At 69.8% G+C, this 42,621-nt stretch carries 43 protein-coding genes (1 of these 43 cut by a window edge); 28 read left to right on the forward strand and 15 right to left on the reverse strand.

The annotated features are described in order from the left end of the window. Positions 1 to 767 carry the 3' end of an MDR family MFS transporter gene (locus LX16_RS18675; RefSeq protein WP_147140593.1) on the forward strand. The gene continues 814 nt to the left of window position 1, outside the view, so the window shows 767 of its 1,581 coding nt (coding positions 815-1,581); its start codon lies off the left edge, out of view; the stop codon is at positions 765 to 767. 66 nt (positions 768 to 833) lie between these two features. Here the strand turns inward: LX16_RS18675 and LX16_RS28280 are convergent, their stop codons facing one another. Then, a complete protein-coding gene (locus LX16_RS28280; RefSeq protein WP_414715064.1) occupies positions 834 to 908 on the reverse strand; it encodes a 50S ribosomal protein bL37 in 75 nt (24 codons plus the stop codon). 114 nt (positions 909 to 1,022) lie between these two features. Here LX16_RS28280 and LX16_RS18680 point away from each other — a divergent pair, with 114 nt between their 5' ends. From LX16_RS18680 to LX16_RS18695, 4 genes are all read left to right on the forward strand, one after another. Then, positions 1,023 to 1,238, forward strand: coding sequence for a biotin/lipoyl-binding carrier protein (locus tag LX16_RS18680; protein WP_147140595.1), 216 nt, complete (start codon positions 1,023 to 1,025; stop codon positions 1,236 to 1,238). A 4-nt stretch (positions 1,239 to 1,242) separates the two neighbouring features. Continuing rightward, entirely contained in the window at positions 1,243 to 1,794 is a 552-nt protein-coding gene (locus LX16_RS18685; RefSeq protein WP_147140597.1) for a GNAT family N-acetyltransferase, read from the forward strand. A 131-nt stretch (positions 1,795 to 1,925) separates the two neighbouring features. Beyond that, on the forward strand, positions 1,926 to 2,957 hold the full coding sequence (locus LX16_RS18690) for an SIS domain-containing protein (protein WP_147140921.1): 1,032 nt from the start codon (positions 1,926 to 1,928) through the stop codon (positions 2,955 to 2,957). Positions 2,958 to 3,286: 329 nt separating this feature from the next. Then, positions 3,287 to 4,789: a sensor histidine kinase gene (locus LX16_RS18695; RefSeq protein WP_147140599.1), complete on the forward strand. Its 1,503-nt coding sequence runs from the start codon at positions 3,287 to 3,289 to the stop codon at positions 4,787 to 4,789. Here the strand turns inward: LX16_RS18695 and LX16_RS18700 are convergent. Next, positions 4,776 to 5,198 (reverse strand): hypothetical protein, encoded by a 423-nt coding sequence (locus LX16_RS18700; RefSeq protein WP_147140601.1) that lies wholly within the window; start codon positions 5,196 to 5,198, stop codon positions 4,776 to 4,778. The genes LX16_RS18695 and LX16_RS18700 overlap by 14 nt on opposite strands. A gap of 67 nt (positions 5,199 to 5,265) precedes the next feature. Here LX16_RS18700 and LX16_RS18705 point away from each other — a divergent pair, with 67 nt between their 5' ends. Then, the gene (locus LX16_RS18705; RefSeq protein WP_158645654.1) at positions 5,266 to 5,742 is read left to right on the forward strand and encodes a MarR family winged helix-turn-helix transcriptional regulator; all 477 of its coding nucleotides are present in this window, start codon (positions 5,266 to 5,268) and stop codon (positions 5,740 to 5,742) included. Here LX16_RS18705 and LX16_RS18710 read toward each other — a convergent pair. Together LX16_RS18710 and LX16_RS18715 are read right to left on the reverse strand one after the other, a co-directional pair. Further along, on the reverse strand, positions 5,736 to 6,386 hold the full coding sequence (locus LX16_RS18710) for a lysoplasmalogenase (RefSeq protein WP_211354583.1): 651 nt from the start codon (positions 6,384 to 6,386) through the stop codon (positions 5,736 to 5,738). The genes LX16_RS18705 and LX16_RS18710 overlap by 7 nt on opposite strands. Next, positions 6,383 to 7,249, reverse strand: a complete 867-nt coding sequence (locus LX16_RS18715) for a sterol desaturase family protein (RefSeq protein WP_147140606.1) — start codon at positions 7,247 to 7,249, stop codon at positions 6,383 to 6,385. The genes LX16_RS18710 and LX16_RS18715 overlap by 4 nt, the downstream gene beginning before the upstream one ends. Positions 7,250 to 7,705: 456 nt before the next feature. On the opposite strand from LX16_RS18715, the gene aspT (LX16_RS18720) reads away from it, so the two are divergent. The 7 genes from aspT (LX16_RS18720) to LX16_RS18745 all read left to right on the forward strand — a co-directional run bounded on the left by aspT (LX16_RS18720) (position 7,706) and on the right by LX16_RS18745 (position 16,278). Continuing rightward, positions 7,706 to 9,403 carry an aspartate-alanine antiporter gene (aspT, locus tag LX16_RS18720; RefSeq protein WP_244615870.1) on the forward strand — a complete coding sequence of 566 codons (1,698 nt, stop codon included), beginning with the start codon at positions 7,706 to 7,708 and terminating at the stop codon, positions 9,401 to 9,403. A 13-nt stretch (positions 9,404 to 9,416) separates the two neighbouring features. Continuing rightward, on the forward strand, positions 9,417 to 11,060 hold the full coding sequence (locus tag LX16_RS18725; RefSeq protein WP_147140610.1) for a bifunctional aspartate transaminase/aspartate 4-decarboxylase: 1,644 nt from the start codon (positions 9,417 to 9,419) through the stop codon (positions 11,058 to 11,060). Between the two features lie 3 nt (positions 11,061 to 11,063). Beyond that, the gene (gene aspT / locus LX16_RS18730; protein ID WP_147140612.1) at positions 11,064 to 12,755 is read left to right on the forward strand and encodes an aspartate-alanine antiporter; all 1,692 of its coding nucleotides are present in this window, start codon (positions 11,064 to 11,066) and stop codon (positions 12,753 to 12,755) included. Between the two features lie 295 nt (positions 12,756 to 13,050). Then, positions 13,051 to 14,703, forward strand: a complete 1,653-nt coding sequence (locus tag LX16_RS18735; protein ID WP_147140614.1) for a nitrite/sulfite reductase — start codon at positions 13,051 to 13,053, stop codon at positions 14,701 to 14,703. Then, on the forward strand, positions 14,700 to 14,840 hold the full coding sequence (locus LX16_RS26920; RefSeq protein WP_170283867.1) for an eL43 family ribosomal protein: 141 nt from the start codon (positions 14,700 to 14,702) through the stop codon (positions 14,838 to 14,840). The genes LX16_RS18735 and LX16_RS26920 overlap by 4 nt, the downstream gene beginning before the upstream one ends. After that, the gene (locus LX16_RS18740; protein WP_211354584.1) at positions 14,837 to 15,532 is read left to right on the forward strand and encodes a phosphoadenylyl-sulfate reductase; all 696 of its coding nucleotides are present in this window, start codon (positions 14,837 to 14,839) and stop codon (positions 15,530 to 15,532) included. Before LX16_RS26920 ends, LX16_RS18740 begins: the two co-directional genes overlap by 4 nt. Continuing rightward, entirely contained in the window at positions 15,514 to 16,278 is a 765-nt protein-coding gene (locus LX16_RS18745; protein WP_147140618.1) for a sirohydrochlorin chelatase, read from the forward strand. The genes LX16_RS18740 and LX16_RS18745 overlap by 19 nt, the downstream gene beginning before the upstream one ends. Here LX16_RS18745 and LX16_RS18750 read toward each other — a convergent pair. After that, on the reverse strand, positions 16,173 to 16,556 hold the full coding sequence (locus tag LX16_RS18750; protein ID WP_147140620.1) for a hypothetical protein: 384 nt from the start codon (positions 16,554 to 16,556) through the stop codon (positions 16,173 to 16,175). The two genes, LX16_RS18745 and LX16_RS18750, sit on opposite strands and share 106 nt — an antisense overlap. A gap of 55 nt (positions 16,557 to 16,611) precedes the next feature. Between LX16_RS18750 and LX16_RS18755 the strand changes: the two genes are divergently transcribed. After that, the gene (locus LX16_RS18755; protein ID WP_147140923.1) at positions 16,612 to 17,538 is read left to right on the forward strand and encodes a diacylglycerol/lipid kinase family protein; all 927 of its coding nucleotides are present in this window, start codon (positions 16,612 to 16,614) and stop codon (positions 17,536 to 17,538) included. Between the two features lie 270 nt (positions 17,539 to 17,808). Continuing rightward, positions 17,809 to 18,066, forward strand: coding sequence for a WhiB family transcriptional regulator (locus LX16_RS18760; RefSeq protein ID WP_147140622.1), 258 nt, complete (start codon positions 17,809 to 17,811; stop codon positions 18,064 to 18,066). 203 nt (positions 18,067 to 18,269) lie between these two features. On the opposite strand, the gene LX16_RS18765 is transcribed toward LX16_RS18760, so the two are convergent. Both LX16_RS18765 and sodN read right to left on the reverse strand, forming a co-directional pair. After that, on the reverse strand, positions 18,270 to 18,662 hold the full coding sequence (locus LX16_RS18765) for an ATP-binding protein (protein WP_147140623.1): 393 nt from the start codon (positions 18,660 to 18,662) through the stop codon (positions 18,270 to 18,272). 325 nt (positions 18,663 to 18,987) lie between these two features. Then, entirely contained in the window at positions 18,988 to 19,407 is a 420-nt protein-coding gene (gene sodN, locus LX16_RS18770) for a superoxide dismutase, Ni (RefSeq protein ID WP_147140626.1), read from the reverse strand. Positions 19,408 to 19,721: 314 nt separating this feature from the next. On the opposite strand from sodN, the gene LX16_RS18775 reads away from it, so the two are divergent. The 9 genes from LX16_RS18775 to LX16_RS18815 all read left to right on the forward strand — a co-directional run bounded on the left by LX16_RS18775 (position 19,722) and on the right by LX16_RS18815 (position 26,522). Continuing rightward, on the forward strand, positions 19,722 to 20,912 hold the full coding sequence (locus LX16_RS18775) for an NAD(P)-dependent malic enzyme (protein ID WP_211354585.1): 1,191 nt from the start codon (positions 19,722 to 19,724) through the stop codon (positions 20,910 to 20,912). Positions 20,913 to 21,088: 176 nt separating this feature from the next. Next, positions 21,089 to 21,340 carry an antibiotic biosynthesis monooxygenase family protein gene (locus tag LX16_RS18780; protein ID WP_147140628.1) on the forward strand — a complete coding sequence of 84 codons (252 nt, stop codon included), beginning with the start codon at positions 21,089 to 21,091 and terminating at the stop codon, positions 21,338 to 21,340. A gap of 53 nt (positions 21,341 to 21,393) precedes the next feature. Beyond that, complete coding sequence (locus LX16_RS18785; protein ID WP_147140629.1) at positions 21,394 to 21,882, forward strand: GNAT family N-acetyltransferase; 489 nt, start codon at positions 21,394 to 21,396, stop codon at positions 21,880 to 21,882. A gap of 63 nt (positions 21,883 to 21,945) precedes the next feature. Next, positions 21,946 to 22,911, forward strand: coding sequence for a zinc-binding dehydrogenase (locus LX16_RS18790; RefSeq protein WP_147140631.1), 966 nt, complete (start codon positions 21,946 to 21,948; stop codon positions 22,909 to 22,911). Positions 22,912 to 23,000: 89 nt separating this feature from the next. Continuing rightward, entirely contained in the window at positions 23,001 to 23,987 is a 987-nt protein-coding gene (locus tag LX16_RS18795) for a Gfo/Idh/MocA family protein (RefSeq protein WP_147140633.1), read from the forward strand. A gap of 62 nt (positions 23,988 to 24,049) precedes the next feature. Beyond that, the gene (locus LX16_RS18800; protein WP_147140635.1) at positions 24,050 to 24,655 is read left to right on the forward strand and encodes a hypothetical protein; all 606 of its coding nucleotides are present in this window, start codon (positions 24,050 to 24,052) and stop codon (positions 24,653 to 24,655) included. 4 nt (positions 24,656 to 24,659) lie between these two features. Then, positions 24,660 to 25,235 carry a hypothetical protein gene (locus tag LX16_RS18805; protein WP_147140637.1) on the forward strand — a complete coding sequence of 192 codons (576 nt, stop codon included), beginning with the start codon at positions 24,660 to 24,662 and terminating at the stop codon, positions 25,233 to 25,235. A 115-nt stretch (positions 25,236 to 25,350) separates the two neighbouring features. Further along, positions 25,351 to 25,935, forward strand: coding sequence for a hypothetical protein (locus LX16_RS18810; protein WP_147140639.1), 585 nt, complete (start codon positions 25,351 to 25,353; stop codon positions 25,933 to 25,935). Beyond that, positions 25,935 to 26,522 (forward strand): hypothetical protein, encoded by a 588-nt coding sequence (locus tag LX16_RS18815; RefSeq protein WP_147140642.1) that lies wholly within the window; start codon positions 25,935 to 25,937, stop codon positions 26,520 to 26,522. Before LX16_RS18810 ends, LX16_RS18815 begins: the two co-directional genes overlap by 1 nt. Before the next feature lie 12 nt (positions 26,523 to 26,534). Here LX16_RS18815 and LX16_RS18820 read toward each other — a convergent pair whose 3' ends face one another. The 3 genes from LX16_RS18820 to LX16_RS18830 form a co-directional block, all read right to left on the reverse strand. After that, positions 26,535 to 26,732 (reverse strand): DUF6104 family protein, encoded by a 198-nt coding sequence (locus LX16_RS18820; protein ID WP_147140644.1) that lies wholly within the window; start codon positions 26,730 to 26,732, stop codon positions 26,535 to 26,537. A 137-nt stretch (positions 26,733 to 26,869) separates the two neighbouring features. Beyond that, positions 26,870 to 30,571, reverse strand: a complete 3,702-nt coding sequence (locus LX16_RS18825; RefSeq protein ID WP_425304436.1) for a multifunctional oxoglutarate decarboxylase/oxoglutarate dehydrogenase thiamine pyrophosphate-binding subunit/dihydrolipoyllysine-residue succinyltransferase subunit — start codon at positions 30,569 to 30,571, stop codon at positions 26,870 to 26,872. A 317-nt stretch (positions 30,572 to 30,888) separates the two neighbouring features. After that, a complete protein-coding gene (locus tag LX16_RS18830; RefSeq protein WP_158645655.1) occupies positions 30,889 to 31,236 on the reverse strand; it encodes an STAS domain-containing protein in 348 nt (115 codons plus the stop codon). A 261-nt stretch (positions 31,237 to 31,497) separates the two neighbouring features. On the opposite strand from LX16_RS18830, the gene LX16_RS18835 reads away from it, so the two are divergent. Genes LX16_RS18835 through LX16_RS18845 form a run of 3 tightly spaced genes read left to right on the forward strand, consistent with a single transcriptional unit; the run spans position 31,498 to position 35,080 of the window. Beyond that, positions 31,498 to 32,208 (forward strand): response regulator transcription factor, encoded by a 711-nt coding sequence (locus LX16_RS18835; RefSeq protein WP_147140649.1) that lies wholly within the window; start codon positions 31,498 to 31,500, stop codon positions 32,206 to 32,208. Then, the gene (locus tag LX16_RS18840) at positions 32,205 to 33,737 is read left to right on the forward strand and encodes a sensor histidine kinase (RefSeq protein ID WP_211354586.1); all 1,533 of its coding nucleotides are present in this window, start codon (positions 32,205 to 32,207) and stop codon (positions 33,735 to 33,737) included. Before LX16_RS18835 ends, LX16_RS18840 begins: the two co-directional genes overlap by 4 nt. A 53-nt stretch (positions 33,738 to 33,790) precedes the next feature. Next, the gene (locus tag LX16_RS18845) at positions 33,791 to 35,080 is read left to right on the forward strand and encodes a S1C family serine protease (protein ID WP_147140651.1); all 1,290 of its coding nucleotides are present in this window, start codon (positions 33,791 to 33,793) and stop codon (positions 35,078 to 35,080) included. Positions 35,081 to 35,164: 84 nt separating this feature from the next. Here LX16_RS18845 and LX16_RS18850 read toward each other — a convergent pair whose 3' ends face one another. From LX16_RS18850 to LX16_RS18865, 4 genes are all read right to left on the reverse strand, one after another. Continuing rightward, complete coding sequence (locus LX16_RS18850) at positions 35,165 to 37,117, reverse strand: MBL fold metallo-hydrolase (protein WP_147140653.1); 1,953 nt, start codon at positions 37,115 to 37,117, stop codon at positions 35,165 to 35,167. Further along, positions 37,114 to 39,492 (reverse strand): hypothetical protein, encoded by a 2,379-nt coding sequence (locus LX16_RS18855; protein WP_147140656.1) that lies wholly within the window; start codon positions 39,490 to 39,492, stop codon positions 37,114 to 37,116. The genes LX16_RS18850 and LX16_RS18855 overlap by 4 nt, the downstream gene beginning before the upstream one ends. 234 nt (positions 39,493 to 39,726) lie before the next feature. Further along, positions 39,727 to 40,335, reverse strand: coding sequence for a hypothetical protein (locus LX16_RS18860; RefSeq protein ID WP_147140658.1), 609 nt, complete (start codon positions 40,333 to 40,335; stop codon positions 39,727 to 39,729). Further along, positions 40,332 to 41,210 (reverse strand): hypothetical protein, encoded by an 879-nt coding sequence (locus LX16_RS18865; RefSeq protein WP_147140659.1) that lies wholly within the window; start codon positions 41,208 to 41,210, stop codon positions 40,332 to 40,334. Before LX16_RS18865 ends, LX16_RS18860 begins: the two co-directional genes overlap by 4 nt. Before the next feature lie 178 nt (positions 41,211 to 41,388). Here LX16_RS18865 and LX16_RS18870 point away from each other — a divergent pair, with 178 nt between their 5' ends. Then, on the forward strand, positions 41,389 to 41,958 hold the full coding sequence (locus tag LX16_RS18870) for a GNAT family N-acetyltransferase (RefSeq protein ID WP_147140661.1): 570 nt from the start codon (positions 41,389 to 41,391) through the stop codon (positions 41,956 to 41,958). Between the two features lie 61 nt (positions 41,959 to 42,019). Here LX16_RS18870 and LX16_RS18875 read toward each other — a convergent pair. Further along, a partial coding sequence (locus LX16_RS18875; protein WP_211354587.1) for a hypothetical protein occupies positions 42,020 to 42,621 on the reverse strand: 602 nt, incomplete at its 5' end.

Below are 42,621 nucleotides of genomic sequence, written 5' to 3' on the forward strand. Positions count from 1 at the left end.
GCAACTTCGTCGTCATCAACGTCATCGGATTCCTCCAGGGTTTCGCGATGATGGGCGCGATGACGTTCATCCCGATGTACCAGCAGATCGTCCAGGGCCAGACCCCCACCGAATCCGGACTCTGGTTCATCCCGATGATGCTCGCCGCCATGACCTGCTCACTGGCCGCGGGCTCCTACGTCACCCGCACCGGTCGCTACAAGATCTTCCCGATCGTGGGCGGCGCGATCCTCATCGTCGGCATGGTGCTGCTCACCGGCCTGAGCGTCGACACCTCACTGATCCAGACGGCCATCTACCTCGTGGTGTTCGGGGCCGGCCTCGGCCTGCTCATGCAGATCACCATGCTCGTCGCACAGAACAGCGCCCCGCAACGCGACATCGGCGTCGCCAGCAGCACCGCCACCTTCCTGCGCAACATCGGCGGCTCCTTCGGCGTCGCACTGTTCGGCGCGGTCTTCGCCGACCGGCTCGCCGCCTCCGTCCAGGGCCGGCTTCCCGCCGAGATCGCCGCGAACTTCAACGGCGGCGGGGAGGGCGCCGGGCTCGACCCCGAGAAGGTCGCCCTGCTTCCGGAGTGGATGCGCGCCATCGTCACCGGCGGCGTCACCGACGGGCTCACGACCGTGTTCGTCTGGACGATCCCGTTCGCGGCCGTGGCGTTCCTGCTCGCCTGGTTCGTCAAGGAGGTGCCGTTGCGCGGCAGCCCGAGCGCGGAGTCGACCCCCGCCGCCGTGGAGGACGCACACGTCAAGGCCCCGGTCTGACCGCCGACACGACACGGCCGCCGGTGTGAACGGGTTCACCCGTCGCACCGGCGGCCGTCGCCCTGTTCAGGCGTTGGGGCGCTTGCCGTGGTTGGCGCCCTTCTTCTTGCGCGCGCGGCGCTTACGGGCCCGCTTGGCCATGGTTTCCTCCTGAAACGTGTGGCGATCGACGCTTTAGGATACGCATCGCCTGGCCGAGTCCCTTCCGCCCGGCGTTCTAGTGTGTGTGCAACCGAATAGAAACTGGAGGCGGCCATGGCCGAGGAGATCCGCGCCGAGATGGTGGCGAACGTCTGGAAGATCGTCGCCAAGCCCGGTGACGAGGTGAGCGACGCCGACCCCATCGTCATCCTGGAGTCCATGAAGATGGAGATCCCGGTCCACTCGGAGGACGGCGGAGTGGTCGCCGAACTGCACGTCACCGAGGGCCAGGTCGTCCAAGAGGGCGACCTGATTGCGACCGTCGAATAGCGTCGTGCCGACTTCGACCACGGACGAGCGGCCCGTCGGTGTCCAGATCCGGGCCGCCACCGCACACGACCTCGCCGAAGTGGGCAGGATCGCGGTGGACGCCTACCGCGCCGACGGGCAGCTCGACGAGTCCGGCTACGAGGCCGCGCTGCGTGACGCCGCCGGACGCGCCCGGGACGCGGAACTGCTGGTGGCGGTGATCGACGAACGGGTGGTGGGCGCCGTGGCGTTGTGCCCACCCGGCAGCCGGTACGCCGAGATCTGCCGAGCCGACGAACTCGAATTCCGCATGTTGTCGGTCGACCCGGCGGCACAGGGCCGCGGCGTCGGACGGCTACTGGTCACCGCCTGCCTCGAACGCGCCCGGGAACTCGGCTGCCGTGCCGTGGTCATCTGCACCCGCGCCGAGCACGGCGACACCGCGAAACGCCTTTATCAACGGCTCGGCTTCACCCGGCTGCCCGACCGCGACTGGGCCCCCGTCCCCGGCATCTCACTGTGGGCTTGGCAACGTCTACTGGATTCCACCCCACCGGAGGCCGCCGCGCGAAACTGAGCGGAATATGCTTGCGCTGCGCAACAGCGCGCAGAGAGCAAGCAGTGGGAGTAGTGATGAGTCAGCAGCAGTCGGCGACCTCGGCCGGGCGTACCGAGACCGAAGGGCTCGCGGCGGCACCCGGCGCGGGCATGACCGGCGACATCGCCGAGCAACCGGAGGTCTTCGCCCGGCTGGCCGACAGCCGGGCCGACGAGATCGCGCAGGTCGCGGCCGAGATCGCCCGCCGCCGACCCAAGTTCGTCATGTACACCGCCCGCGGAACCTCCGACCACGCGGCGCTGTACGCGGCGTACCTCACCGAGATCCGGTTGGGCATCCCCGCCGGGCTCGCCTCACCCAGCGCCATCACCGTCTACGGCGCGCGTCCCGACCTCTCCGAGGCCCTGGTGGTGGGCGTGTCGCAGTCGGGAGGGTCCCCGGACATCTCCGAGGTGCTGCGGGTGGCCGCCGAGTCGGGCGCGGCGACCCTGGCCGTGACCAACAACCCCGGCTCGCCACTGGCCGCGCAGGCGCAACGCCACATCGACGTGTCCGCCGGGCACGAACGCGCCGTCGCCGCCACCAAGACCTACACCGCGGAACTACTGGCGTTGTTCATGCTCATCGAGGGGATCCGCACCGGCGACGGCCGGTTGGGCGAGGAGGAGTCGGCTCTCGTGGCGGAGCTTCCGGAACTGGCCCGGACCGTCCTGGACGACGACACGGCCGTCCAGTTGGCGCCCCGTTACCGCTTCGCGGAACGGCTAGTCACGACCGGACGCGGGTACGCGTACCCGACCGCCCGGGAGACCGCGTTGAAGCTCATGGAGACCTCCTACCTCTCCGCGTTGGCGTTCTCCGGCGCCGACCTGCTGCACGGTCCGCTGGCGATGGCCGACCCCGACGTGCCGGTACTGGCCATCGTCGGTGACGGCCCCGGGGGAGGCGCCATGCGCGACGTGATCGGCAGGCTCGGTGAACGGCGGGCCGACGTGGTCGCCGTCGCCTCGCAGGACGTTCCCGGCGCGCCGCTGCGAATCCCGTCGCCGCGCGTGGACGAACGGCTGGCACCCATGCTCGACATCCTGCCGCTGCAGCGGTTGGCGCTGGCCCTGGCGCTGACGCGCGGGGAGAACCCGGACGCGCCCCGCGGGCTCCGCAAGGTGACCGAGACGATGTAGGCGCGACCGCCGGCGCGGAGCGGGGACGACCGCACCGCGCCGGCGGCTGCGCGTTCCTGCGCGGTTCCGCGCGGCTTTCCGCGCCGCCGGTGGAGCCGCCGGTGGAGCTGCGGAGCTCCCGACGTCCACCCGGTGAGCCGGATCCGTCGCCCGTCCACAATCGCGGGGTTATCCACAGGCGAGGTCCGCCGCGCTGGACCGGACCGGCCTCCCCGCCATAGGCTCGACGCCATGGGGAGGAGGAGTGGCGGCCCCCGCACCGGTCGGGAGGGCGTCACGCCCGTCGTGAAGCGGGCGGTGGGGCGTGCCGCCGGGCTAGAGTTGCCCCGATGTCGACCCTTCGTGACCTTGTCGAGGCCCGGACCGATCTGTCCCGCGCGACCAGTGAACACCTGCACCGGCTCGCCGCCGAGTGGCAGTTGCTCGCCGACCTGTCGTTCGCCGACCTTCTACTGTGGGCGCCCGTTCGCGACGACCAGCCCGGCGGCGCCTCCGACGGCACAGGCGCGTTCATCTGCCTGGCGCAGGTCCGGCCCACCACCGGCCCCACCGCGTACGACGACGACCAGGTCGGTCAGGTCATCGACGGTCCCGCCGCCGAACATCTGCGGGTGGCGTTCACCGAGGGCCGCATCTACCGCGAGGGCGACCCGGTGTGGCACGGCGAGACCCCGGCCCGTCACGAGGCGGTACCGGTGCGCCGCAGGGACCGGCAGAAGGTGGTCGCGGTGGTCGCCCGCGACACCAACCTCTCGGACACCCGCAGCCCGAGTCACCTCGAACTCAACTACCTGAAGACCGCCGACTACCTGGTGCAGATGCTCACCGACGGCGGGTTCCCGCCGCCGCTGCTTCCGGGCGAACCGACGACCGCCCCCCGGGTGGGCGACGGCCTGGTCCGGCTCGGGGCCGACGGCCTGGTCCGTTACGCCTCGCCCAACGCGTTGTCGGCGTACCGGAGGATGGGCGTGACCGGGATCCTTTCCGGTGAGGAGTTGGCGTCACTGACCCGCAAGCTCGTCAACGACCCCGGCCAGGGCGAGGACGCCGCCCGGCGCATCACGACCGCGCTCGCGGGCGGCACGCCCCGCCGCAAGGAGTTGGAGGCGCGGGGCGCGGTCGTGTTGATGCGGGCGTTGCCGCTGCGTCCCGACGGGAGGGGCGCGGGGGCGCTGGTACTGGTCCGTGACGTGACGGAGGTGCGGCGGCTCGACCGGGAACTCGTCACCAAGGAGGCGACGATCCGGGAGATCCACCACCGCGTCAAGAACAACCTCCAGACCGTCGCCGCCCTGTTGCGTCTGCAGGCGCGCCGGGTGGGCGTGCCGCAGGCGCGTGCCGCCTTGGAGGAGTCGGTGCGCCGGGTGGCCTCGATAGCGCTGGTCCACGAGACCCTGTCGTTGTCGAGTGACGAGTCCGTGGCGTTCGACGCGATCGTGGACCGGGTCGCGTCGATGGCCACCGAGGTGGCGGCCGCGGAGTCCGACGTGCGGCTCCGGCGGGACGGCAGTTTCGGGGTGTTGCCCTCCGAGGTCGCGACACCGCTGGTGATGGTGTTGAACGAGCTGGTGCAGAACGCAGTGGAGCACGCCTACCTGCCGGGGCAGGGCGGTGAGGTGGTCATCGGAGTACTACGGGAGGGCGATCGGTTGCGGGTGACGGTGTCCGACACCGGCCGCGGCCTACCCGAGTCGTTCCGGGTGGACGCGACGCACCGGTTGGGGCTCCAGATCGTCCGCACCCTGGCGACGGGGGAGTTGCGCGGCCAGATCGAGTTGCGGAACCGGGACGGTGGCGGGACCGAGGCGGTGCTGGAGTTCACGATCGGATGAGCCGTGGCGCGCGGGCCGGTGCGGCACCGCGCCGTGCGGCGGCGGCGCAGCAGGCGGCGGCCAGCCATATGAGTGGTGCGACGACGCCCTCGGCCCAACCGACGTGTCCGGGGACGAGCATGACGGCGATGAAGGCGGCGTCGACGGCGCCCAGGACGGTGAGGTTGAGCCAGTGGCCGACGCGGTCGTTGCGGCGGTTGAGTGTCACCGCGACCATGACGGCCTGGGCGCCGAACACCACGGCGCTGACGAAGAACATGGTGCTCTCCGCCGCGAGTTCGGATTGATATATATCGATCCCGAGGTTTCGGCTGAGCATGGCCGCGCCGAGGCCGATGTGCAGCACGCCCCAGAGGGTGTAGCCGGCGGTGGCGACGAGGGTCAGTGTGCGGAGGGTGCGTGGTGGCATGGTCGCTCGATTCTGGAAATCAATACGGCTCGTGTATATTACACGTCGTGAATTAATTGGAGGATCCATGACCGGCGATGCCCTCGAGGTGCTGAAACGCCTGCGGCGGTTGCATTCCCAGACCGACCTGTTGCTCGACCAGGTCGCCGCCGGGTACGGCGTCAACCGCAACGACCTGCGCTGTCTGGAGATCATCGAACGCGACGGCCCACTCAACGCCCGTGCCCTGGCGGAGGCCGCCCGACTCAGTCCCGCCGCCGTCACCAAGGTCACCGACCGACTGGTCGCCGCCGGCTACGTCGTCCGCGCAGTGGACGAACGCGACCGGCGGGCGCAGTCGCTGACTGTCTCGTCCCACCACGCGGCACTACGCGCCGCGACGTGGAATCCGCTCGTCGCCGACCTGCTCACCGCATTGGACGACGGGACCGTCGATCTGTCCGGACTCGCCGCACTACTCGACCGGCTGAACACGGTGATATCCGCACACGGCGCCCGGCTCGCCACCGAACCGCCGGCGGCCTCGAACCCGGCTCCTCAGTGACCGGTACCGGGATGCCGTGACAGGGTCAGCCAACCGGAGACGATGAGGTACTGGGCGGCGATGTAGGTCGCCATGATGATCAGGCCACGTCCGGTGAAGTCCACTCCCGCCACGCCGACACCGATCAACAGGTCGGAGATCAGGAACAGCACCCCACCCAGCCCCAACCGGTTCGACAGGCCCACCGCGAACATCGCCATGGTCGCCAGGGCCGTGCCGTAACCCGCGATCGGCACCGCCATGTCCCCGAGCTGATTCCACAACGGCACGAGGAACGCGGCCAGGACCAGGGCGAACACCGACACCAGCCACGGGAAGCGGCGAATCCGGTTCCAGGCGCCCATCCGGAGGAAGACCGTGATGTAGCAGACCTGCATCACCAGGAAGAAGCCCATGCCGACCAGGAACGCCGTGTCGCCCTCGATCAGCAACGCGACGTCGGCGACGGTGGCGGCCGCCAGGCCGGTCACCATGGTGACGCCGTGCCGGAGTCGCAGCCCGCCTGATGTCAGCAGCAGCACCGCCAGCATCGGCATGAGCAACGGCTTGGTCGCCCATTCCACCGCCGGCAGGTCGAAACCGACGCCGACGAGGTTTCCGGCGGTGAGCAGGGCATAGCCCGCCAGGGGGAGTACGGGGCTCAACGGTGGTCCGCCGTCCATCCGGGCGGACCGAACAGGTAACCGAGCCTGGTCCGCAGTCCACGGTGGGCCCGCACGTCACGCCAGATGTCGGCGTACTCGTGGAAGGCCACCTTGATCGGGTTGTGTGTGTCGATGTCGCGGGTCAGGCCGTAGACGACCCGCACGTCCTCGGGCTGGAACGTCCGGAACAGCCGGTCCCACACGATCAGGATGCCCCCGTAGTTGCGGTCGAGGTACATCTCGTTGGAGCCGTGATGCACCCGGTGGTGTGACGGGGTGTTCATCACGAACTCCACCGGACGCCAGAGGGTGCCGATCCGCTCGGTGTGCAGGAAGAACTGGTAGATGAGGCTGATCGACTGCTGAAGGAAGATCATCCACGGTGGGAAGCCGATCAGCGCCAGCGGCAGCCAGAACGGCAGGCCGCTCATCGGCGTCCAACTCTGCCGCAACGCCGTGGTGAAGTTGTAGTAACGGCTGGAGTGGTGGACGACGTGGCTCGCCCACAGGAGCCGGACACGGTGGTGCGAGCGATGGAACCAGTAGTACGCGAGGTCGTCCGCGACGAACAACCCGAACAGGGTCACCGTCACCGCGACGGCGCTGCCCGCGATCACCGGGTTCCCCACGATGTCCAGGTTCCACGGGGCGAGGTACTCGAACGCCGCGGCGTAGACCAGGATCGTGGCGAACTTCCAGAAGAAGCCGACGACCTGGGACCCGGCCCCCATCGTCAGTGAGGTCGCGGAGTCGCGAAGGTCGTACCCGCGTTCCTCCTCGTCCGGTGCGAAGTGGAACGACAACGCCTCGATGACGACGAACAGCACGAACGCGGGGATCGCGTAGACGACGGCTTGGATCATGGCGGGCGGTTCCGTTCGGGATGGGGTGCCGTCGAGTCTCGTCTACCGGTCGGTAGCTGTCAAGTCGGCGCGTGGCCGTGACGGTACCGGTGCCCCGCCCCGGCACCGACCGTCTCGGGGGCCGCCACTCCTCCTCCCCATGGCGTCGAGCCTATGGGCGGCGGCGCGGGTGGGGCAAGGCGTTCCGGACGTGCCTGTGGATGACCGGGGTGTTGTGGAGAATCGCGTGTGGAACCCGGTTCCGTGGCGCGTCGGCCGGGCGGCGAACAGGCGTATCCCCGGGCACCAGCGGGGTGGGGACCAGGCGCCACCTGGCGCCGAACCCCCGCTCACTCCCCGCCGAACCCGGGCGAACCGGCCCGAACCGGTCCGAACCGGCCCGGAAGGCCGTAGCCTCCGATGTGGTGCGTTCGCGTGACCGGCGCGGACCGGGGGCGAGCCGACTTGGGGGGTCGCGTGTGGCACTGGTTCACCACCACGCTGGGCGAACACCCGGAGATCGCGATCTTCCTGGCGTTGGCGGGTGGCTTCTTCATCGGCCGGTTGCGGTACCGTTCCCTCACTCTCGGCCCGGTCACCGGAACGCTGTTGGCGGGCGTCCTGGTCGGGTTGACGGCGGACATCGAGATCCCCGACCTGGTGAAGACCGTCGCGTTCGTGGGGTTCCTATTCGCGTTGGGTTACAACGTCGGTCCGCAGTTCTTCGCGGGTCTGCGCGGCGACGGCGTGAAGCAGCTGGTGCTCGGTGTCGTGAACTGTGTGATCGGGCTCGGCGTCGTGTACCTGGCGGCGCGTCTGCTGGGTTACGGGCCGGGTTGGGGTGCGGGTCTGTTGGCGGGCGGCCTGACGCAGTCCTCCGTCATCGGTGTGGCCTCGGCGGCGATCCAGGAGCTTCCCGGCGTGTCGGCGTCGCAGGTGAAGGAGCTGGAGTCACAGATAGCCGTCGGGTACGCCGTCTGCTACCTGTTCGGCACGGCTGCCGCCGCCTACTTCCTGTCGAGTCTGGCGCCACGGATGATGGGCACCCGTGACCTGGCCGCGGCCGCTCATCGTCTGGAACGGCGGTTGGGTGTCTCCAAGGATCCCGACACCGCTCCCGCGTACTACTCGGTGGTGCGGAGGACGTACCGGTTGACGGGTGACGCGGTGATCGGCAGGACGGTGTCACAGGTCGAGTCGGACAGTGTGGAGTCCGGTCACCGGTTGTTGTTCCTGCGCATCCGGCGGGACGGTGAGGTGGTCGACGCCACGCCCGGGGAGGTCCTGCGGGACGGCGACGTGGTGACCTTGGCGGGCCGCCGTGCGGATCTGATCGCGCTCGGAGTGCCCGGCGGTTGGGGTGAGGAGGTCGACGACCCGGGACTGTTGGACTACCGGGTGGAGACCCTGTCGATCGTGGTGACCCGGCGGGAGCTGGTCGGCATGACGATCGGTGACGCCTTCGCCGCCTACGCCCCCGACCTGTTCGTGAACCGGTTGGTCCGGGGCGGGAAGGAGGTGCCGTGGAGTGACCGGGTGGTGCTGCATCGCGGTGACGAGCTGGAGGTGCAGGGCGACCGGGCGCACATGGAGGACTCGTTGCCTCGGTTGGGTTACGCCAACCGGAACAGGGACGAGACGGACATGGGCTACGTCGGTTCGGGGATCGTGATCGGTGCGCTGGTGGGTGTCCCCACGGTCGCCGTCGCCGGTGCCGACATCGGGTTGACGACCTCCGGTGGCGCGTTGATCCTCGGCCTGGTGTTCGGGTGGCTGCGGGCTAGGTATCCGGTGTTCGGAAGATTCCCGCCGGCGGCGAACTGGTTGATGAACACCGGCGGCCTGTGCACGTTCGTCGGGATCGTGGGGATCACCGCCGGGCCGGGCTTCGTGTCGGGAATCGGGCAGGAGGGCTTGAGCCTGGTCGTGGCGGGGCTGGTCGTGACGCTGCTTCCGATGGTGGTCTCGCTGTACCTGGGGCGGTACCTGTTCGGTTTCTCGACGCCGATCCTGCTCGGGGTGGTGGCGGGCGCCAACACGACGACCGCGTCGATCGGGGCGATCACCGAGGCCGCACGCAGCCAGACCCCGGTGCTGGGTTACACGGTTCCGTACGCGATCGGGAACACGCTGTTGACGATCTGGGGCGCGATCATCGTCGCGCTCCTCGCATGATGGGGGATGACGCATGACGGTGACCGGTCCCCGGCACACCGGCCGGGACAGGCAGCGGGAACTGGAGGGGCTCAGCCCCTTCGAGTTGAAGAACACGCTGATCGGTTTGGCCGACGCGCAGCACGAACGCACCGCGAAGGCGATGATCAACGCCGGTCGCGGTAACCCGAACTGGGTGGCGACGACGCCCAGGGAGGCGTTCTTCCTGTTGGGCGCGTTCGGGATGGAGGAGAGCCGCCGGACCTGGGACGAGTGGGACGGCCTGGGTGGGATGCCGCGCGCCGACGGCATCGCCGGACGTTTCGACGACTTCATCGGCCGCAACGGCGACCGTCCCGGCGCGGACATGTTGAAGGCGGCCGTCGCGTACGGGGTCGACCGTCTCGGTTTCGACGCCGACGCGTGGGTGCACGAGCTGGCCGACTCCGTGGTGGGCGACCAGTACCCGGTGCCGGACCGGATGCTCACCCACATCGAGAAGGTGGTCCACGAGTACCTGGTGCGGGAGATGTGCGCGGGGAGTCCGCCGGAGGGCGGGTACGACCTGTTCGCCACCGAGGGCGGTACCGCCGCGATGTGTTACATCTTCGATTCGGCGGTGACGAACGGCCTGCTGAACCCGGGCGACAGGATCGCGATCATGACGCCGATCTTCACGCCCTACCTGGAGATACCGCGGCTGGAGCGTTACCACTTCGACGTCGTGGAGGTGCGGGCCGACATGCGGACCGAGGAGGGCGTCCACACCTGGCAGTACCCGGATTCGGAGATCGACAAGTTGGCGGATCCGTCGGTGAAGGCGCTGTTCTGTGTGAACCCGTCCAATCCGCCGTCGGTGAAGCTGTCCGATCCGACGCTGGACCGGATCGCGCGGATCGTATCCGAGGACAATCCGGGCCTGGTCGTCATCACCGACGACGTGTACGGCACCTTCGTGGACGGTTTCCGCTCGTTGATGTCGATCGTGCCCCGCAACACGATCGGGGTGTACTCGTTCTCGAAGTACTTCGGCTGCACCGGTTGGCGGTTGGGGGTCATCGCGGTGGCCCGGGACAACGTCTTCGAGGAACGGTTGGCGGCGCTTCCCGACGAGTTCCGCGACAGGTTGCACGAGCGGTACTCCAGCATCACGCTGGAACCGGAGAAGTTGCGGTTCATCGACCGGATGGTCGCGGACTCCCGGCAGGTCGCGCTCAACCACACCTCGGGGTTGTCGCTGCCGCAGCAGACCCAGATGGCGCTGTTCGCGTTGTCGAGCCTCCTCGACGAGCGGCAACGGTACAGGCGGATCTGCCAGGCGATCATCGCGCGGCGCAAGCACGCGCTGGTGAAGGGGCTGGGGCTGCCGATTCCGCAGGACGACGAGGCCGCCGACTACTACCTCGAACTGGACCTGTTGTCGTGGGCGGAACGTCACCTCGGCCGGGACTTCGCCGAGTGGATGACCCGCAACTACGAACCGGTGGACCCGATCTTCCGGTTGGCGGAGCAGGGCAGTGTGGTGCTGCTCAACGGCGGCGGCTTCGACGGTCCGCAGTGGTCGATCAGGATCTCGCTGGCGAACCTGGAGATGTCGGCGTACGAACAGATCGGCAAGTGGCTGCGCGAGATCGGCCGCGAGTACCAGGCGGAGTTCGCCGAACAGTCCGGGAGCTGACCGATGGAGTGGGTCAAGGATCTGCTCCAGTCCACACCCGAGCTGGCGTTGTTCCTGTGCCTGGCGGTCGGGTTCGGCATCGGCCGGGTCAAGGTGTGGAAGCTGTCGCTGGGTGGCGTCGCCGGGACCCTGATCGTGGCGATCCTGGTGGGCATGGTCGGGGGCATCACGCTCAACTCGCAGGTGCAGAACATCGCGTTCGCCCTGTTCATATTCACGCTCGGTTACATGAGCGGGCCGTCGTTCTTCGCGAGCCTGAACCGCCGGAGCCTGCGGTACGGGGTGTTCACCGCCGTGGAGGTGGTGACGGTACTGGCGGTCACCGCCGCCGCGACGCTCCTTCTGGGGCTGGACCAGGGGACGGCGGCGGGCCTGATGGCCGGTGGCGCGACCGAGTCGGCGGTGGTGGGTACGGCCACCGACGCGATCGGGCGGCTCCCGTTGTCGGACGACCGGATAGCCACGCTCCAGGCCAACGTGGGGACCGCCTACTCGATCTCCTACATCTGCGGCCTGATCACGATCGTGTTGTTGACCAGTCAGTTCGCGCCGATGCTGATGGGCGTGAACCTGCGCGACGAGGCCGCGAAGCTGTGGCGGAAGCTGGGCGGCGGTGCCGGTGACGAGACGGCCGCGCCGGCGCTTCCGGGCCTGGTGGGCCGGGCGCACCGTGTGTCGACGGCGGCGGGTTCCCGGATCCGCGACGTCGAGGCGGGACTGGGTGAGGGCGCGACGGTGGAACGGTTGCGTCGCGACGGGGAGACCGTCGCGATGTCGCCCGACACGGCCCTGGAGGCGGGCGACGTCCTGTTGCTGGTGGGTCGGCGCGACGCGTTGATCGACGCCGAACGGTCGGTAGGGCCGGAGGTGGCGCCGCAGACCGGGATGGACCTGGAACTGGACGCGGTGGACGTGGTGGTGCACAACACCGAGTACATGCCCGCCACCGTCGCCCAGTTGCGGGAGCGGATCCCGCCGCGGCAGCGGCACGGCGTGTTCCTGGCGGGTATCACCAGAATGGACCACGCGCTGCCGGTGCGGCCGGCCACCGAGGTCCACAACGGTGACACGGTCCGGTTGACGGGTGTGAAGTCCGACCTGGCGTCGTTCGCGCCGAAGGTCGGGTTCCGTATCGACCGGGGTGTCAAGGCCGACTTCGTGTTCATCGCCCTGGGCGTGATCGTGGGGATGCTCATCGGCAAGTTGACGCTGACCGTGGGTACCGTGCCGTTGTCCCTGGGGACCGGCGGCGGATGCCTGTTGTCGGGCATGGTGTTCGGGTGGCTCAGGGCACGCAACCCGCGGTTCGGGCAGTACGATCCGGCGGCGGCCTCGGTGGTGAAGGACCTGGGCCTGGCGACGTTCATCTGCGCGGTGGGCCTGTCGTCGGGTCCGCAGGCGGTGGCGTTGATCGGGGACTACGGTTTCGCGCTGCCGGTGGCGGGTGTGCTCATGACCCTGTTGCCCGCGTCCATTTCACTGTTCGTGGCGTGGAAGGTGATGAGGTTGCCGGCGCCGCTGGCGCTGGGTTCGGTGGCGGGCCAGCAGTGCAGTACGCCCGCCATCACCGCGATCCAGCAGGCGGCGGGCAACACGACGCCGCTCATGGCGTACACGGTCGTCTACGCCCTGTCCAATGTGGTGTTGCCGTTGCTGGGGCCGGTGGTGGTCGCCATGGCGGGCGCGCTGGGTTGAGTCGACCCGTGCGGCGGTGTCGTCGTCCTGCGAGTCGGGACGGCGCCGCCGCCGCACTGGCGTCACCGGCCGGGATGTGGCATTCTTGGGCGCATGTCATCCGCACTGCGCCTTCGACTGGTGGTCCGCCGCCACGTCGACTTCGGGCGCGTGCGCAGTGCGCTGTGTCGGGCCGTCTGAGCCTCCCGCCCGCACGTCTCCTCCCTGTTCCCACACAGTCCGGGCGCGTGGTGCCCGGCCGTCGCAGTCCGTGCTCCCCGCGTCACACGCCACCTGACATTCCGCTAGGAGCGCCGTGCCGACCGTCACCCGAGGACGCGCGAAGGGCCAGGGCCAGTGGGCCCTGGGCCACCGCGAACCGTTGAACGCCAACGAACAGCAGAAGAAGGACGACAACCCGCTCAACGTCCGCGCCCGCATCGAGAACGTCTACGCGCACCGCGGGTTCGCCTCCATCGACCCGGCGGACCTGCGCGGCCGGTTCCGTTGGTGGGGCCTGTACACGCAGCGGCGCCCCGGCGTCGACGGCGGGAAGACCGCCGTCCTGGAACCACACGAGCTCGAAGACGAGTACTTCATGCTGCGGGTGCGGATGGACGGTGGACAGTTGACACTGCCGCAGTTGCGCGCGGTCGCCGACGTGTCGACCCGGTTCGGCAGGGACACCGCCGACGTCACCGACCGGCAGAACGTGCAACTGCACTGGGTGCGGGTCGAGGACGTCCCGGAGATCTGGCGGATCCTGGAGTCGGTGGGCCTGTCGACGCAGGAGGCGTGCGGCGACTGCCCGCGGGTGATACTGGGCAGCCCCGTGGCGGGAGTGTCCGCCGAGGAGGCCGTCGACGCCCGGCCGCTCATCGAGGAGATAACCCGGCGCTACATCGGTGATCCCGCGTTCTCCAACCTTCCGAGGAAGTTCAAGTCCGCGATCTCGTGGTTGCCCGACATCCCGTACGAGTGCAACGACATCTCGTTCCTGGGCGCGGTGCATCCCGAGCTCGGTGCCGGATACGACCTGTGGGTGGGCGGTGGCCTGTCCACGAATCCGATGCTGGCGCAGCGGACCGGTACGTTCGTGTCGCCGGAGCGGGTGCCGGAGGTGTGGGAGGCGGTCGTCTCGGTGTTCCGCGACTACGGCTACCGGCGGCTGCGCAACCGGGCGAGACTGAAGTACCTGGTGAAGGACTGGGGGATCGCGCGGTTCCGCGAGGTGCTGGAGACCGAGTACCTGGGTTACCGGCTCCCGGATCTTCCGCGTCCGCCGGTGCCGGAGCGGTTGACCGACCACATAGGTGTCCACCGGCAGCGCGACGGCCGCTACTACATCGGGGTCGCGCCGGTCGTGGGCCGGGTCTCGGGTGGGTTGTTGGCGTCGCTGGCCGACGTCGCGGAGCGGCACGGTTCCGGCAGGGTCAGTGCCACACCGATGCAGAAGCTGTTGGTCCTGGACGTCCCCGCCGACGCGATCGACGCGGCCGTGGCCGACCTGGCCGCGATCGGCCTGTCGGCGTCGCCGTCGCCGTGGCGCCGGTCCACCATGGCCTGCACCGGAATCGAGTTCTGCAAGTTGGCCATAGTGGACACCAAGGACCGCGCGACGGCACTGGTGGCCGAACTGGAGCGGCGGGTCCCGGAACTGGACACGCCCATATCGATCCACGTGAACGGCTGCCCGAACGCGTGCGCCCGCACCCAGACCGCCGACATCGGGTTGAAGGGGCAACTGGTCACGCACGAGGGCAGGCAGGTGCCCGGTTTCCAGGTGCACCTGGGCGGCGGGCACGGCGTCCACGCCGGATTCGGCCGCAAGCTCCGGGGCCTGAAGGTGACCTCCGACGAACTCGACGACTACGTGGAACGACTCACCCGGCGGTACCTGGCCGGGCGCAAGGAGTCGGAGCCGTTCGCCGAGTGGGTGGTGCGGGTCGACGAGGAGGAGTTGCGATGACCACCCGCGCCGTCCCCTACTTCTGCCCCTACTGCGGAGACGAGGACCTGCGTCCACATCCCGACGGCGGATGGCACTGCCGGGCGTGCACCCGGGTGTTCTCCGTCACCCTGAAAGGACTGGTGATCGAGTCGTGAACCGAGACCCCTTCGCACTTCGAGACCTCGCCCGGCGCGCCGACCGGGAGCTCGAAGGCGCCACCGCCCACCGGATAGTGGAGTGGGCCGCGACCGAGTTCGGAGAGGCGTTCTGCGTCACCTCGTCGTTCGCCGACGCGGTGCTGGTACACCTGGTGTCACAGGTCGCGCCGGGCGTCGACGTCGTGTTCCTCGACACGGGGCTTCACTTCGCCGAGACCCTGGGCGTCCGGGAACACGTGACCCGGCGGCTGCCGGTGACGGTGCGGTCCGTCACGCCCGCGATGACCGTCCGGCGCCAGGACGGCGAGTTCGGGCCACGGTTGTGGGAACGCGACCCCGACGAGTGCTGCGCCATGCGCAAGGTCGCGCCGCTGGCCGACGCCCTGGAACGGTACGACGCCTGGGCGACCGGACTGCGCCGCGACGAGTCACCGACCCGCGCCGACACCCGGGTCGTCGACTTCGACGCGTCCCGCAGGAAGGTGAAGATCTCACCGATCGCGGCGTGGACGCAACGCGACGTCGACGAGTACGTGGCGGCGCACGACATCCCGGTCAACCCGTTGCTGGACCAGGGCTACGGCTCCGTCGGCTGCTGGCCGTGCACCAGGCGCACGGCCCCCGGCGAGGACCCCAGGGCGGGACGCTGGGCGATGTTCGAGAAGACCGAATGCGGCATCCACGGCTGAGCCGGCCGACGGTCCTGGTGGCCCACGGCAGTCCCGACCCCCGCCACGCGGCGGCCGTGCGGGAACTGGCCACCGCCACCGGGACCGTCGCGGCCTTCCTCGAATTCGACGCACCGCATCCGGTGACGGTGTTCACGGCGCTGAGCGACGCGGGCCACCGGTGCGCCGACCTGGTGCCGCTGCTGCTCACCGACGCCTATCACGGCCGGGTGGACGTGCCCAGGGTGGCGCGTGAGGCGCGGGAGGCCACCGGTGCCGACATCCGGGTCAGGCCGACGGTGGGCGGCACCTTCCTGGTGCCCGCGTTGCGGCGGACGCTGCCGCCATGCGACGCGGTGGTGCTGGCGGCCGCCGGTTCACGCGACGCCGGTGCGCTGCGTGCCGTGCGGGAGGTGGCCTCGGCGCTGGAGGCCGAGGCGGGTGTCCCGGTCACCGCGGCCTTCGCCACGGCCGCCGATCCGGACGTGGCCGCCGCGGTCCGCGCGCTGTCGGGGTACGGCAGGGTGGCGGTCGCCTCGTACTTCATCGCTCCGGGGCGGCTCCACGACCAGGTGGTGAGTCGTGCCACGGCCGCCGGTGCGGTGGGGGTCGGGCCGGTACTGGCCGGATGTCCGGAGCTGGCGGCGGCGGTGACCGGCGGTCACTCCACGCCGAGCGCGGCGCGGCTGGAGGGCACGATCAGCAGCGCGGCGGTACCGATTCCCAACGCCCACGCGGTGGCGGCGTACCAGCCGAGTCCGGCCTGAGCCATGAAGTAGCCCAGCGGCAGGTACAGCAGTTGCGAGAACACGGCGATTCCCCGCATCCCCGGCCTGCCCCTGCCCATGGAGACCGCGGCGCCCGCCATGAGGGCTCCCACACCCAGGGCGATGACGGCCTCGGCGATGCCGGCTCCGGCGGAGGTCTCCTCGGCGGTGAGGCTCAGCCACACCAGCCATACCGCGACCGCGGCGAGCCCGAGGCTTTGCAGCAGCAGGGATCCCAGGGCGACACGAAGGGGTGTCGGTGTGGTGACTGCTGACACGGCTTGGGGAGAATCGTCCACCGTTCCAACCTACCTGGCAGTACAGTCGCAGAGCGTGAGAGCGCTCCTGATCGTCAACCCCAAGGCCACCACCACGAGTGAGCGGGCCCGCGATGTGCTGGTGCGGGCGTTGCGCAGTGAGGTGGATCTCGACATCGCGCACACGTCCCGCAGGGGGCACGCCGCGGAACTGGCGGGCCGTGCGGCGGTGGAGGGCCTGGACCTGGTGGTGACGTTGGGCGGTGACGGCACCGTCAACGAGGTGGTCAACGGCCTGTTGGCGCAGGAGCGGACGGCGGAGTCGGCACCGGCGTTGGCGGTGGTGCCGGGTGGTTCCACGAACGTGTTCGCCCGGGCGCTCGGCCTGCCGATGGATTGGGCGGACGGTACGGGCGTGATCCTGGAGGCGTTGCGCGACAAACGGTTCCGTCGTATCAGCCTCGGCAGGGCCAACGGCCGGTTCTTCACCTTCTGTGCCGGATTCGGGCTCGACGCGGCGATCATCAAACGGGTCGAGGACGCGCGCAAGCGTGGTTTCTCCGCCACACCGGCGTTGTACATGCGATCGATGGCGGCGCACTTCCTGGACCGGGAGGTCCGGCGGCACCCGGTGATCTCGCTCGAGATCCCGGGGCGACCCGCCCGAACGGGTCTGTCGATGGCGATTGTGCAGAACACCTCACCCTGGACCTACCTGGGGGGACGGCCGATGAGTCCCAGTCCGGCCGCGTCCTTCGACGCGGGGCTGGATGTGTTCCTGCTCAAGCGTTTGACGGCTTCGGCGATGGTCCGGACGGCGGGCCAGTTGCTCGCCGGACGTGGCGCTCCGCACGGTAGGCAGATTGTCGCTCACCACGATTTGGCGAAATTTCGGCTGCAATCGGCCAGAGCGCAAGCATTTCAGCTCGATGGCGACTATCTTGGTGAATGCGATGAAGTCGAGCTGGATTCAGTCCCCGACGCCCTCCGCGTGGCGTGCTGATCCGTGAATCCATCAACACGACATCTCAAGAAAACTTGCCAAAACACCGCAACACTGGGACCATGCGTATTACATTCGCTACGGGTCTTTCGCGTGTTGAGCCGAGAGCTACCGAATGAATCTGGAATCATGTCCGTGAGCTTCCTCACGGGACCGAGATTTTTTTGGCTAGCCCCTTGACATTGCGCCAGTTCGTGAAAGTATTCACAAGGTTGCTGGTGATGAGGCCCGCCAACTGATGTATCGATCCGATCAAGGAGTGTCGCACTAATGGACTGGCGCCACCACGCCATCTGCCGGGACGAGGACCCGGAGCTGTTCTTCCCCATTGGAGACAGTGGTCCCGCCTTGGTGCAGATCGAGCAGGCCAAGGGAGTCTGCCGGCGCTGCCCCGTAACCGAAGAATGCCTCAAGTGGGCGTTGGACTCCGGCCAGGATGCCGGGGTGTGGGGCGGAATGAGCGAAGAAGAACGGCGCTCTCTCAAACGCCGTGGCGGTCTGCGCAGGCTGACCGTTCAATCGGCCTAAGAATGCGTTTACGAGGGAGAGGTATGGCTCCGGCCATGTCTCTCCCTCGTTTTGTGCCCTCGGTAGCCTTGTGTGGCTAACGGCGTACCAACCGTGGCCGTGACAATCAGAGAATTAACCCGCACTCGTTGTGCGACATGTATTCCCGTCGAATCGGTTAGCATCCGCCGCCAATAATGGGCGGGTGAGGGCAATGATCGGTGTCAATCCGTATCCGAGGGGAGCCGCTGCGTCAACCGCATCGTGGTGACCCCGTCGCCTACTTCCGTGACCACACTGCCCGCCAGGGCGTCCAGCACCCTCCAGTCGAACGACTGCCGGTCCGGCAAAGGCCGGATCCCGGTGGCGCCGATCGTGATGAGCAGGTCCGCCTCCGTCACGTCGAAGCGGCAGCGCAGCACCGTCTGTTCACCGGGGGCCGCCGCGAGCATCAGGCCCGCCGCCTCGTCCACCGCCACCCGCAGGTCCTCGATGGCGTCGAGCCCGAAACCCAGCCGGGTGGCCAACCCGGCCGTCGCGGTCCGCAGCACCGGGAGGAATCCGGTGCCCGCCGGAATGTCCAACAGCAGGACGTCTCCCTCGACCGCGTGTGACACAACAGACTCCGTCTGGATCGTTCGGGCAAATGTGACGGCGACCCCAGGCCGCCCGGTTGTAGACGATAACCGTTGAGGTCCGGCGGGGTGTGACAGCCCGCTCATCCGGTGTGCGACACGTTCGAGAAGCATGGAGAAGGACCGGGGTACCGCGCGTACGTGGCGCCGCCTGCCCGTGGCGGGACGGGCCGGGGCCGTGCCGCCCGTGAGGCGACGCGCGTCTCCTGTGACGTCGGACGCGGTCCCCACCGACACGGCGACGCCCGGCCACGGACGGGTCCGTGACCGGGCGCGGGATCGGCCTGGGCCGTACGCCACCGGGGCGTCAGGCCTTCTTGGTCTCCCAGAAGATCTTGGCGATCTCGTCGATCTTGCCGAGCAGTTCGTCGGCGACCGACGGGTCCGCCGAGCCCTTGGCGCCGGAGGCGCCGGCCAGCTTGGTGGCCTCGTTGACCAGTTGGTGCAGCTGCGGGTACTTCTCGAAGTGCGGCGGCTTGAAGTAGTCGGTCCACAGCACCCACAGGTGGTGCTTGACCAGTTCGGAGCGCTGCTCCTTGATGATCAACGCACGGGTCCGGAACTCCGGGTCCTCATTGTCCTGGTACTTCTGGCAGATCGCCTTCACCGACTCCGCCTCGATCCGGGCCTGAGCCGGGTCGTACACGCCGCACGGCAGGTCACAGTGTGCGGAAGCGGTGGCCTGCGGCATGAACAGGCGGGACGACAACAGATGCGAAAGGCGCATCAAAACCCTCCAGCGTTATGCGAACGAGATGATCTTTTCGTCGCGACCATACTCCGGTCACCGGCTCCGGCGAGGACGGACCCGACACCTCGGCATGGCGGATCCGGAACCTGAGGCGCCCGTCACCTCGCGCGGACACCGTGCCGCCTCCTCCGGCGGTGCCTGTGGGAGCCGTCTCGCACGATCCCGTGCCGGGGCCGACCTCTAGACTCGGTGACGCACCGTCGGCGATCCCGCGGTTCGGCCCCTCACCTCCCGGTTCACCATCGGCCGGAGCCCGTGACCATGCGTTATCTATGTGGAGTGAGGACTTCATGACTATGGACAAAGACCGGATATTCCACGATCACCGGGGCGGAAAACTGTCCATCGCCCTGTCCCGGCCCCTGGTGACCCGGGAGGACCTCTCGATCGCCTACACGCCCGGGGTCGCGGAGGTCTGCCTGGCGATCGCCGACCGGCCGGAGCTGGCCGCCGAGTACACCTGGGCGTCTCATCTGATCGCCGTGGTCACCGACGGGACGGCCGTCCTCGGACTGGGCGACATCGGCGCCAAGGCCGCCATGCCGGTCATGGAGGGCAAGGCGGCCCTCTTCAAGAAGTTCGCCGGCGTCGACGCCGTGCCGATCTGCCTCGACACGAAGGACCCCGACGAGATCGTCGACACCGTGACGCGGATCGCCCCGTCGTTCGGCGGCATCAATCTGGAGGACATCTCGGCGCCGCGCTGCTTCGACATCGAGGCCAGGCTGGACGCCGCCCTCGACATCCCGGTGTTCCACGACGACCAGCACGGCACCGCCGTGGTGGTGTTGGCGGCGCTGCGCAACGCCATGCGGTTGACCGGCCGCAAGTTCGCCGACCTGCGGGTCGTGGTGGTGGGGGCGGGCGCCGCCGGTGTCGCGGTGTCCCGGATGCTGATCTCGGCGGGAATCGGTGAGGTGACCGTCTGCGACTCGCGTGGAATCCTCAGCCGGGAACGCGACGACCTGTCGCCGGTCAAGGCGGAACTGGTCGAGGTCACCAATGCCGGCGGCCTCCACGGTGACGTGACCACCGCGCTGCGGGGCGCCGACGTCCTGGTGGGCGTGTCCGGTGCGAGGCTGGAGGAGTCCGCCGTCGCCGGTATGGCGGAGGACGCGGTGGTGTTCGCGCTCGCCAACCCGACCCCGGAGGTGGACCCCGAGGTGGCGCGCAAACGGGCCGCGATCGTGGCGACCGGCCGCAGTGACCTGCCCAACCAGATCAACAACGTGCTGGCGTTCCCCGGCATCTTCCGCGGTGCGCTGGACGCCAAGGCCCGCAACATCACCCCGGCGATGACCCTGGCGGCCTCCGAGGCCATCGCCGGGATAGTCGCCGAGGATCTCGCACCCGACCACATCGTTCCCAGCCCGTTGGACACGCGGGTGGCGCCCGCCGTGGCGCGCGCGGTGCGGCAGGCCGCCGAGGAACAGTCGGGAGCCGAGGCGGCCCGGCACCTGGCGGCCCGGGCGGCGGACTGAGGAGACCACGATCCGCAATGGAGCGACGTCCACCCCTTCACATCCGGCGCCGGGGCTGGCATCCTGGAGAGCTCACCAACGGTCGACCGGCCGCCCGGTGACACACCGGCCGGGTGTGCCCCACACCGGATGGGGAGTATGGGGCACACCCGGTCGGCGCCTGAGAGAATGGCCGCGTGATCACGAGGATGTGGGAGGTCCGGGCCGAACCCGCCGGATTCGACGCGCTGGTGGAATGGGTGCGGCACACCGGGGTACCCGCCGTGGCGGCCCGGCCGGGATTCCGGGGGAGTGAGGTGTACCGCTCCGAGGACCACCGTCTGGTGGTGATATCCCACTGGGACACCGAATCCGCCGACCTGCCGGAACCACCCGAGGGCCTGGCGGCCCGTCCACCGCACGCCTGGGACTTCACCCGGATCGGCTGACCCGGATCCGAAACCCGGTGGCGCGTGAGGCGACGCCACGCGACACTGTGGCCATGCCGATCACCGTACGACCGTTGGCCGCGACGGACTGGCCGTCGCTGTGGCGACTGTGGCACCACACCGACGACCCGGAACCGGTGGCACGCGACAGGTTCCGGGATCTGCTCACCGACGGCCGGTGGGGCATGTTCGGTTCCGTGACCGACGCCGGGCGGCTCACCGGTTACGCCGCCGTGCAGGATCACGGTCCGCACTGGCGCACCGGCGATCACCATCGGGTCGCGCGGTTCCACGACCTGTACGTGGCCGAGGCCGACCGGCGTACCGGAGCCGGCCGGGCGCTGGTCGCCGCAGTCGTCGAATGGGCCGCCACCCGGGTGCGATACCTGGAATGGCAGGCGCACCACGCCCGGGCGGCCCCGTTCTACGAACGCCTCGGGTACCGGGGCGACCCCTGTCCGCAACCGGACTACCCGCACTTCGAGATCGACTTCCGCGCCGGCGGCGGGCACCCGACCACACCGGATACGGCCTCGCGATGACCGGGCGGCCTCGCCGCCGTGAGACCGTGTGGACCGGGTGGGACGACCGATAGGGTCGGGGCCATGCTTTCCGCCTTCGCAGAGACCGTCGACTCCACCGATCCACTGTCCGCGTTGCGGGTCGGTGAGCGCCCCGAGCCGCGACCGGGCCCCGACCGGGTGGTCGTCACCGTCAAGGCCGCCGCCCTCAACCGGCACGACCTGTGGTCACTCGCCGGTGTCGGCCTGACCGCCGAACAGTGCCCGATGATCCTGGGCTGCGACGCTTCCGGCGTCGACGAGGACGGCAACGAGGTCATCGTCCACTCCGTCATCGGCGACCCCGCCGCCGGCGGTGGTGACGAGACCCTCGACCCCCGTCGCCACCTGTTGTCGGAGGACCTGCAGGGCACTCTGGCGACCCGGGTCGCGGTGCCACGGCGCAACCTGCTCCCCAAACCGCCGGAACTCGACTTCGCGCAGGCGGCCTGCCTTCCGACCGCCTACCTGACCGCGTACCGGATGCTCACCACCCGGGGCAGGCTCCCGGCCGGCGGTGCGGTGCTGGTGCAGGGCGTGGGTGGTGGCGTCGCCACGGCGGCGATCCTGCTGGCCGTCGCCATGGGTGCCCGCGTGTACGCGACCGGGCGCGACGGTGCCCGCCGTGCGGCGGCCGAGGCACTGGGGGCGATCGCGGTGGAACCGGGCGCGCGGCTGCCCGAACGGGTGGACGTCGTCGTGGAGAGCGTCGGGGCGCCGACCATCGCGCATTCGATGAAGTGCGCCAAGCCGGGCGGCCGGATCGTGGTGTGCGGTTCCACGGCCGGTCATCTCGCCGAGGTGGACCTGCGGCGGCTGTTCTTCCTCCAGTTGGAGCTGGTGGGATCCACCATGGGCACCCGGGACGAGCTGGCGCGACTGATCGCGCTGTGCGTCGACAAGGGCGTCGCGCCGGTCGTCGACGGCAGGTACCCGTTGTCGCGGGCCGCCGACGCGTTCGCCCGGTTGGCGTCCGGTGCCGCGTTCGGCAAGATCGTCGTCGAACCCTGACCCCGACGCGCCCGCGTGTGCCTGTCACCGCCGGGCCGGCCACGGGGGCGGCGTGGCCGGTCGCGGCGGGCCCGTGATCGGATATGGCCATGACCGAGCAGATCCGTTGGGGAATCCTGGCCACCGGCGGCATCGCCGCCACCTTCACCGAAGACCTCAAGACGCTGCCCGGCGCCGTGGTCGGCGCGGTCGGGTCCCGTTCGACGGAGTCGGCGCGCCGGTTCGCCGACCGTTACGACATCCCCCGCGCGCACGGCTCCTGGGCGGAGCTGGCCGCCGACGAGGAGGTGGACGTGGTGTACGTGGCCACTCCCCACCACGCCCATCACGAGGCGGCGAAGCTGTGCCTGGAGGCGGGCAAGGCCGTCCTGTGCGAGAAGGCGTTCACCGTGAACCACGCGCAGGCGCGGGAACTGGTGGACATCGCCCGCGATCGTGGCGTGTTCCTGATGGAGGCCATGTGGATGCGGTGCGTACCGGCGATCCGGCGACTCGCGGAACTGCTGGACGACGGCGTCATCGGAGAGGTCGCCAGGGTGAACGCCGATTTCGGCCTGTCCGGTCCCTTCCCGCCGGAGCACCGGTTGCGTGACCCGGAACTGGCGGGTGGGGCCCTCCTGGACCTGGGGGTCTACCCGGTCTCGTTGGCGCACCTGGTGCTCGGAAGGCCGGAGACGGTTCACGCGACGGGGCGGTTGACCGCCGAGGGTGTCGACGAGGTCACCGGGATGCTGTTCGGGTACCGGTCCGGGGCGGTCGCGACGCTGTCGTGCGGCCTGACCGGCGGAAGCCCGGTCACCGCCATGATCACCGGTTCGCTGGGGCGGGTCACCATACCGTCGCCGTTCTTCCGCCCGGACGGCTTCACCGTGCACCGTGCCGACAGCGACGAGGTGTTCCGGGTGGGGTACACCGGTCACGGCATGGTCCACGAGGCCGCCGAGGTCATGCGTTGCCTGTCGGAGGGCCTGACGCAGAGCCCGCTGGTGCCGTGGGAGGCGACATTGGACGTCATGTCCGTCATGGACGACGTCCGGCGGTCGTTGGGTGTGGTCTACCCGGGCGAGAGTCGTTGAGCCGGTTGATATCGGCCGATCCGATGGTGACACGGGGGGCGACGGTGGGGCACGATTCGTACATGCCGGAAACCGATTCGCCGCCACCGGCGGCCGTCATCGATCTGGGATCCACCTTCACGAAGGATCCGCCCGAGTCCGTGGAGCCGGGCGGCTCGGACACCCCGCCGGCCGAACCGGCCGCTCCGGGGCTGTGGCGTTACGTCGTGGTGGCCGCGGTCGCCGTCGTGGTGGCCGCCGCGCTGACGTTGTGGGGAACCATGCGGTTGCTGACTCCGGAGACGGTGACACCGCCGAGCAACTCGGCCGAGTTGCTGGCGGAGATGGAGGGCCGGGTGCTGGCCGCGCTCGACGGCGAACCCGAGCTGATGATCACCGTCCCGGCGGCCATCAACGCGTCCGAACTCGTGGTGGTGTCCCCGGGCGACTACCGGCTGGGACTGATGTGCGGTGTCCTGAGTGTCTACCGTGAGGCCGTACCGGAGATCATCGTCAACGTGCAGGCCGACACCACCCGCGGATACCGGATGCCGTGCCCGTCCACACTGGTGTGGGCGCCCGACACCTGGCACTTCACGGAGGACGCCGCGATGGAGTTCACCGTCTACAACGAGTCCGGGGTTCACGGCTACGTGATCTACGCGGTACTGACCCGGATCGAGGAGTGAACGGATGAGGAGCAGGCTGCTGCGGCCCTGGCCGCGCACCACGCTGGTCGCCGTCACCGCGATCGTCGCCGGATTGACCGCCTATCTCGTGGCGGAGGCCCGGCTCGGCCTGGACGCCGTCGTCGACGCGCAGCCCGCGGCGGTCACCCCGGAGAGCTGGATCGATCCGCTGAGCGAGGAGGACCCGTTCAGCACGCCGGAACTGCGAGAGCTGGCCGCCGAGGTGTCCGACACCGAGCCGTCCGGTGATCCCGTGGTGGTGGTACAGGCGGAGGCGATGAGCCCCTCGCTCGCCGTGCTCCCGCCGGGGGACTACTCGGTGTGGGGGGTGTGCCGGTCACTGGATCAGCCGGAGAACACCGCCTTCACGGTGGACGTCTCGGTGGACGGCGTGGAACCGCCTACCGGGTTCGACGTCATCTGTGACCTGCCGGTGGAGGACACCGGGCTACGGGTGACGGTGTCCGAGCCCACGCCGATCCGGGTGTCGGCGTACATGTCCGACATGGACACCTCGCTCCCTGAAGAGGGCTGGGGCGCCTTCGAACTCGTCGCGGCGGTCCACTTCCTACCGGGGTGACGACCGGCCCCGGTCGCCGTGGATCGTCCCCGTCTCTCACCGTGTGACGACTCGTCCCGCTTCCGCCCCTCCGACGTGGTGAGGGTGGATCCGCCGGGTGCGAAAGGATACTTGAATGCCGATGCCTGAATCCGCGCCCGTCGCGGTCATCGACCTGGACGCCGAAACGGCCCGCGAGCCGGTCTCGGAGGACCGGTCAACGCCGGACCCGTCGTCGCGGGGTCTGTGGCGCTACGCCGCCGTGGCGCTCGCGTCGGCGGTGCTGGCGGCCGCCGTCACCTTCTGGGGGGTGCAACGGTGGCTCACACCGGAGGCGGCCGATCCGATCCGGGACTCCGCCGAGTTGGCTCGGGTGATGGAGGACGAGCTGTCGGCGGAGCTGGGAGCCGAACCCGAACTGATGGTCACACTCGGCGTCGACGGGGTGCGTTCCTCGCTCGAGGTGATTCCGGCCGGGCGATATCGTGTCGGCCTCCTGTGTGGAGTCCTGAACGTCTACGGTGACGCGCCCGAACGGGTGGAGGTGTACATCCCGATGGCGGAGTCACCCGGCTTCCTGATGCCCTGTCCGTCCACACTGGTGTGGGCGGAGGAGGAGCCGTCGTACACCGAGGACACCGCGATGGAGCTGTCCGTCGACGATCCCGAGGGCTTCGGCGCCTACGTCGTCCACATCGTCTTCATGGCGGTGGACGCGTGATGCGGCGGAACGACGCGCTCCTCCGGCCGTGGCCGCGCACCAGGATCTTCGTGACGACCGCCGCCCTGGCGCTCCTCACCGGATTCCTACTCGCCGACGCGCGGTACGACGCGACCGGGACGGCCGACCGGCTGCCGGAGGTGGTGGCACCGGAGGGCTGGCTGGAACCGTTGCCCGACGATCGGTCGGTCGTGACGGAGGAACAGGGCCGGGCACTGGAGACCGTGGCGGCGGCGGAACCGGAGGTCACGGTCGTGCCGTTGCTGGTGGACGTCGTGGCCACGGCGGCGCTGCTGCCGGCGGGTGAGTACACGATCCGGGTGGTGTGCGTCTTCGTGGACACCGATGACGAGGAGACGTCGGGAGAGGGCCAGATCGAGGTGCGGGGCGATGACGGCCGGCGGCATCAGGTGCCGTTCTCCTGTCCGCAGACGGGCCGGGACACCGGAGTCACCGTCGTCTCGGACGGCGGCGCGATCAGCGTCAGCGCGTATCTGCGTTCCCTGGTCGTCGGTGGCGACGGAACGCTGCCGTCCACGGATGGAAACCCGCAGATGGCGGTCGGAGTCCACTTCGTCCCGGAGTGACGGGGCGGCGCCTCACTCGTCGAAGCCGTCGGGTTCGTCCGCCTCGTCGTCGAGGCGGGCCAGCCAGGTCGCGAGCCGTTCGACGGCCGTCTCGAACTCCGGGTTGTCGTCTACGAACTCCCGAAGCCGGGAGGCCAGCCACTCCAAAGTGACCTCCTCCTCGCCGCGACGCTGTTCCAGTTCCTCGATGCCACGGTCGGTGTAGTACATCGGTGTCTCCTGTGGACTTTCGCTTCAGGGCTCTGCGACGGACGACGCCGCCGGGCCGTGATGGGCACCGCCTCGGCGGCGGAGAGAGCCGGACGGGCCGGGCGATGGACATCCACCGCCCGGCCCGTCCGGGTGGATCAGGACTTGGCCGGCATGGCCACGTCGATCAGCGCCTGCTGCTCGACGTCGTGGATCTTCTGCGAACCGACCGACGGGGCGGCGGCGGCCGGACGCGAGATCCGGCGCAGGCTGACACCGTCGAGGTGTTCCAGCAGGTTGAGCGCGATGTGCGACCAGGCGCCCTGGTTCGCCGGCTCCTCCTGCACCCAGGCGTGCTCCTCCGCGTTGCCGAACCGGGCCAGCTCCGCCTTGATCTCCTCGGCGGGCAGCGGGTACAGCATCTCCACCCGGATCAACGCGGTGTCGGTGATCCCGTGCTTCTCGCGGGCCGCGGCGAGGTCGTAGTACACCTTGCCGGAGCACAGCAGGACCCGCTTCACCCGCGACGGATCGACCGTGCCGTCGGCGACCGCGGGGTCGCCCAACACCGGCTGGAACCGGCCGGAGGTGAAGTCCGACACCGCCGACACGCAGTGCTTGTTGCGCAGCAGCGACTTCGGTGTGAAGACGACGAGCGGCTTCTTCTTCGGCGACAACGCCTGGCGGCGCAGCAGGTGGAAGTAGTTCGCCGGGGTGGTGCAGTTGGCGACCCGCATGTTGTCCTCCGCGCACAGCTGGAGGTACCGTTCCGGGCGCCCGGAGGTGTGGTCCGGACCGGCTCCCTCGTGGCCGTGCGGCAGGAGCAGGACCACGCCGGAACGCTGGCCCCACTTGGCCTCACTGGAGGAGATGAACTCGTCCACGATGGACTGGGCGCCGTTGGCGAAGTCGCCGAACTGGGCCTCCCAGCACACCAGCGCGTCCGGGTTCTCCACCGAGTAGCCGTACTCGAAGCCCATCGCGGCGAACTCGCTCAGCAGCGAGTCGTACACCCAGAAGCGGGCGCCGTCCGAGGCCAACGAGGCGATCGGAGTGTACTCCGCGGCGGTGTCGTGGTCCACGACGACCGAGTGCCGCTGCACGAAGGTGCCGCGACGGGAGTCCTGACCGGCGAGCCGGACCGAGACACCCTGCGACAGCAGCGAACCGAACGCCAGGATCTCCCCGAACGCCCAGTCGACGTCGCCCTCCACGGCGGCCTTGGCGCGACGCTGCAACACCTGGTTCACCCGCTTGTGCGGCGTGAAGCCCTCCGGCAGCGAGGTCTGCACCTCGCCGATCCGTTTGAGGACCGAGGCGTCCACGGCGGTGTCGACCTCGACCTCCGGTTCCACGGTACGGGTGCGGGTCGGCTGGCCGATCCCCGCGATCGCCTTCTTGGTCGAGGTGAAGACCCGTTCCAGTTGGGACTGGTAGTCCTTCAGCGCCTCCTCCGCGTCGGCGACCGAGATGTCACCGCGCCCGATCAGCGCCTCGGTGTACAGCTTGCGGACCGAGCGCTTGGCGTCGATGATCTGGTACATCAACGGGTTGGTCATCGACGGGTCGTCGCCCTCGTTGTGGCCGCGGCGGCGGTAGCACAGCATGTCGATGACGACGTCCTTGTTGAACGTCTGCCGGTACTCGAACGCCAGCTTGGCGACCCGGACGACCGCCTCGGGGTCGTCGCCGTTCACGTGGAAGATCGGCGCCTGGATCATGCGGGCGACGTCGGTGGAGTACAGCGACGAACGCGAGTACTCCGGTGCGGTGGTGAAACCGACCTGGTTGTTGACGATGACGTGGACCGTCCCGCCGGTGCGGTAGCCCCGCAGCTGCGACAGGTTCAGCGTCTCGGCGACCACGCCCTGCCCGGCGAAGGCGGCGTCACCGTGCACCAGCAGCGGCAGGACGGTGTAGCCCTCCAGGCCGAGGTCGAGCCGGTCCTGCTTGGCGCGGACGATGCCCTCCAGCACCGGGTCCACCGCCTCCAGGTGGCTCGGGTTCGCCACCACCGACACCGTCGTGGCGTACTCGCCGTCGGGGGTGGTGAACTTCCCGGTCATGCCCAGGTGGTACTTGACGTCGCCGGAGCCCTGGACCGTCTTCGGGTCCATCGAACCCTCGAACTCGGAGAAGATCTTCTCCGGCGGCTTTCCGACGATGTTGGACAGTACGTTCAACCGTCCACGGTGGGACATGCCGATGACGACCTCGTCGAGCGACTCGCGCGCGGCGTGCGACAGCACCTCGTCCAACAGCGGGATGAGCGACTCGCCGCCCTCCAGCGAGAACCGCTTCTGGCCGACGTACTTGGTGCCCAGGAAGGTCTCGAACGCCTCCGCGACGTTCAGCCGGCCCAGGATGTGCTTCTGGTGGTCGGTCTCGGGCTTCTCGTACGGCCGCTCGACGCGCGCCTGGATCCAGGCCCGCTCTTCCGGTTCCTGGATGTGCATGTACTCGATGCCGACACGGCGGCAGTACGACTCGCGCAGCACACCGAGGATGTCGCGCAGCCGCATCTTGCGCTGCCCGGCGAACCCGCCGACCGGGAAGAACCGGTCCAGGTCCCACAGGGTCAACCCGTGTTCGAGGATGTCCAGGTCGGGGTGGCGACGGATCTCGTACTCCAACGGGTCGGTGTCGGCCATCAGGTGGCCGCGGACCCGGTAGGCGTGGATCAGCTCGATGACCCGCGCGGTCTTGTCGATCTGGCCCTCGGAGGTGTGGGCGACGTCGCGGACCCAGCGGACCGGCTCGTACGGGATCCGCAGCGAGGTGAAGATCTCGTCGTAGAAGCCGTCGGTGCCCAACAGCAGTTCGTGCATCCGCTTCAGGAACTCGCCGGACTGGGCGCCCTGGATGACACGGTGGTCGTAAGTGGACGTGACCGTGATCGTCTTGGACACGCCCAACTCGGTGATCGTGTCGTCGGAGGCGCCGGCGAACTGCGCCGGGTACTCCATCGCGCCGACACCGATGATGGTGCTCTGCCCCGCCATCAGCCTCGGTACCGAGTGGACGGTGCCGATTCCGCCGGGGTTGGTCAGCGTCAGCGTCGCCCCGGTGTGGTCCTCCAGGGTCAGCTTGTTGTTGCGCGCCTTGCGCACGATCTCCTCGTACGCCTGCCAGAACTGCGCGAAGTCCATCTCCTGGCAGTTCTTTATGCTCGGGACCACCAGGGTGCGGGAGCCGTCGTCCTTCTTCAGGTCGATCGCCAGGCCCAGGTTGACCGCGCCGGGCACCACCAGGTGCGGCTTCCCGTCCACCTCCGCGTAGGAGTGGTTCATCTCCGGGTGGGTCGCGAGCGCCTTCACCAGGGCGTAGCCGATGAGGTGCGTGAAGCTGACCTTGCCGCCGCGTCCCCGCTTGAGGTGGTTGTTGATGACGATGCGGTTGTCGGAGATCAGCTTGGCGGGAACGTCCCGGACGCTCGTGGCGGTCGGGATCTCCAGGGACTTCTCCATGTTGGCGGCGACCTTGCCGGCGACGCCGCGCAACGGGGTGCGCCGCGTCTCACCGGCCGGTTCCGAGGCCACCGGCTTGGCGGGAGTCGGCTTCTTGCCCGGCTCGGCGGACTTGCCGGTCGTGGTGCCGGGCTTGGGCGGGGCGTCGGTCTGCTTCGTCGGTGCCGCCTTCGCCCGTGGGCGCTCCCCGGCGGTCGCGGTCTCGGCGGGCCGGTTGCCGTTCCCGGTGGACGCGGGGGTGCTCGGGGTCACCGAACCGCGGGTGGCGGTGGCGACCGGGGCGTTGGCGGGCGCGGCGGCGGGTTCGCCGCCCTGGGACGGCTGGTAATCGGCGAAGAACTCGTGCCAGGTCGGCTCGACGCTGGCGGGATCGGTGAGGTAGCGCTGATACATCTCCTCGACGATCCACTCGTTGGGACCGAACTCGGTGAGTGAGTGTGCACCTGAGGTGTTGTCTTGACTCGACACGGCCTTTGATCGCCTCTTCTGATGGGACCTGGTGGACGTTATTTCCCGACCGATAAGACTACGCGCTCGCCTCGGCGATCGTGAAGCCGGTTACCCGGCTAGCTGGGCAGTTGTCGCCGGGGGTGGTGAGGATTACCCGCCGGTAGTGGCCCGCGCCGCTGCGGGCCGTGAGACGACGAACGGCCCCGGGCGGCGGCTTCGCGCCCGGGGCCGTTCCACGTCGTGTCCGTACGCCTTCCGAATCAGCGTTCCTTGACCGCGGCGGCGAACGCGCTGGTCTGCTCCTCGAGCAGTTCCTGCGCACCCACCACGGTGAAGAGCCTGGTGATGAACTTGTTCGGATTGGTGACCGTCACCGGGATCCCCATGTCCCGGGCGATGCGGTAGGCGACCACCAGGGTGCCGATGCCGGTGGAGTCCAGTACCGTCACGTGAGCGACGTCGACCTGGATAGATGTCACATTCTCACCGCGGAGGACCGCCGTGATGGTTTCGCGAATCTTGGGAGCGGTGGCGTAGTCCACTTCGCCTGCCAGGCTCAGGACCATACCGCCGTCGGCGGTCGTACGAGTATCGATCGACAGCGTCATCTGCGCCCTCATTGAGGTCGGTAGTCGGTGCCCATCATTGGGCCGGTGGCCCGCGAGACCGGGCGCTTGGCACCCGGGCGGGAGGTTTCAGCGTATCCGATCCCCCTGCCGCCCGTGTAGTGCGACAACCGCCTATTTTCCGCCGACCGGCCCAGGGGCGTATCGGCCGTGCGGTTGATCACCCCGACGTCATGGGATTCACAGTATCTTCTCAGGCGTTATTCAGCACCGATCCAGAGGTCTTGGATCAAGATGGTAGGCATGACGGTAGCGGACAAGGAGCCCGAGGGCGAGGCCACGCTGCTGGTCGTGGAGGACGATCCCAACATCTGCGAGTTGCTGGCGACCAGTCTGCGGTACGCGGGGTTCACGGTGTACCAGGCGACCGGGGGCGAGGAGGCGGTGCGCGCGGTCACCCGTCACCGGCCCGATCTCATGGTGCTGGACGTGATGTTGCCCGACTTCGACGGGTTCGAGGTCGCCAGGCGGGTGAGGTCCGGGTCGGACCGCACCCCGATCGTGTACCTGACCGCCAGGGACGCCCTGGAGGACAAGGTGCGCGGCCTCACGCTGGGCGGCGACGACTACGTCACCAAGCCGTTCAGCCTCGAGGAGGTCATCGCGCGCATCCGCGCGGTGCTGCGGCGCAGCAAGGGCGACGTGCCCCCGCCGCCGCGCCTGAAGTACGCCGACCTGGAGTTGGACGAGGAGACGCACGAGGTGTGGCGCGCGGGGCGCCCGGTGCAGTTGTCGCCCACGGAGTTCAAGCTGTTGCGGTACTTCATGGTCAACGCCGGTCGAGTGCTGTCGAAGGCGCAGATCCTCGACCACGTGTGGCGTTACGACTTCCGAGGCGACGACGGCATCGTCGAGTCCTATGTGTCCTATCTGCGCCGCAAGATCGACAACACCGAGCCCCGGTTGATACAGACGTTGCGGGGCATCGGTTACGTCCTGCGGTCCCCGTCGTGACGAAAACGGAGACACCCGCAGATCCGACCGACGCCCGCGCTCCCGGGCCGTTGGGACGGCGCTGGGAGAACACGCCGTTGCGGGTGCGCCTGGTGGCGGCGGTGTTGCTGCTGGTGACCGGCGCGCTGGTGCTGATGAGCGTGGCCAACGTCAACTCGCTCCAGGAGTACCTGATCGACCGTGTCGACGAGGACCTGCGGCAACGGCTCGACTCCCGCAACGCGGCCATCATGATCGACACACCCGGCACCTCGTCACAGATGCTCTACACCGAGTTCGTGGTCTACCAGGCCGTCGGCAACGACCTGGGCGTCTACGACACCCACTTCGCCGTCGAGGAGATGCCGCTGCTGACGGCGGAGGACCTCTACGCGATGGCGGACGTCCCACGGACGATGCCGTCGGCCGACGGCAAACTGCGCTGGCGCGTCCTGTCCACTGTGATAGATCCGCACATCTCGGACGGCCAGCGCGTCGCACTGGCGATCGCCACACCGATGGACGAGGTCGACACCACCGTCGCCCGGCTCATCTGGATCGACCTGCTGGTGGGGGCTGCGGTGCTCGCAGGGCTCGCCGCGCTCGGAGTCGCCCTGGTGCGTGCCAGTCTCAACCCGCTCAAGGAGATCGAGCACACCGCCAGCGCCATCGCCGCCGGAGACCTGTCGCTGCGGGTGCCGCGGCGCGGCCCGGACACCGAGGTGGGCCGGTTGTCGGCCGCCCTCAACGTCATGCTCGGCCAGATCGAGACGGCACTGGAGGCGCGCGAGGCCTCCGAGGAGCGGGCGCTGGCCTCGGAGGAGCGGATGCGCCGGTTCGTCGCCGACGCCAGCCACGAACTACGGACGCCGCTGACCACGGTGCGCGGGTTCTCCGAGCTGTACCGCCAGCGTGGCGACGTACCCCCCGAGGAGGCCGCCGAGCTGATGCGGCGCATCGAGGCCGAGGCGATCCGGATGGGGCTGCTCGTGGAGGACCTGTTGTTGCTGGCGCGACTGGACCAGCAGCGGCCGTTCGAGTGGCACCAGGTGGACCTACTCAGTGTCGCCGCCGACACCGTCTCGGCGGCGCAACTGGTCGCCGACGGCCGCACCATCGACCTGTACACCGAGGGCGGGCCGTTCCTGGTGCGCGGCGACGACCTGCGGCTGCGCCAGGTGCTGTCGAACCTGGTGACCAACGCCATCCGGCACACCCCCACGGGTTCCCACGTGGAGGTGCGGTTGCGCAGTGACGGCGACTACGTCGACATGGTCGTGACCGACGACGGGCCGGGCATGTCCCAGGAGCAGGTGGAGCGGGTGTTCGAGCGGTTCTACCGTGCGGACAAGGCCCGGTCCCGGCAGGCCGGCGGCACCGGACTCGGCCTGGCGATCGTGGCGGCGCTGGTGGCCGCGCACGGCGGCGAGGTGTCGGCGCGATCGAGCCCGGGGGAGGGCGCCGAGTTCACCGTGCGGCTGCGACTGGATCCGGACGTGCGTTCCGGCGACGACGGTCCCGGCGAGGAACCGGAGGGGGGATCCCCATAGAACTCTGAAGGTTTCTCCAGTCTCGCCGAAGCCCGGGGCGTCATGCTGAGGACATGAACGCTCAGGAACAAGACCCACACGGACGGTTCGACCGGTCGGCGGATCACGCGGAGGGGAATCCGCCGGCGGGCGACCGCCCCGCCCCGGGCGCGGCGGACCCGTCGCCGTACACGGCGTCGGCTCCCGGCGGCCCGCAGTGGCAACCGTCCCCGTACGTCCCCGGCGGCACGGCGATGCCGGGCGGATACGTCTCCGGGCCGGTGACCGCGCCGCCGTATTCCACGGAGCCCGCACCGCCGCGGCCCGGTCGCCGCGGCGGCAGGGCGGTCGCCGCCGTCGCGGCGGCGGTGGCCATCGCGTTGGGTGCGGGTGGTGCGGGTGGCTTCATCGGGTACTCGCTCGCCGACGACGACCCGCCCGCGTCCTCGCCCTCGCAGTTCGTCGGCGACGGGGCGACCCTGTCCGACGTGGCGGCGGCCGTGCAGCCGTCCGTGGTGTCGGTGGAGACCGAGACGGCCGGTGGATCCGGGGTCGTCTACGACGACCGGGGTCACATCATCACCAACAACCACGTCGTCGCCTCGGCGGTCGGCGGTGAGGTCACCGTGCAGTTCGCCGACGGGACCTCCGCCCCGGCCGAGGTGGTGGGCACCGATCCGGCCGGAGACCTCGCCGTGCTCAAAGTGGATGACGTGGAGGGGTTGACGCCCATCACCGTGGGCGACTCCGAGGGGCTCGAGGTCGGGGACACCGTGTTGGCGCTCGGATCGCCGTTGGGACTCCAGGGGTCGGTGACCTCCGGCATCGTGTCCGCTCTGGACCGCACGATCTCGGCCGGAGAGGGCCCCCGGGGATCGGCGACCACGTTGAACGGCCTGATCCAGACCGATGCCGCCATCAACCACGGCAACTCCGGTGGCGCCCTGGTGAACGGACGTGGCGAGCTGATCGGCATCAACACCGCCATCGCCACGGCCGACAGCTCCGGCGGCAACATCGGCGTCGGCTTCGCCATCCCGGCCTCGACCGTGCGCGCGACGGCCGACCAGATCATCGAGGGCGGGTCGGTGGAGCGGGCCTTCCTGGGTGTGAGCATGACGGACATGCCCGGAGCGGTCGCCGGGGCCGTGGTCACGACCGTGCAACCCGGCAGTCCCGCCGAGGACGCCGGACTGGTCGAGGGCGACGTGATCACGGCGATCGGCGACACCGAGGTGTCCTCGGCCGCCGACGTGGCCGCGGCGGTGCAGTCGAGGCAGCCGGGGGACCGGGTAGAGATCACCTACTCGCGTGACGGCGGTACGTCGGAGACCGTCACCGCGACACTCGGCGGTACCCCGTAGCGGAGGGACGCGGGCTTCACCGGCCGAGGCCGGTGAAGCCTACTTCGGCTCTCCGTACGACGTCGAGGTGCCGGAACCGGGACTTCAGGGTTCGGGCCGCCAGGTCTCGGTGGCCGAGACCGTCGCCTGGCGGCGCAGTTGCAGCCTGCGGGCGAACTGTCGTTGCGCGGAGGCGCGACCGTGTACCGGCATGACCACCGCCGCCTGAGCCCGCGCCGCGACGTCGACGAGTTCGTCCTCTGTGGCGTGGGCGCCCAGCCGGTACTGGCCGACGTGCGCCGCCACCTCCAACGGTTCGTCGCCGTCGGGGAGCGTCATGCGTCCGCCTCCCGCGTCGGCGAGCCCCAGCAGCCGCGAACCGGGGCTGTCGGCGTCCTGGTAGCCGACCACCATGAGCCCGGAACGGGCGTCGGGCAGGATGGCGCGCGCCCAGGCGACGGCGGGCCCACCGGTGAGCATCCCGGAGGTCGAGACCACCAGACACGGCCGCTCGTCGGCGATCTCCTGCCTGGTGCGGCCCGGTTCCACCGGCCGCACGTTGCCGTGGAACACGGCGATCCGCTCGCCGTCGGGGCCGGGGTGACGCTGATAGGCGTGACTGAGTTCGCGGGCGAGGCCGTCGACCAGTACCTCGGCGTCGGGTAGATGGCGTCGGCAGATGAGCGCGATCTCCTGCGCGCGGCCCAATGCGAAGGCCGGGACCAGGATGCGCCCACCCCGGCCGAGGACACGGTCGGCGTCGGCCACGAACTGGTCCACGATGGCCTGTCTGGGGGGCAGCCGTCCGGCTCCCGCGTAGGTGGACTCCAGCAGCATCAGGTCGGCACCGATCGCCGACTCCGGAAGCCGCAGGCCACCCACACTGAGCTGCCCGGGCAGCGACACGTCACCGGTGACGACGATCCGGTGAGACCCGGCGGTGACGACCACGCCGGTCGCGCCGATGATGTGGCCGGCCTCGAACATCTCGACGTCCAACGCGCCGACGCGCCTGGTGCGACCGCACCCCAGGGCGTCCAGAGCGGACACCGCTCTATCCACATCAGACTGACGGTACGGCGGCAGCGGACCGCCCGCCCACGACTCGTCGGAGTCGGCCCGCCGGGCCATGACCTTCGCGGAGTCGGCCCACATCGTGCCCAACAGATCGCAGGTCGCCGCCGAGGCGATCACCGGTACCCCGGGGAACCTGGACAGCAGCGCCGGAACCCAACCGGCGTGGTCGTTGTGCGCGTGGGTGACCAGGATCGCGTCGGGGGCGGTGTCCAGTTCGCCGATGCCCTCCGGCGCGAGCGAATCGGCGTCCACTCCGGACGGCCGGGTCCCCGCGTCGATCAACAGGCGACTCCCACCCGCCGTCACCAGCACGCACGAGCCGCCGATCTCGGTGCCGCCGCCCAGCACCCGCACGGTCGGCGACAGGTCCTCACCGACGGTCGCGCGCGGCACCGGCTCCGGTCGGGGCGCCTCCTCCGCCGCGTCACGGACCGCCTGCAGCCGTTCCAACCTCGCGTGGGCGATCTCCAGATGACGACGCAACTGACCGAGTTCGTCGTCCAGGTTCTCGATGGTGCCGCGCAGTTCCCGGTTCTCCTCGCGCAGCGTGGCGAGCTGCACCTCCAGGCGGTCCCGGGCGGCCCGGAGGTCACCGACCCGGTGCTCCAGCCGGCTGAACCTGCGCTGTTCGGCGTCGGGCCGTTCCGCGCGGCGGCGCGCCCGGTGCTCCCGCCGCTGTGCCCGCCGATGCTCCGTCAACAACCGTTGCACCGCTGCGGCCGCCCGCTCGGCGGCCACCGGATCCGCCGCGACCAGGCCGGTCGCCGGTTCGGTGTCGATCCCGGCGCCCAACCGGCGGCCCAGCAGCCGCCGCAGGCCGGCCGAACCGGTCAGCACCGCCAACAGGCCGTGAACGCCGTCGGTGGTCTCCAGCAGCCTGTCCCGCGACAACGGCACGGCCGACCGCGCGACCACCATCTCCGCCGCGGCCGACAGGACCGCGGTCACCTGTTCCGGCAGCTCCTCCCACGGTGGCGTCATGACGTGCCGCCGTCTCCCGGTGCGGCTCCCGGCGGGAACACCGAGGCCGGTGCCGGTTCGGGACCGTACAACGGATCCGGGCTGACCGCCAACGACAACGCCCGGCACACCGCCGCCGCCGCCAGCCGGTACGGGCCGGTCGCGCCCGCCAGTTCGGCCTCGATGTCGGGCAGTGCCTTGTCGGTGCGTTCCCGGAAACGGGTCAGGGCGTCGAACCGCCACACCGCCGTGCGGTCGGCGTGCCGCTCGCCCCGGATGTCGGCCGCGATCGCGACGGCGACGTCGGCGAGGTCCAACACCTCGGTGAACTTGTCGGTCAACGTCTTGCGGGCGCCCGCGACGATTCGGGTCCGGTTGGCGTCCATGAGTTCGGCGGCGGTGTCGTCGATGGCGCGACCGGCCCCGAGCTTCCGGCACTCCTCGGTCAGGGCCTCCACCTGCTCGATCGGACCGTTCTGGGCGAGCGCGTCCACGAGCGGCCGGAGGACCCCTCCCGGTGCCATCCAGTGCCGGTAGACCTTGGTCGCCTTGTCGAACTTGAGCGTGCGCGTCTCGGCCGACGAGAGCAGTTCCTGAGCCGACAGGCTGGTGTGGTGCAGCCGGCTCGTCAGGTCGGCGAGCCTGATCAGCGCGGGATCCCGCGGCTGCACTCCTTGACGGCACAGTTCGGCGATCGCGTCGCGCAGTGCCAGGACCCGCGGGTACGCCGACAGGGCGCCCGGCGGCTCCGAGAGCCACGGCACGCCCCCCGCCGCCGGATCGACCAGTGACACCGGCATGGCCGCGGACACGATCAGCATCCGCGACACCGGATCCGCGGCGACGTCCGGTTCCAGCTCCGCCGAGACACGCTGGAAGCGTTCGGCGACGGCACCCTGCGGCACCCTGATCTGAAGTGCGAGCGCCACCAGTTCCCGTACCGGGTCCGGGACGTCGGGCACCGGCGGTTCGCCGGAGCCCGCGTCCGCCGGCGCGCCCGCCGCCACCGGTGCGTCCACCTCCGCGATCCGTTGCCGTGGCGGGGATGCGGCCGGTCCCGCCAGCGACGCCAGTCGCGCGCCCGCCTCACCGCGCAGCACACCGTCCAGATCGGCCAGGTCGGCGTCGTCGGACTCCGGAACCGCCGGTGTGACGGTGTCCTCCGGCGCCCCGGCACCGCTCTGCGGCGGGTCCGTCCGGAGCGCCGCGAGCCGCCGCGCCACCTCGGCCCGGGTCCCCGGGACCTCGCCCAGGTGCCGTGCCGCCTCCGGTTCCGAAAGCGCAAGCGCCAACGCGGAGTCGACCGCCTCACGGGTGGGCGCCACCTGCCGCCCCAGCACCAGGGTGAGCAGTTCCGCCATGGGCGTCATCTGCTCCTGAAGCACCCGCAGCGGCAGCAGGTCCACCGGATCGGGCGCCTCACCGGCGATCAACCGCTCGGTGATGCGCCGGGACGCGATGACCGCGTTCGCCCAGTCCTGAACCCCCGGAAGCGCGGGGCCGTCCTCCAGCGGCGGGCCGGCGGGAGGCTCGGAGGGCTCCGGGGCCGACGACACCTCCGGTTCGGCCGGCAACGGCGGCGCGTCGTCGTCGGGTGTGCGGGCGCGTTCCCGTTGCGCCTGCTCGAGTTCCGCCTGCCGCACCCGGGAGTCGTCCCGCAGCATCATCCGCAGTTCGGCCGGTGTGCCCGGTATCCTGCGGTCCGGTCGCCCCGCGAGATACCGCGTCAACGGGTTCGTGGTCGTCAACCGGCCGATCGCGACCGGCGGCAGCGCCGGGTACTCCGCGCACAGTGCCGTGTACCGCTCGGCGATGTCGGGGTGGGAGGCGGACAGGTAGGCCGCCGCCAACGCGGCGTGTGAGCACTTCAGCCCGATGACCACCGACAGCGTCAGGTCCTCGAACGAGTCCTCCGCCCAGCGATGCCAGGTGCGCAGACCGGCGACCACCTGGTCGTTCGTGACGATCAACGGCAACGCCAGGTCGACCAGCTTCAGACGGAGGCCGGTGACCTGACCCGACTCGAACGCGGCGTGGTGGAACAGTTCGGCCGCCGGATTCAGCATCGCGCCCAGGATCGGGCTCTCCGCCGGCGTGTCGTCGGAGCGCAACAGCGCCAGAACCTGGTCGGCGGCCCGGAGACTGACCTTGGTGACCGGGATGTTGTGCGGCTCGAAGACGGCCTTGCGCGCCGGGGTGTCCATCCGCTTCAACAACGTGCGGACGGTGTCGGGTTCCATCTCCTCCAGAAGCGTGGCCGCCAGGGAGTTGATCTCCAGACGGTCCTTCAGGACGTCACCGTCGGGCCAGCCTTCGGGCGTGGGAGGGACGTCGGCCCGGGGACGGGCGACGTGGCGGCGCTTGGCGCGGCTGCCGCGAGAGGCCGTTCTGCGCATGCCTGCCTTCCTGAGAGGCCGTCTTCGAACCTGCTGTCCTACTACGCGACGCGCGGTCGGCGCCTCGCCGCGATGTCGAAGGACCCCGCGTAAAACACCGGTACGCAGGACCTCCTCCGCCTTGCGACCCACTCGACCGGACCGCCGCCCGCTACGGACGAGGCCCGATGACGGTCTCTAAGCCGGTTGGTTCGCGCAAGTGTATGCGGGTTCCACGGGACCGGCTCGGGGCGATCAGGCCAGCATCCAGGTGAGCGCCGCCGCCAGGTCGATCGCCACGCACATGACCAGACCGTCCCGCGGATGCCGGTAGATGCGCTCCGGCCGCTTCGACCGCCGCAACCGGGGTCTCCCGAACGTCCCGATCATCAGGTAAGCCACCGCGAACGCCACCGCCGGTGCGATCGCGAACCCCAGCGCCGCGTCGGTGAGGCCGTTCCGGACGATGAACAGGGCGTGGACGGCGGCGGCCACGACCGCGCACAACGCGTACATGGACAGGTGCCGCAGCCGCGGACCCGCCTTGGGTAGGAAACCGGGAACCGTCGCCCATCGCAGGGCGTGGGACATCGCGGCGTCGGCGGTGTCGATGTGCCGGTAGGCGGCGGCGACGGCCCGGCGGGGATCGGTCACCGGGTCGGCGGGGGGGACGGCGGACAGCCGCGGCGGCGAGTACCGCAGCCTGGTCGCGGTGTGCAGCAGGTCGGCCTGCTGTTCGAGCAGCCGGTCGTCGAGGGCCTCGAGGTCGCCGTCCATCTCGCTGCGGCGGCGCTGCGGGGAGCCGTGCGTGGTCAGCTCGTCGGCGAGTTCACCCAACAACCGGTCGTAGTCCGCGCTGCTCACGGCGGGTCTCCGATCAACCAACCGTGCTGGTCGGCGAGGTCCGCGCACACCCCGCGCACGACCTCCGGGTCCGGTACGCCGTCCACGACGACGGGCAACGGCACACCGGCGACACTCACCTGTGGACCTTTCATCGAGACGTGGGTGGTGGCCGGCAACGTCCCGCCGCGCCAGCCGGCGACCACCAGGTGGAGCCGGGCGGAGACGGCGGCCGCCGCGAACGCGGTCAACCGGGCGACCACCCGGGGGTCGGCGCGGTGGAGCCCGCTCAACACGACGAGCCGTTCGGGCAGGTCCGAGACGTGCCGCCGGCGGGCCGACGCGATGTGCGACTCGGTCTCGGCGAGGATCCGGTCCAGGCCGGTGGCGTCGACGGCGACCGGTCCGGTGAGCCCGGCGGTCTCGATCGCCGTGAAGTCGGCGAAAACGCCGTGTCCACTCAGGTCCGCCAGCGACACCCGGAACGAGTCGGCGGGCCGGGCCGCGAGCAGCCGCAACGGCACCGACTGCACGATGGACAGTGCCCGGGGGTCGTCGGCGTCGGCGTCCACGCACAGGTGGCCGGTGCCCAGCAGGTTGACCACCACCGGGAACCGGTGGTCCGGTCCCGCCTCGCACTCGCCGATGCGTACGGCGAGCGGGTCGGTGCCGGAGGCACCGCCGAGCGGGGGAGGATCGGTGGCGCGGGTCAGCGCCCGTCCTAACCAGCCGGGCGTGATGACGGTGGCCGCCTGCGCCAGTCGGGTGATGATCCGGCGCTGCCGGTCGGGGAGTTCGGGCGCGAAGGCCGGTGCCGCGTCACGGGCGGCGTTCGCCAGCCCGGCGGCCGTCCGGTACTCGCGTACCGCGCGCTGGAACTCCTTGCGTGCCGCCATGTTCCTCACCTTCCGTTCGCCGGGCACGGGGCCGGTCGACGGATCCCGCCGTCGCCGGTGATCGTCACCGCCCAGCATAGATGCCGCCGGCCCCGGCGACGGCGGCCCGCGCCGCTCGTGGCGGGTGGTCAGACGTTGTCATTCCCTGACATTCCGGAATCTCCTATCGTGTTGTCCCATGCGGTACGTGGAGTACGAGTCGACCCCCGGGCGTCGACTGCCGAAGATGGCGGTCGCGGTGCGCCTGTCCGATCGGCCGCAGGATCTGGTGGTGTGCGCCGCACTGTCCGCCGAGTACAACGGCGAGGAGCCGCGGCGGGCGCTCGTCAACGCGCAACAGCACGTGGCCAAGCCCCGCAACGCGTTGTTCGTCGCGACGGGACCCGACGGCGGAATCGTCGGCTACGCCCGGATCAGCTACGTCACGACTCCGCCGAATCCGGCGCCGGACTCCGCGCCGGAGGGGTACTACCTCGGCGGCATGGTCATCGACCCGCGCTTCCGGCGGAGGGGCGTCGGGACCCGGCTCACCACGGAACGGTTGAAGTTCATAGCGAATCGAAGCGCCGACGCCTGGTATCTGGTCAACAAGGACAACCGGGCGTCGATAGCGTTGCACGTGGCGCACGACTTCCACGAGACCACCCGCGAGTTCACCTTCCCCGGCGTCGTTTTCGACGGGCCGGGCGGGATCCTCTGCCACAAGCGGCTGGACGAGTCCGCGACACGGTGCCGCGGCTGCCCCTAGAGGCCAACGATGACCGGCCCCGGACCGAAGGGTCCGAGGCCGGTCACGTGGTCCCGTCGCGTCAGCTCGCGTAGGGGTTCATGTTGGTGCCCAGGCCGGGGTTCTGGGAGTTGTCGGTGTCGCCGTACTCGACGGTCTCCAGGTACCCGTCACCGTCGGCGTCGGTCATCGTCACGTCCGCCACACCGTCCTCGTCCTGGTCGGTGATCACCGAGTCCACCAGGCCGTCGGCGTTGGCGTCCACCGCGTAGGTGTCCAACGCCCCGTCACCGTCGACATCGGTACCCACCGAGTCCACCAGACCATCGGCGTTGGTGTCGGCCGCGACCTGATCCACGTCACCGTCACCGTCCAGGTCGGTGTGCACCTCATCGATCAGACCGTCACCATCGACGTCGATCAACTGCGAATCCAGCACACCATCACCATCGGTGTCGGAGAACAACTCCCCGTCGGCGGTCAACACCCCGTCGGCGACCCCGTCGTGATCCACATCGATGAAGGTCTCCTCACCGGCCACCGTCGTGGCGTCCTCGATACCATCACCGTTGATGTCGAAGTAGTCACCCGACGCGTCATCCGCGGTGTAGTCGTCCTCCACCGGCTCATCCGTCGTCGTGTCCTCGAAACCGTCGCTCATCGCGCTTTCCTCTCCCATGTGGG

Origin of the sequence: Stackebrandtia albiflava (genome assembly GCF_007994225.1) — a bacterium.
GTDB classification, from domain to species: Bacteria; Actinomycetota; Actinomycetes; order Mycobacteriales; family Micromonosporaceae; genus Stackebrandtia; species Stackebrandtia albiflava.

Bases quoted from the DNA above. Each gene is read 5' to 3' on its own strand.
- LX16_RS18680 (WP_147140595.1), top strand. From the start codon at position 1,023: ATGGCCGAGGAGATCCGCGCCGAGATGGTGGCGAACGTCTGGAAGATC.
- LX16_RS18690 (WP_147140921.1), top strand. From the start codon at position 1,926: ATGACCGGCGACATCGCCGAGCAACCGGAGGTCTTCGCCCGGCTGGCC.
- LX16_RS18695 (WP_147140599.1), top strand. From the start codon at position 3,287: ATGTCGACCCTTCGTGACCTTGTCGAGGCCCGGACCGATCTGTCCCGC.
- LX16_RS18700 (WP_147140601.1), bottom strand. From the start codon at position 5,198: ATGCCACCACGCACCCTCCGCACACTGACCCTCGTCGCCACCGCCGGC.
- LX16_RS18705 (WP_158645654.1), top strand. From the start codon at position 5,266: ATGACCGGCGATGCCCTCGAGGTGCTGAAACGCCTGCGGCGGTTGCAT.
- LX16_RS18715 (WP_147140606.1), bottom strand. From the start codon at position 7,249: ATGATCCAAGCCGTCGTCTACGCGATCCCCGCGTTCGTGCTGTTCGTC.
- LX16_RS18725 (WP_147140610.1), top strand. From the start codon at position 9,417: ATGACGGTGACCGGTCCCCGGCACACCGGCCGGGACAGGCAGCGGGAA.
- aspT (WP_147140612.1), top strand. From the start codon at position 11,064: ATGGAGTGGGTCAAGGATCTGCTCCAGTCCACACCCGAGCTGGCGTTG.
- LX16_RS26920 (WP_170283867.1), top strand. From the start codon at position 14,700: ATGACCACCCGCGCCGTCCCCTACTTCTGCCCCTACTGCGGAGACGAG.
- LX16_RS18745 (WP_147140618.1), top strand. From the start codon at position 15,514: ATGCGGCATCCACGGCTGAGCCGGCCGACGGTCCTGGTGGCCCACGGC.
- LX16_RS18760 (WP_147140622.1), top strand. From the start codon at position 17,809: ATGGACTGGCGCCACCACGCCATCTGCCGGGACGAGGACCCGGAGCTG.
- sodN (WP_147140626.1), bottom strand. From the start codon at position 19,407: ATGCGCCTTTCGCATCTGTTGTCGTCCCGCCTGTTCATGCCGCAGGCC.
- LX16_RS18775 (WP_211354585.1), top strand. From the start codon at position 19,722: ATGACTATGGACAAAGACCGGATATTCCACGATCACCGGGGCGGAAAA.
- LX16_RS18785 (WP_147140629.1), top strand. From the start codon at position 21,394: ATGCCGATCACCGTACGACCGTTGGCCGCGACGGACTGGCCGTCGCTG.
- LX16_RS18790 (WP_147140631.1), top strand. From the start codon at position 21,946: ATGCTTTCCGCCTTCGCAGAGACCGTCGACTCCACCGATCCACTGTCC.
- LX16_RS18795 (WP_147140633.1), top strand. From the start codon at position 23,001: ATGACCGAGCAGATCCGTTGGGGAATCCTGGCCACCGGCGGCATCGCC.
- LX16_RS18800 (WP_147140635.1), top strand. From the start codon at position 24,050: ATGCCGGAAACCGATTCGCCGCCACCGGCGGCCGTCATCGATCTGGGA.
- LX16_RS18805 (WP_147140637.1), top strand. From the start codon at position 24,660: ATGAGGAGCAGGCTGCTGCGGCCCTGGCCGCGCACCACGCTGGTCGCC.
- LX16_RS18810 (WP_147140639.1), top strand. From the start codon at position 25,351: ATGCCGATGCCTGAATCCGCGCCCGTCGCGGTCATCGACCTGGACGCC.
- LX16_RS18815 (WP_147140642.1), top strand. From the start codon at position 25,935: ATGCGGCGGAACGACGCGCTCCTCCGGCCGTGGCCGCGCACCAGGATC.
- LX16_RS18820 (WP_147140644.1), bottom strand. From the start codon at position 26,732: ATGTACTACACCGACCGTGGCATCGAGGAACTGGAACAGCGTCGCGGC.
- LX16_RS18825 (WP_425304436.1), bottom strand. From the start codon at position 30,571: ATGTATCAGCGCTACCTCACCGATCCCGCCAGCGTCGAGCCGACCTGG.
- LX16_RS18830 (WP_158645655.1), bottom strand. From the start codon at position 31,236: ATGACGCTGTCGATCGATACTCGTACGACCGCCGACGGCGGTATGGTC.
- LX16_RS18835 (WP_147140649.1), top strand. From the start codon at position 31,498: ATGACGGTAGCGGACAAGGAGCCCGAGGGCGAGGCCACGCTGCTGGTC.
- LX16_RS18845 (WP_147140651.1), top strand. From the start codon at position 33,791: ATGAACGCTCAGGAACAAGACCCACACGGACGGTTCGACCGGTCGGCG.
- LX16_RS18850 (WP_147140653.1), bottom strand. From the start codon at position 37,117: ATGACGCCACCGTGGGAGGAGCTGCCGGAACAGGTGACCGCGGTCCTG.
- LX16_RS18855 (WP_147140656.1), bottom strand. From the start codon at position 39,492: ATGCGCAGAACGGCCTCTCGCGGCAGCCGCGCCAAGCGCCGCCACGTC.
- LX16_RS18865 (WP_147140659.1), bottom strand. From the start codon at position 41,210: ATGGCGGCACGCAAGGAGTTCCAGCGCGCGGTACGCGAGTACCGGACG.
- LX16_RS18870 (WP_147140661.1), top strand. From the start codon at position 41,389: ATGCGGTACGTGGAGTACGAGTCGACCCCCGGGCGTCGACTGCCGAAG.